The organism is Nostoc sp. DedQUE08, from assembly GCF_034530895.1.
GTDB lineage: Bacteria > Cyanobacteriota > Cyanobacteriia > Cyanobacteriales > Nostocaceae > Nostoc.
The window spans coordinates 57672-112835 of record NZ_JAVRCD010000023.1 but is presented as its reverse complement, the minus strand read 5'-3'; the positions used below and the strand labels follow the sequence as shown (position 1 = coordinate 112835).

At 39.1% G+C, this 55164-nt stretch carries 33 protein-coding genes and 1 pseudogene (1 of these 34 cut by a window edge); 10 read left to right on the top strand and 24 right to left on the bottom strand.

Translation table 11 applies throughout. The features are described from left to right. The 3 genes from RMY64_RS17275 to RMY64_RS17265 form a co-directional block, all read right to left on the bottom strand. The coding region (locus tag RMY64_RS17275) for a hypothetical protein (protein ID WP_322700690.1) at nucleotides 1–400 on the bottom strand (400 nt) is incomplete at its 3' end. Between the two features lie 180 nt (nucleotides 401–580). Beyond that, the gene (glgP, locus tag RMY64_RS17270; RefSeq protein WP_322671055.1) at nucleotides 581–3145 is read right to left on the bottom strand and encodes an alpha-glucan family phosphorylase; all 2565 of its coding nucleotides are present in this window, start codon (nucleotides 3143–3145) and stop codon (nucleotides 581–583) included. A 622-nt stretch (nucleotides 3146–3767) separates the two neighbouring features. Continuing rightward, the gene (locus RMY64_RS17265) at nucleotides 3768–4091 is read right to left on the bottom strand and encodes a hypothetical protein (protein ID WP_322671054.1); all 324 of its coding nucleotides are present in this window, start codon (nucleotides 4089–4091) and stop codon (nucleotides 3768–3770) included. A gap of 607 nt (nucleotides 4092–4698) precedes the next feature. Between RMY64_RS17265 and RMY64_RS17260 the strand changes: the two genes are divergently transcribed. The 4 genes from RMY64_RS17260 to RMY64_RS17245 all read left to right on the top strand — a co-directional run bounded on the left by RMY64_RS17260 (nucleotide 4699) and on the right by RMY64_RS17245 (nucleotide 9769). Further along, nucleotides 4699–4827, top strand: coding sequence for a hypothetical protein (locus RMY64_RS17260; protein ID WP_256091202.1), 129 nt, complete (start codon nucleotides 4699–4701; stop codon nucleotides 4825–4827). Between the two features lie 657 nt (nucleotides 4828–5484). Beyond that, nucleotides 5485–6186 (top strand): acyltransferase, encoded by a 702-nt coding sequence (locus RMY64_RS17255; RefSeq protein ID WP_322671053.1) that lies wholly within the window; start codon nucleotides 5485–5487, stop codon nucleotides 6184–6186. Between the two features lie 384 nt (nucleotides 6187–6570). Further along, entirely contained in the window at nucleotides 6571–6687 is a 117-nt protein-coding gene (locus tag RMY64_RS17250; protein ID WP_041566417.1) for a photosystem II reaction center protein I, read from the top strand. Between the two features lie 196 nt (nucleotides 6688–6883). Beyond that, nucleotides 6884–9769 (top strand): DUF3769 domain-containing protein, encoded by a 2886-nt coding sequence (locus tag RMY64_RS17245; protein WP_322700689.1) that lies wholly within the window; start codon nucleotides 6884–6886, stop codon nucleotides 9767–9769. Between the two features lie 8 nt (nucleotides 9770–9777). On the opposite strand, the gene RMY64_RS17240 is transcribed toward RMY64_RS17245, so the two are convergent. The 3 genes from RMY64_RS17240 to murJ form a co-directional block, all read right to left on the bottom strand. Continuing rightward, a complete protein-coding gene (locus RMY64_RS17240; protein WP_322700688.1) occupies nucleotides 9778–10059 on the bottom strand; it encodes a hypothetical protein in 282 nt (93 codons plus the stop codon). Nucleotides 10060–10268: 209 nt separating this feature from the next. After that, nucleotides 10269–10790: an outer membrane beta-barrel protein gene (locus RMY64_RS17235; RefSeq protein ID WP_322700687.1), complete on the bottom strand. Its 522-nt coding sequence runs from the start codon at nucleotides 10788–10790 to the stop codon at nucleotides 10269–10271. 374 nt (nucleotides 10791–11164) lie between these two features. Next, nucleotides 11165–12769, bottom strand: coding sequence for a murein biosynthesis integral membrane protein MurJ (gene murJ / locus RMY64_RS17230; protein WP_322700686.1), 1605 nt, complete (start codon nucleotides 12767–12769; stop codon nucleotides 11165–11167). Between the two features lie 773 nt (nucleotides 12770–13542). Between murJ and RMY64_RS17225 the strand changes: the two genes are divergently transcribed. Continuing rightward, nucleotides 13543–16560, top strand: coding sequence for a GAF domain-containing protein (locus tag RMY64_RS17225; protein ID WP_322700685.1), 3018 nt, complete (start codon nucleotides 13543–13545; stop codon nucleotides 16558–16560). 213 nt (nucleotides 16561–16773) lie between these two features. On the opposite strand, the gene RMY64_RS17220 is transcribed toward RMY64_RS17225, so the two are convergent. The 3 genes from RMY64_RS17220 to RMY64_RS17210 form a co-directional block, all read right to left on the bottom strand. Continuing rightward, nucleotides 16774–17697, bottom strand: coding sequence for a hypothetical protein (locus RMY64_RS17220; protein WP_322671047.1), 924 nt, complete (start codon nucleotides 17695–17697; stop codon nucleotides 16774–16776). A 44-nt stretch (nucleotides 17698–17741) separates the two neighbouring features. Further along, nucleotides 17742–18248 (bottom strand): pentapeptide repeat-containing protein, encoded by a 507-nt coding sequence (locus RMY64_RS17215; protein ID WP_322671046.1) that lies wholly within the window; start codon nucleotides 18246–18248, stop codon nucleotides 17742–17744. Between the two features lie 105 nt (nucleotides 18249–18353). Next, complete coding sequence (locus tag RMY64_RS17210) at nucleotides 18354–19874, bottom strand: LCP family protein (protein WP_322700684.1); 1521 nt, start codon at nucleotides 19872–19874, stop codon at nucleotides 18354–18356. Nucleotides 19875–19989: 115 nt separating this feature from the next. Here RMY64_RS17210 and RMY64_RS17205 point away from each other — a divergent pair, with 115 nt between their 5' ends. The 5 genes and pseudogenes from RMY64_RS17205 to RMY64_RS17185 all read left to right on the top strand — a co-directional run. Beyond that, nucleotides 19990–21054 carry a mannose-1-phosphate guanylyltransferase gene (locus RMY64_RS17205; protein WP_322671044.1) on the top strand — a complete coding sequence of 355 codons (1065 nt, stop codon included), beginning with the start codon at nucleotides 19990–19992 and terminating at the stop codon, nucleotides 21052–21054. A gap of 78 nt (nucleotides 21055–21132) precedes the next feature. Next, nucleotides 21133–21429 carry a membrane protein insertion efficiency factor YidD gene (gene yidD, locus RMY64_RS17200; RefSeq protein WP_322671043.1) on the top strand — a complete coding sequence of 99 codons (297 nt, stop codon included), beginning with the start codon at nucleotides 21133–21135 and terminating at the stop codon, nucleotides 21427–21429. Nucleotides 21430–21460: 31 nt separating this feature from the next. Beyond that, nucleotides 21461–23107, top strand: a complete 1647-nt coding sequence (locus RMY64_RS17195; RefSeq protein ID WP_322671042.1) for an AarF/ABC1/UbiB kinase family protein — start codon at nucleotides 21461–21463, stop codon at nucleotides 23105–23107. 429 nt (nucleotides 23108–23536) lie between these two features. Continuing rightward, the gene (locus RMY64_RS17190) at nucleotides 23537–23851 is read left to right on the top strand and encodes a hypothetical protein (protein WP_322700683.1); all 315 of its coding nucleotides are present in this window, start codon (nucleotides 23537–23539) and stop codon (nucleotides 23849–23851) included. Then, a pseudogene (locus tag RMY64_RS17185) lies at nucleotides 23829–23930 on the top strand (hypothetical protein); the annotation flags it as partial. The gene RMY64_RS17190 and the pseudogene RMY64_RS17185, both read left to right, overlap by 23 nt. 63 nt (nucleotides 23931–23993) lie before the next feature. Here RMY64_RS17185 and RMY64_RS17180 read toward each other — a convergent pair. The 15 genes from RMY64_RS17180 to RMY64_RS17110 form a co-directional block, all read right to left on the bottom strand. Then, on the bottom strand, nucleotides 23994–24863 hold the full coding sequence (locus RMY64_RS17180) for an oxidoreductase (RefSeq protein WP_322671040.1): 870 nt from the start codon (nucleotides 24861–24863) through the stop codon (nucleotides 23994–23996). Nucleotides 24864–24989: 126 nt separating this feature from the next. After that, on the bottom strand, nucleotides 24990–25217 hold the full coding sequence (locus RMY64_RS17175; RefSeq protein ID WP_322671039.1) for an MbtH family protein: 228 nt from the start codon (nucleotides 25215–25217) through the stop codon (nucleotides 24990–24992). Between the two features lie 190 nt (nucleotides 25218–25407). After that, nucleotides 25408–26784, bottom strand: coding sequence for an MATE family efflux transporter (locus RMY64_RS17170; protein ID WP_322700682.1), 1377 nt, complete (start codon nucleotides 26782–26784; stop codon nucleotides 25408–25410). Nucleotides 26785–26809: 25 nt separating this feature from the next. Continuing rightward, nucleotides 26810–27838 carry a sucrase ferredoxin gene (locus RMY64_RS17165; protein WP_322700681.1) on the bottom strand — a complete coding sequence of 343 codons (1029 nt, stop codon included), beginning with the start codon at nucleotides 27836–27838 and terminating at the stop codon, nucleotides 26810–26812. 55 nt (nucleotides 27839–27893) lie between these two features. Further along, nucleotides 27894–28781 (bottom strand): SDR family NAD(P)-dependent oxidoreductase, encoded by an 888-nt coding sequence (locus RMY64_RS17160; RefSeq protein WP_322671036.1) that lies wholly within the window; start codon nucleotides 28779–28781, stop codon nucleotides 27894–27896. Between the two features lie 97 nt (nucleotides 28782–28878). Further along, nucleotides 28879–30258, bottom strand: coding sequence for a cytochrome P450 (locus tag RMY64_RS17155; RefSeq protein ID WP_322700680.1), 1380 nt, complete (start codon nucleotides 30256–30258; stop codon nucleotides 28879–28881). Beyond that, the gene (locus RMY64_RS17150) at nucleotides 30258–34370 is read right to left on the bottom strand and encodes an amino acid adenylation domain-containing protein (protein WP_322700679.1); all 4113 of its coding nucleotides are present in this window, start codon (nucleotides 34368–34370) and stop codon (nucleotides 30258–30260) included. Before RMY64_RS17150 ends, RMY64_RS17155 begins: the two co-directional genes overlap by 1 nt. 183 nt (nucleotides 34371–34553) lie before the next feature. Then, nucleotides 34554–35312 (bottom strand): class I SAM-dependent methyltransferase, encoded by a 759-nt coding sequence (locus RMY64_RS17145; protein WP_322671033.1) that lies wholly within the window; start codon nucleotides 35310–35312, stop codon nucleotides 34554–34556. A gap of 76 nt (nucleotides 35313–35388) precedes the next feature. Continuing rightward, on the bottom strand, nucleotides 35389–40005 hold the full coding sequence (locus RMY64_RS17140) for a polyketide synthase (protein ID WP_322700678.1): 4617 nt from the start codon (nucleotides 40003–40005) through the stop codon (nucleotides 35389–35391). Nucleotides 40006–40038: 33 nt separating this feature from the next. Next, nucleotides 40039–44439: a type I polyketide synthase gene (locus tag RMY64_RS17135; RefSeq protein ID WP_322700677.1), complete on the bottom strand. Its 4401-nt coding sequence runs from the start codon at nucleotides 44437–44439 to the stop codon at nucleotides 40039–40041. Nucleotides 44440–44471: 32 nt separating this feature from the next. Next, nucleotides 44472–46151, bottom strand: coding sequence for a pyridoxal-dependent aspartate 1-decarboxylase PanP (gene panP, locus RMY64_RS17130; protein ID WP_322700676.1), 1680 nt, complete (start codon nucleotides 46149–46151; stop codon nucleotides 44472–44474). A gap of 103 nt (nucleotides 46152–46254) precedes the next feature. Next, on the bottom strand, nucleotides 46255–50955 hold the full coding sequence (locus RMY64_RS17125) for a type I polyketide synthase (RefSeq protein ID WP_322700675.1): 4701 nt from the start codon (nucleotides 50953–50955) through the stop codon (nucleotides 46255–46257). A gap of 29 nt (nucleotides 50956–50984) precedes the next feature. Further along, complete coding sequence (locus RMY64_RS17120) at nucleotides 50985–53750, bottom strand: amino acid adenylation domain-containing protein (protein ID WP_322700674.1); 2766 nt, start codon at nucleotides 53748–53750, stop codon at nucleotides 50985–50987. A 58-nt stretch (nucleotides 53751–53808) separates the two neighbouring features. Further along, the gene (gene ectB / locus RMY64_RS17115) at nucleotides 53809–55065 is read right to left on the bottom strand and encodes a diaminobutyrate--2-oxoglutarate transaminase (protein WP_322671027.1); all 1257 of its coding nucleotides are present in this window, start codon (nucleotides 55063–55065) and stop codon (nucleotides 53809–53811) included. An 85-nt stretch (nucleotides 55066–55150) separates the two neighbouring features. Next, nucleotides 55151–55164, bottom strand: partial view of a cupin-like domain-containing protein gene (locus RMY64_RS17110; protein WP_322700673.1) — the 3' end only. 943 nt of this gene lie beyond the right edge of the window; 14 of the gene's 957 nt are visible here — the last part of the coding sequence; its start codon lies beyond the right edge, outside the window; its stop codon occupies nucleotides 55151–55153.

The window sequence follows — 55164 nt, the reverse complement described above, 5'->3', positions numbered from 1 at the left end:
AGTATAGAGAAATACCCGTGTTTCCATGATTCATCCCGCATTTATGCAACGCCACCGAAAAGTCTTCGATCCGCAGTAACACCTCAGTGTCATTGATTAACTCATAGCTCCATAGTTGCAAAGGATGATAGCAGCCATCTTTCTCAAATTTTCCGCGTTCTCGGATGAGCGCTCTTGCTGCTGACGTTAAAGTGCCTTCAACAACTATACAGCCCACCATTCCTGACCAAGGTTGTACAGACACTTCCTCAAGCGCTAAAAAATCTGGTCTGCTGCCACTTAACTCCTCTCCTCCTGGAAAGTACGTCCGAAACCTGTCAGCCTTTTTCAGGTAGAAGTCGAGGATGCCTTGCTGAATCTGTGGTGTGTTTTGGGTAACTAGAAAACTTGAGCGAGACATAAAAATAGCCTTTGAAACCCCTAAGATGACGTGAGTTCGACGGGTTGAAAAAAAAGCTGAGACTGGAATAATTCTAGCAGTAGTTATTTTTTGGGCGTGACTGCGTAGCATAATAAAAGGCGTTGCTAAACTTGAATCAGCAACGCCTAATCTTGAGTATTTAAGAACTACTCAGCACTCTTACTCTGCCCAAGCAATCAACCTTGGCTCATAAGGATTAGCCAGATTTTTATTTTTGGGCAATACACGCAAAGACAAACCTTGTAAACCAGAAGCGGTATAGATGATATTACCAGTGTAAATACTCAATTGCTGTCCATCTTCGCCTTGGTAATCCATCACCACTGGCACAGCGTTGACAATCTCACCATTGGCATCGATCGCACCTTGATATAACTCCACTTGCACATCATTATTCGTCAAAGTTGCCAAGTCAACCTTGGCTTTGACAGCAACGGTTTGGTTAACTTCAATGTCTGAAGCTGCCGATACGTCAACATCTTTGATTCTGATGTTGAACCAGTGTTCGCTGAGTTTTTCTTTCCAAGCGGCAAGTTCTTTCGCTGGAGCATAGTTATCAACAGTCAGGGTATGATAGCGATCGCTAGCTGGGAAATAAGCCCTAAGAGCATATTCTCCGACCATCCGCGCTGTATTAAAGAAGGGACAATTCAACCGAATTGCATCCTTCATTTTGGCAACCCACGGACGGGGCAAACCATCAGTATCCCGATGTTCATAAAATAACGGTACAACTTCCTTCTCTAACAATTCGTAGAGAGCATTTGCTTCTACTTCATCTTGGTAGTTAGGATCGTCATAATTTTCTCCATGTCCAATCGCCCAGCCTGTGCGGACGTAATCAGCTTCATCCCACCAGCCATCTAGCACACTTAAATTTGGCAAGCCATTCATTGCCGCTTTCATGCCACTAGTACCAGAGGCTTCCCGTGGACGACGCGGTGTATTTAACCAAATATCGCAACCCGCAACCATCAACCGGGAGATGTGAATGTCGTAATTGGGAACAAACACTACCTGTTTTTCTAAATGCTGTTCGCGGATAAAGTGATTGATCTCGCGGATCAGTTCTTTACCGGGGATATCTTTAGGATGTGCCTTACCAGCAATCACGAATTGCACTTTCCGGTCTTTATTAGCCAGCAGAAGCCGCTTAATCCGATCCAGATCGCGCATCCAGAGGGTGGCGCGTTTGTAGGTGGCAAAGCGACGAGCAAAACCAATGGTGAAAGCGTAAGGATCTAAAACTTCTTGTGCCTGGGAAATTTCAGAGGCAGAAGCGCCGCGATCGGTCAAATGTTTCACCAAATGATCCCGCACATACAAAATCATATCTAAACGGCAGCGTTCGTGATTGCGCCACAATTCCTCATCGGGTATGGCGTCCATCCGATCCCACAATGGGCTATCTGGTGGTGCTGATGACCAATTTGGGCCGAGGTAGCGATCGTACAATTCTTGAGTCGATTTCGCCACACAACTCCGAGCATGGACACCGTTGGTAATTGCAGCGATCGGCACTTCCTCCACTGGCACTTTCTGCCACAAGCCCTGGAACATTTGCCGCGACACCACACCGTGGAGTTGGGCGACACCGTTAGAAAATGTTGCCATTTTCAGCGCCAGCACCGCCATACTGAAAGGCCCGGATAAATCGCCTGTATTCTCGCGCCCCAGTCCTAAAAATTGCTCTTTGGGCAACCCAAATATCTCTGCATAATACCCCAGGTAGTACAACATTTTTTCGGGAGCAAACAAGTCAATCCCTGCTGGTACTGGCGTGTGGGTAGTAAAGATATTACTGGAAGCCACCACCTGTTTAGCTTGGGCATAATTCAGTCCCTCTTCCTGAATCAGCAAGCGGATGCGTTCTAGGGCAGAGAAGGCGGCGTGGCCTTCATTCATGTGGTAAGCGGTGACTTTCAACCCTAAAGCTTTGAGCATTTGCACACCACCGATCCCCAGCATAATTTCCTGGTGGATACGCATATCGATGTCGCCACCGTACAGCTGATCTGTGATGTCATGGTCGTAAGTGTTGTTGGGTTCAATGTTGGTGTCCATCAAATACAACGGAACCGTTCCCACCTGTACGCGCCAAACTCTGGCATACACCTTGCGTCCTGGATAATCTACCGCAATCCGCAGTTCAGAACCATCGGCATTGCGCTCTAAATGCAAGGGCATATTATAGAAATCGTTGAGCAGATAGCGTTCTTGCTGCCAGCCATCAGCATTGAGATACTGGGCAAAGTAGCCTTGCTGATACAGCAAACCTACACCTACAAGCGGTAGCCCCAAGTCACTGGCAGATTTGAGGTGATCCCCTGCCAGAACGCCCAAGCCTCCAGAATAGACGGGCAAACAATCTACAAGTCCAAATTCCGCCGAAAAATAGGCATAGCATTCTTTCGGTTTCTGTTCCCGTTGTTTCTGATACCAAGTGCGCTCTTGCAAATAATCGTCTAACTGACGGTCAGCTCGATCCATTTGCGCTAAAAAGCCTTCATCTTCGACAACTTCCAGAAGCCGCGATTGAGAGATAGTACCCAGCATTAACACTGGGTTGTGATGGCTAGACTCCCACAGGTCAGAGTCTAAGCGACGGAATAAATCTTTAGTATCAACGTTCCAATCCCAGTGCAAGTTATATGCTAGCCGCCGCAGTGGTTCGAGTCGCGGCGGTAGTGAAGGGGATACGTTAAATGTGCGAATTGGCTGCATAGGTTGGCAAAACTCCAAGTTTAGCTATGGTTATTGTTTACTCTCTTTACCAATGTTGCCAATTCTTTATACTGTAGTTTGTGAAAAAGCGATGACTTTGTTAAGCATTGAGAATTATTTTTAACCTCGTTGCTAAAGTTTACACCAAGGTGTTTCTAATTCTGTGCCTTACTCTGAGCCATATACTTGGTATATTAAGATTTAATCATTTACTGGTATGTATCACTTAAAAAAATTTACTTTTGAATAAATAATTTATATTTATTTTAGTATTGCTTCCGGGGATCAATCGAGAGTCTGGGCTGAAGGTAAAAATTCCCCATAGCTGTGTCCAGTGAAGTTAAATTTTTTAATTATTTTTTCATAAAACCGCGCTGTCAAAGAAGGCAATCCCGATGAAAGAAGTTTCAAAAGCCTTGCAGGAAAATCTTCTCAAGATTGGGATTTTTACTTAGCACTCTCAAGCCAGAAGACAGAAGGGAAACCCTATAAATGATCGGATGAAACCCTTACCAAGCAGTTAATCAAGAAAAGCGATGCCTGGGGCGGGCTACACCTATTTTAACTACTTGGTATTAAATATTTCCACTAAAGCAGCAAAATAACTTATAAAGGTGTTATTTTATGCACCTAATGAAGGCTGATCTTTAGTATTTTTTGTCATTGTCAAAGCTACAGCTGCTGCATAAGCGAGTTCTGCTGCCATTTGATAAGCAAGTTTGATACTTGATGAAGTGTCCTTGGCTTTAGGAGATGGGGAAGCTTTTTTTCGGCGCGACTCAAGTTTTACATCACCTGCTGCGATCGCTCGCTGTAAAATGATCCAGGCATCTAGGTCTTCTGAGTCATAATTACCTTGAAGCTGCGATCGCAGTTGATCTTCGGCTACAACACTCAAAGAGCCGATAGTTAGAGCTTCTTGTACAATTTCTTTAATTAAAGCCATAATTTGAACCAAGTGTGTGAGTTAAAATCGATACCTCAATTTGGGAAGTTAGATGTTTTTTTGCAGATTTATCCTCGAAAATAAGCTACTTTTAGCTTTCTTCTAATAAAATTTATAATGAGTAGTACCAAGCACGCATCACCCGCTTGGCTCACCCGAATGGGTGATTTATAAATTTTTAGATACAAGTAATAGCGAAGAGAAAAATTTTCAGCTACTTTGGCTTTTTAACGAAGAGGGTGTCACAAGTATAGTAAATGTCATTCTGAGTTTAACGCCCAATTATAAAATAGTAACGATAACAATATAGACCAAAATGCCAATAACTACTTACAGCATTTTTAAATCTCCCTCCTTAATGGATGCTATCTAAGTGTATAAAAATATTTTAGAGTAGCATAGGCTTTGCCTGCCGGAGAAATCGCCCTAGTAAAAAAGTTAACTTATTTCCAGTATTATCATCAACAATCAATCTGGAAATCAACTTATTTAATAAGAGTGTTCCACTAAAAATAAAATGTGCTATTGTTAAAAACAATTGTTATTAAAAACCATTCATGTCATTACAAACGTGAATTGGCTAGTCTGTAAATCATCCGTGTGCAACATGATTGGAGCAGCATACTCTAGAAATTCGTTGCAAGAAAGCCGTCATAGTAGTCGGGGAAGCGCTTACTTGTTTGCACCGATGGTTAACTTCAATGTGATGGCTGATGTGGGAGATAATCCACCCTAATTGGATTTTATTTGGGCATCAATACCCAGAAAAATCCAACAATAATTACATTGTTATGCTAGGCAAAAATTTTATTTAAACTTTGAATATAGTCTAGTTAAATGTATTTTTTGTTGCAAAATAGTTTGTGAAACTGAATTGTTTCAAAAAACTAAAACCGCTTGAGAGTAAATAGCCTCAAGACAAACAACACTATCCCTATTTGCTTTAGGAGTGCTGTTAGCGGTAGCAAGCTTTTCAAATTTGCCAGAGAACCAAAACAGTAGTCTATCTAAACCAGCAAATTTTCCATCAGACAATTTAGAGTCTAAGTTTTGACACAGCAATGCACTGAAATTGTTTTGTTAATTGATTTTGTGAAACATAAGCCAAAATTTTACGTGCATATAGTACAAAATCTGCTAGCGACTTAATGCAATTGTGCATATTACTTGAGTAATTTTACATATCTAACCTCAAGAATTGTTCGCATAGTCAAAGCCAGACTTTGGTTTTTCAATGTAAAACCATCTAAAAATCTTGGGAAATTTTGGTGATATTGCTACTTAGCTCATGTATTAATACATACATAGTCTATTGGTATTGGTAGAAGATTAGAATACAGTCAAAACAACTTTAAACACTGTCAACAACAATTGATTAACGAGATATGTAGCCATGCAGAACGAGCAATATTTTTCCAAATTGCAGCGCGTGCAAGAACTTTTAGTAACTACAGTATTAGGAGATATTCCAACACTTCTTCTCGGCCCAAAGTTGCGTAATTTAGGATATCGTAGTATTTTTGGCCAGATAGACAGCCCAGTATATATTCAAAATGGTGTTGAATTTAACGGTACTTCTTGTATTGAGATCGGCACAGGAGTCTATATTTTCAAGGGTGTGCGGATGGATGCGAGAGGACATAAAAATAATAAAATTCATCTAGGAAATAGAGTTGCGATTGAACGTAACGTTGATATCGGGTCTTTAGAAGATACGTATATACATATTGATGAAGACACCTTCATTGCTCCTAATGTATGTATTGAGGGGCCAGGAGACATTAAAATTGGTAAACACTGCATGATTGCTGCCCATTCAGGGATATATGCCAATAATCATAATTTTGCCGATCCGATGGAGCTGATTAAATACCAAGGTGTTACTCGCAAGGGAATTGTGATTGAAGATGATTGTTGGCTAGGACATGGAGTAACAGTATTAGATGGCGTTACTATCGGCAAAGGCAGTGTTATTGGTGCAGGAGCAGTTGTTAATAAAGATATTCCTGCTTTTTCCGTTGCTGTCGGCACACCTGCACGAGTAATCAAAAACCGAATTGGCAAAGATATAGCAAAGCTTCAAGTTGAGAAATAGGGCATGGGGTATAAGAGGCAGAGGGGCAGGGGGGCAGGGGAGAAATAATAACTCCTAACTCAGCACTCCTAACTCAGCACTGCTGAAAGGCATGGGGAATAGTAACTATCCCCTGTAACCTGTTGCCTTTTTTGGGAAACCTTTGCCATCAGTCAACGTCACAAGGGTAAACGCCTCTGAGTTATCTTTCTTAAGGGCATCTACAAGTCAGACAACTGACATCTTGTACATTATCAATAACCGTAGGGTAGACATTCCTAGTCTTGAGTCCCCAGAGTCCTCTAAAAAAGGGACGAGATTTGGGTAATATAAAGTAGCTATCTTTTCTGCATTGCAGATACTGAAAGAAAAGCTTTCTTTGTTTTACCCGTTGGAGATATTTCTATGCTGACTTTAAAAATCGCTGTTTATATTGTTGTTGCCTTCTTCGTAACTATCTTCATCTTTGGATTTTTGTCGAACGATCCAGCTCGTAACCCCGGCCGTCGGGACTTAGAGTAAAAGGGCGATAAATTATCCGCGACTTTGGAAGGCGGAAAATACTAAACGCCACGGAAACTTACTAAGCGAAAATTTAGTAAGTTTCTTTCTCCAAGTAGCTTGCTGTAGGTAGCAGAAGGCGACAGTCGGAAGGCAAAATGTATGTTTATCCTTCCCTTTGTCATTTGGCTGTTTGTTAGCCCGATTTTGCTCACTTATGCTTCATCCAGTTCTGCCACCTAATCCGCCTCCTATCGTTGAATCTTTACAACCTGTAAATCCCGCCTCGTCTGCTAGTCATACAAAGTTTCTTTCAGGTGTAGATACTGGAACACACGAAAAGACAGACAAATCCAAGCAGCCCAAGAATTTGGCTCAGTTGGCAATTTCGGGTAACACTAAGAGCGATCTTTTATTGTCAACTCCGATAAACTCAACTCAAGATCGCTTGGTAGTTGCTGAAACTTCTTCTGCACCTCATTCACCAGAAACCTTTCCACCAGAAAGTTCTCCACTCCCCGGTTCTGCAACTGCTGGGCTTTTGGGACAGCCGCTGGTTGTTGGTTATCCCACGCAAGAGGTTACAACCTCTAATCGCCAAGTTAAAAAAGACACAAAGACAAGTCCGAGCGTCGAACCCCGCCACTCGGAACTTCTGATGTCGGCACTGCGCAAACGGGAGATGCAAAGAAAAGTTGGAGCGGAGGCTTTAGACGAAGACGCAAAGGGTGAAGCTTCTCAAAAACTCGGTCAGCGATGTCTGACGACAAGCTGCTTTGCGTCTACGCTACCTCCAAACTCTAGTGGTGGAGCAAAACCAACCTTTTTGGACTCTTCTAGCTTTAGCTATAAAGTTTCTCCAAGCCCACTTGTCGCCCAATCTCCACGCCCTCTGCAAATTGCCCCAACTGTCACAAACAGCAATAAATTAGTTAAATCCAAGGCGGAAATTTTAGCTGAGAAGTTAACTCAACAAAAACAGCAACGCGATATTACTGCACAACAGTCTCTAAAAAAAGACAATATCTCTGTATCTGCTGCCGATCTTGCACCGAGTTCTCAATCAGTACAAAATCTTATAACATTTAAGTCTCGTAACCCGACAAACAAACTCTCAGCGCCGATCGCTGTAGAATTTAAGTCTCAAGTCCAGCAACAAAGCCAAGTACCAACGCCTACACCACAAGTAAATACCACTCAGCCACAAGCTCAACCATCTGGTACAACTGCGCCAGCTACCACACCGCCAGCCGGGCCAAGAACTGTAGAAGTCACTTCAGATCGGCAAGAGTATGACGAGAAACAGCGAATTATTACAGCTGTAGGTAATGTAGTTGTGCGATTTGATGGGGCAGTGGTGGATGCCGATCGCTTACAAGTTAATTTGGACAACTTGATCGCTGCGGGTGAAGGCAACGTCATTTTAACCCGGGGCGATCAAATACTGCGCGGACAACGCTTTACCTATAACTTCGTTCAAGATCGTGGGGAACTGGAAAATGGTAGAGGAGAAATTTACGTACCCTCAGCACAAACAGATTTTGCTTTTTCACCCACAGCTATAAGTGCTGGTGGAGTTTCAAGACTTCCGCCTAGCGATCGCATTCGAGCCGATCAGCCCCTTTCCGGTGTGAGTAGCCCTGGAGGAATTAATGTGACATTTGGTGGTCAGTCAGATGCTAGCAACATCCCGCGATCGAAAACAGGGGGTGTAGTCAATCGGCTGAGGTTTGAAGCTGAACAAATTGATTTTTATCCGCAAGGCTGGCAAGCAAGCAATGTCCGCATCACCAACGATCCTTTTTCGCCCCCGGAATTAGAATTACGCGCAGATAAAGTAACTTTGACGCGAGAATCACCTTTGGTAGACCGCATCAGGACACAGCGACAGCGTTTGGTATTGGATCAAACAGTCTCCTTACCAATTCCTTTGAATGAGCGTACTATTGACCGCCGAGAGCGGGACGCTTCACCTGCAATAGTCTCCCCCGGCTACGATGGAGAAGATCGGGGTGGTTTATATATTGAGCGTGGCTTTCCACTAATCGATACAGAGCAGACACGCTGGACAATTACGCCCCAGTTATTATTACAGAGAGGTGTGCAAGAAGGCGTGGGTGACTTAGGCTCACTGTTTGCTGTGAAGACCAAGATAAATTCTGTTTTGAGTCCACGGACGATAATTCAGGGAAATGGGGAATTAACTAGTTTTAACTTGAATGACGTGGAAGATAATTTGCGGGTGAATTTAGGATTGCGTCAGATATTAGGCACTTCTCTTCCCCACACATTGAATGTGCAATATAACTATCGCAATCGTCTCTACAACGGTACTCTGGGTTTTCAAACTGTCCAGAGCAGTTTTGGCGGCATTATTACCTCTCCGGTGATTCCTTTAGGAAAAAGTGGTATCAACCTCAACTACCAGGCAAGTGCCCAGTATATCGATGCCAACACCGATCGCCCAGACTTGCTAGAACCAGTACGGGAAAACAATCGTATTTCGCTTGGTCGTTTACAAGGCAGTGCAACTCTCAGTAGAGGGCTGTTGCTGTGGCAGGGAAAACCATTACCACCCACTGCCAGTGAGGGGTTACGATACACCGCTACTCCTGTAGTTCCTTACTTGCTAGCGATCGCTAGCCTCACAGGCACTACCAGCTATTACACCAATGGTGATAACCAAAGTACTCTAACTAGTACAATTGGCTTACAAGGGCAAATTGGCCATTTTTCCCGACCTTTTTTCGACTATACCGCCTTTAATATCAGTTACTCTCAAGGCTTAAATAGCGGATTATCACCCTTTTTGTTTGACCGCTCCGTTGATAACAAAGTATTGACCGCTGGAATATCACAGCAAATCTACGGCCCTTTTCGCTTAGGCTTTCAAACATCTGTTAACTTGGATACTGGTAAGGAAACTAGCACCGACTACATTTTGGAATATAGCCGTCGCACCTATGGCATCACCTTACGTTACAATCCGGTGTTGGAGTTAGGCGGCATCAGCTTCCGAATTAGTGACTTTAACTGGGGTGGCGGCACCGATCCATTTTCGCAAGTTAAGCCAGTAGTAAACGGCGTACAACAGGATTATTAGTCTAAGGACTAGGGACGACTCGACAGGCGATCGATCTCACAATTAGTTAATGCCGAGCCAGGTATTCTCAAGCTGGCATAGTCGCCGCTTAGTTGAACGTGTGATGGTGGTTGATGTAGGGTTACACAACATCTGTGAACTGCGGCTTGGTATTCTCGCCATTGCCTACGGATTGCAATACTTGCAGCATCGTTACCTAAGTCGGAAAATCTTAGCCCCGCTCGCATCAGCCAAGATTCTACGTCAGTTGTTTCACCAACTATTTCTGGAATGGGATTAATCTTTTTCATGAGTAATATCTTATACGTGTATTCTCAATTACTCATTTCACTTTAAAAGAAAGTATCAATACTAGCCAATATCATTTTTTATCAAAATCATCAATAAAAATTATTCATACCTGAATAGAATACTCAGGTATGAAAGAATAAATTACTATTACGGCTGGTAAACAGCATTGCTTTAGCTTGTGAATAGGCCGTTTTCTAGCTCGTAATTACTAGAAGCGATAGCCTAATCCGGCTTGGAAGCTGACAGCATCAGCATCACTATTTCTGTAGGCGTCAATACCCCATTTAGTATCGCCGTAGGCAATGACATTTTTGCTAACTTCTGATTCAATCCCAAGGGTGACTACAGGTGAATTCCGATTGCCCAATGGAGTTTTTTGACCTTCGTCAGTTACAAAGGAATAACCACCACCGAAGTAAACGTTAGTATTTTTGGCGATGGGCGCATCATAAGTCACTATGGGCATAATTGCAGCAGCATCACCACCATACAGCACAGAACCCCGCAGTGAAACAGGCGCATTCGGTACGGCGTATCGTCCTTGAATATTACCACCAATTTGTGCTTCATCGTTTCCTTGTCCGCCACTGGTTGCACCAACAGCAACACCAGCACCGATGTAATTACCGTTAGTACCGTTAGTAGCTGCTGTTTGAGCAGATGCAATGCCGGCTGAGAGGACAATGGAAGCAGCAGCAAAGAAAGAGGCAGCTAATTTTGTCAGTTTCATAAAGTTATTCTCACTAGAGTTAGGTAAAATCAATGTTCTCTAGTACTAGAATCTCTTTTTTTACAAAATGTAACCTCACGCACCTGGTTCACCCAGGTGGCTGAATTATTTCTCACCCACCTGGGTGTAACAACTGAAATATTTGATTGAAGAATTCAGGATTCAGGATTCAGGAGTCAGAATTCAGGATTCAGGAGTCAGGAGTCAGAATTCAGGATTCAGGATTTAGGATTCAGGATTCAGGATTCAGAACAAGAAAGTGGAAGATTCAGATCCACCACCCTCTTGTCTTTACGCTGCGCTATCCGCTTTCTCTGGCTCCAAGTTCATACTGAATTCTGACTCCTGACTCCTGAATTCTATTTAGATAACAGTTATTTCTTTAAAAAGCGCTGACGTAGACGAGAGATAAAAATATTTACTTCTGGTATTTTCAGCCAGTAAGCGATCGCCGCAAACACTGCAATCCCCACGAAGCCAGATATACACAATTGCAACACCAGAATCAGTAAACCCGTTTTACCTAGCAAGTGCTGGGAACCAACCAAAGTCCCATAGCTTGCGACCCCAGCAACTACGCTACCACCAGCCAAACCCAAAATCGGCAAACTCCACTCGCGCCAAGGTAAACCATTGAGTTTGCGATCGAGTAACCATAACAGCATTAACATTGAGCTACAATTTACACCCACTGTTGCTAATACCAAACCGGGAGCGCCAAAAGGTTTAACGAAAAACCAATCTAATAAAATATTAAGCAAGATGTTAAAAATACTGATGCGAAAAGGTGTCTGTCCATCGCCTAAAGCATAAAATACCCGCACCAAAACATCACGCCCCAAATAGACAAACATCCCAATTCCATAAGCTACTAGTAAGGATGAAACTAGCTGTGTGGCTTCTGGCTTGAAAGCACCGCGCTCATATACCACCTGTACAATGGGTACAGATAGCGCCACCATCAGCGCCCCTAGCGGTAACATGGTAAAAGCAGTGAGTAGGAGTCCTTGGCGAATCCGTAATTTTAAATCCTGCCAATTTTCGGGGCCAGATAGTCTGGCAAATATCGGTAATAGAGGCAGTAAAATGATATTAGAAATAATCCCCAAGGGAGTTTGGACTAATAGATTGGCATAGTTAAATCCTGCCGCCGCACCAGGGATAGGACTAGCAAAATAAAGGTCAGTGGCAACATTAATTGGCATCATTCCAGAGGAAACTGTTGCCGGAGTCATGATTTTAATTACTTCTTGAACGCCTGGGGATTTAAAATCAAACCGCAGGCGTAATGTGCCTAATCCTAACCGCCACTGGACAATTAACTGCACTACCCACTGGAGAATCGCTCCTGCCAAGGTTCCCCAAGCTAAGACCATTCCCCCGATTAAAGCGTATTCTGGTTTAATAATGTCCTTGCCCAGTTGCATCGCTAAGATAGCAAGACCGCCAACAACGGTAATACTGGATAATAAAGGACTAATGGAGAGTAACCAATATTGATTGGCTGTATTGAGAGTACCAAAGCCAATGCCAATTAAACCGGCAAATAAAGCCATTGGTGCCATAATGCGGAGTTGTTGAATGGCGATCGCTCTGGTTGTTTCTTCCAAACCATGACCGACTAAATCAACGATTGCATCCGCAAATAGAACTTGAGCCACTGTCACCAGCAACAGCACTCCACCTACCAGCGTTGTCACGGTTTCCACAAGGGGAGCGGCTTCTTCTCGCCGCCGCTTGGCTAAAACGCTGACGAGCGCACTGTGTAATGGCCCATTTACACCACCGAGTAAAATCAATAGAAAGCCAGGAATAATATAGGCATAACTATAGGCGGTAGCAGCAGCACCAACACCAAATGCGGCAGCGATCGCTTGCTGCCGCACTAAACCGAAGATTTTACTAATTAATGTGGCTGCGGCAACAATGCCAGCAATTCCAGCGAAGGAACGAGAGGGTTTTTGATCTTGTTGTGTCACGAATAATACCCGACAACTCTAGCAGAGTGCATACTTTAAAACATTTAACCTGAAATTCCGCAGTCTGTCAGGTAAATTTTGACAAATTAGTAATTTTAAATGCCTACACCAACGGCAAAGGCAAAGCGATGTCTACAGTAAATGCTCACCTACGCTCAAAATTAAATTCCTGAATTGCGATAATACAGCGAATTACAAGTTAGTTAGATCGCGATTCCAAAGGGGTCAGACGGATTTTCTGATTTGCCTTGACAACACTAACTTAGTGACAGCCAAGCTTTAAGTTTGTAGTGAATATACCCAAATAAACTTTGCGCTCCTGTGTGTTTCAAATTAAACCCTCAATTGACGACGAATTTCCCAAATTGTGTAGTTAGTCATTTCCTCTGTTGTGTACAAGCCAAAATTATTTTTAACCAATTACAAGGATAGATCGAGAAAGGGGAACTATAAAAATAACCATCTTCTGGGAAATAGTTGAACTAGGGAATGGGGATTGGAGACTAGGGACTGGATATCGGGCGAGATGTGAATGGGGATTGGAATCCCAAACAAATCTTACTCATATTTTATTCCCTACCATCCAGTACTCAGTCCCAAAGCGCCCATTCGTCCCCACCCTAACAAGTTGCTATCCATCTGAAATTGGTGAATCCTGGACGCGGCCAGTTGAAGACTGTAAAACTTTGCAGTTTGTCATATTGTTGACACTTCTTAACCCATGAACTTTGGCGTGAGGAACCCTTGTATAAAAAACGAGATAATCCAGAGCAATGGAACCCAATTCAAATTTCACAGAAAATCAACTTCTTTTATCAAGCGCTCAACTTCAAGAGCAACTAGAGCAACAAAAAGCTCTGGCGAGTGTCATTGTCCGAATTCGGGAATCTCTTGACTTAGAAACAATTTTTCAAACGACTGTTAAACAAGTGCGTCAGTTACTAAATGCCGACCGAGTAGCAGTCTTCCAGTTCGACCGCGAACAAAACTGGCAGGGAGAATTTGTTTCTGAAGATGTTGCAACTGGCTGGAACTCAGCAATGGCAATAAAAGTTTATGACCACTGCTTTGGAGAACAATTTGCTTCTAGTTATCAACAAGGTAGAGTGCAAGCAGTAGCAGATATTTACAATGCGGGACTGAGTGATTGTCATCTGGAAATTTTGAGCAAATTTCAGGTGCAGGCCAACCTCGTTGTCCCTCTATCGCGGAAGAAGGAACTGTGGGGATTGCTTTGCATTCATCAGTGCAGTGAGACTCGTGAATGGAAAGAATCGGAAATTGAGTTTATTCGTCAAATTGCTGACCATCTTATTGTTGCGATTCAACAAGCAAAGCATCTTCATGAAGTCAAATTGCAAGCTGCAAAATTGGCTCAAGCAGTTCAGCGCGACCAAGTAATAGCTAAAATTGTCGATGAAATTCGCTCACCCCTTGATATTGAAATTATCTTTAAAACCACAACTCAAGAAATACGCAAGCTGTTGCAAGCTGACCGAGTTGCCATCTTTAGCTTCAATCCTGATTGGAGTGGTAACTTTGTTGCTGAATCATTTGCTGAAGGTTGGACTCCTTTAGTTGGTCTTCTGTCTGCGATCGCTGATAGTTATTTACAACAGACGCAAGGCGGGCGTTACGTTAACAACCAGACTTTTATAGTTAATGATATTTACCAAGCCGAATTAACAAACTGTCATGTAACTCTGTTGGAGCAATTTCAGGCAAAAGCCTTTGCTACTGCCCCGATTCTCCAAGGAGATCAACTTTGGGGAATCATCGCTGCCTATCAAAATGCCTCACCCAGAGAGTGGCAATCTTATGAAGTCGAATCACTGAGCAAAATCGGCACACAAATTGGTGTCGCAGTGCGACATCATAAGTTGCTGGCATACGCTCAGTACCAAGCAGAGCAACAAAAAACATTAACTAGTGTAATTACTCGAATTCGAGAGTCTCTAGATTTAGATACAATCTTCCAAACTACTGTCACTGAGGCCCGGCAAATGCTGCAAGCAGACCGAGTGGCAGTCTTTCGTTTTGACCCGCAAAAAGATTGGGAAGGAGAATTTATTTCTGAAGATTTTGTGCCTGAGTGTAACTCGGTAATGGCAGAAAAAGTTTATGACTATTGTTTCGGAGAAAACTTTGCACCCCTTTACGCCCAAGGTCGAGTAAATGCGATCGCTGACATTTATCAAGGAAAGTTCCCCGGTTGCTACGTCCAAATTTTAGAAAAATTTCAAGTGCGGGCAAATATGGTCGCACCTCTATTGAAAAAAGGTGAACTTTGGGGATTGCTGTGTATTCACCAATGCACTGCTCCTCGCTACTGGCAACCCTCTGAAGTTGAATTTGCTAGTCAAATCGCCGAGCAATTAGGAGTTGCATTAAAACAGGATTCTTATTTAAAGCAAGTTCAAATGCAGGTTGTCCAGTTAGCAGAAGCCACTGAACGCGAAAAAGCAATGGAACGCCAAGAACTACTGGCTGCAACTATTGATAAAATCCGCCAGTCACTCGATATTAAAACTATTTTTAGAACTACTACTCACGCTGTGCGAGAGTTACTCGAAGTTGAGCGAATTGCAATCTACCGTTTCAACCCGGATTGGAGCGGTAAATTTGTAGCAGATTCCTTTAAAGATGGTTGGAAACCAGTTGCACAAACCCAACCAACGATTATAGAAACTTTTGAGGATACAGACGACGATAACGAACTTCCGCGTAACGAAACCTTTGTGCCGATTCGCGAAGGTGAAAAATTATGGGGATTATTAGTTGCTTATCAAAATTCGCAACCACGTTATTGGAAAGAAGAGGAAATTAATTTACTGGCTCAAGTTGGGGTGCAATTAGGAATTGCGATTCAGCAAGCAGAATTACTCGAACAAACTAAACGTCAAACCTTAGAACTTACTCAGACTCTGCAAGAATTAAAACAAACTCAGACCAGGTTAATTCAGGGTGAAAAAATGGCAGGATTAGGACAACTACTTGCTGGAGTTGCCCATGAAATCAACAATCCTATCAGTTTTATTTTTGGCAATCTTATCCATTTAAGTGAATATACTCAAGAACTGCTCAAGGTAGTGAATCTTTACCGTCAACACTCTTCAATATTGCCAACTATCCAAGAGCAAATCAACAAGAGTGATTTGGACTTTATCATCGAAGATTTACCGAAAACCCTTGAGTCTATGAAAGTAGGAACAGAGCGGATTTGTGATATTGTGCTATCACTGCGAAACTTCTCTCGTACAGATGAGGCTGAATTAAAGCCAGTAGATATTCATGAAGGGTTGGATAGTACTTTGTTAATTTTAGGGCATCGCCTCAAAAATAATAACGATCGCCCAGCAATTGAGATTGTTAAACAATATGATAGTTTACCTTTGCTCGAATGCTATCCCGCGCAATTAAATCAAGTGTTTATGAATCTTTTGAGTAACAGTGTTGATGCATTAGAGGAAAAGTTTAACACTATACAGCAGAGGTATTTGAAATTATTACAAACGTGTCCGAGAATACCTTTGACTATCTGGATTAATACGCAATTAATTAATAACCAGGTTGTAATCAGAATAGCTGATAATGGTCTGGGGATTCCAGAAGAGGTGCGATCGCATATATTCGATCCCTTCTTCACTACCAAAGCACCAGGTAAAGGTACGGGGTTAGGATTGTCTATTAGCCATCAAATAGTAGTCGAGAAACATCATGGTCAGATGAAATGTTCCTCTAAATCAGGAGAAGGAACAGAGTTTTTAATTGAAATTCCCATTGATAATTAGAGGCTACTGATTTTTGACAGTTTCAGTCAATTTTAAATAGGGGAGCCAGGATAAGTAGAGGTGTCCTCCGTTCCCCGAAGGCATCATAACAGACTAATATACCAACACCTGAATCAATATAATAATTTATTTTCTTTAGAGTTTAAAATCATTTTTTGGGATGCAATCGCAGAGTTGCTCTTGAGAAAGCGGCAGAATTGGTATAAATAGGTACTAATTTGCAGCGAGAAAACTTTTGATCATCTTAACCATTTCTTGTTTCTCTTCAAACCCAGAACTATAGCAGCCACTTAAAGATACCTTTTCACCAGATATTAACGTTAAGCTAACTCGATAAACAAAGCCATCTTCGCTAGAAGAGCTTTCAACTTTAATCTCGACAATTTCATTCAACGAGTAGAGAAAAACTGCTTTTCCCAATGTCCCAAACCATCGATAGCGACTGAGAGTTAAACTATTTGATTCTTTATCAAAATTACAGTTGATAAATGAACCTGTTGCTATAATCAGTAAACCTAATAAAAACCAAAATAGGGTTATTCCAATTGCACCATAAAGGATTATGGTGTCATCTTGCGTAACTAGTAAACTTTTTTCTAAAGGTTGTGCTAAAAAATTCTTAATTTTTAATATTATAAACTCTGCTTCTTCAGAAGAATAATCACTGTAAGTAATTCGTCTAAATGGAATACTCTCTTTATTAGTCAATAACTGAACTTGATATTCATATATATTTTTTCCCTCTTTATCGGTTTTAGTTTGTTTTTCTAAACGAGTTTCAGTTAATCCAGAAATTTGTTTTTCGCTTTTTTGATGACCGATAAAATCAAACTCTGTCAGTTGACATATAATTGTTGATGATTTTTGTTGAATAATGGAACTTTCTAAATTTTGCGGAACACGGTCACATTTAAGTTGTGTAACTGGTATCATCACAAAAATAGCAAATAAGTAAATTATTCCTACTTGTCCAATAAATAACCCAGTAAATCGAAGCAACTTCGGTTGAATAGTAAAATTAAGTTTATTTTGTGTTTGCTCATGGATTTTTAGATTTTTACCTTTGTGAAAATACCAAAATAAAAGCAAATTTGTAATTAATAATACATAATCTAATAAATAAGCTTTATTTTCCATATTCCGATAAAATATCTCTATTTTATGCTCAACGCCGAGATTCTTTACCTACAACCCAAACTGTCTCGCGTTGACATACCCGTAACCGGATTTACCCCATCGGCTCTTTCACACAGCAGCGACACTTGATAACGGTCAATTAAAGCATCGGTAAAATCAGCACCAGTGACATCAGCATCATAAAAGCGGCTACGGGTCAAAGTGGCTTCAGTAAAGATGGCATTTTTCAGGTTAGCACCATCCATAGTCGCGCGATCTACTAAAGCACCGCTCAAGTTCGCATCTTCCAAATTTGCCTTTAATAAAACTCCTTTAGTCAGAATTGCGTTGGTTAAATTCGCTCCTTGAAAATTTGTCCCCCGCATTTCTGCTGCGACAAAAGTTACCCCTGCCAAATCAGTATGAGAAAAGTCACGATTTTCTAAATTTATATTGTTGTAATTGATTGTGTTTATCTGAGCAAAAGCCGGTTTGGGATTAAGTATTATCCACCCAAAGGCTAGTAGCAAAATTACAATCAAACCCAAAAAGCGCAGTAAAATCTTTTTCATAACTTTATTATTTTTCAGTAGTCCGTTGTCATTAGTCCTTTGTCCTTTGTTAGTTAACAATGACTAATGACTAATGACTAATGACTAATGATTAATGATTCTTGCCTATTTCCAATCTTTACCAATGCGGATTGTCAGATCGGATTCTAAATCACCAATGGCAGAGACCTCGATTTGACCCAAGCCTAAGACTTTTTGCAAATCAACCCCAACTCGTCGGTTGCCTTTTTGGACAATAATCTGAGTTTGACGTTGGGTATCCGGCCAATCAGGCACTTTGTAAATATTATTAAAGCCTTTCTGTTTAAGATAAGCAATAACTTTTTCAGTTAGCTGAGGTTGATTTGAAGCATTTTGAATAGCAATTTTGAGGTTAGGAACCTGACGCATATCTGGCTTTAGACCAGGTACATTGACCCCAACATAATCATTCAACAGGCTCTGTTGTCCAGTCATATTCAGCCAATAGCTATCGGGGTCTTTGCTAAAGCGGCTAAAGGTACCAGGCAACACAGTCATTTGGAAATTATCGCGATCTAGGTTAAGTCCGAAATTGACCAACGCCATCATTTCTTCCATCTTCAGGTTGGTATCAAAATATTTTCGCATTAGGCGAGTCAATTGAGGCAACCTGGGTAAGATGGTGGGACTATTTAAGCGTTGCAGCAGGGCAGCTGTTAGTGCTTGCTGACGCTGCACTCTCGGTAAATCTCCCAGACCTGGTTCGCGGAATCGGGCAAACTGTTCTGCTTGTTCGCCATTAAGGGTTTGCCAGCCACTGACTAAATTAATCGACAGCCGACTGCTGGAGTCTTTATATTCCATTGATTGGGGAACAAAGACTTCTACTCCGCCTAACTGATCGACTAACTGCCGTAAGCCGCTGGTAGAAATACGGATGTAACGATCGATTGGGGCATTATTTAAGGTACGGCTAACTACCCGTGCTGCTAAGACTGGGCCGCCTTTGGCATTGGCATCAGATACCTTAGTTAATCCCTTTTCTCCCTTTTCGGGGATGGCGATCATTGTATCTCTGGGAATGGAAAGTACTCTTACAGATTTTTCACTAGGGTTAAGTCGTACCAGCAGCATGGAGTCGCTTTTGCCTGCAAAGCTTTCTGGTGAGCCATCAACGGTACCGCTGACTGGTTCAATCCCCATGATTAAAATATTCATCGGACGTGAAAGCTTGTACTGGGAGAGTTTGCCCCATAACTCCCCTGGTAATGGGATTTTTACTTCGTCTTTAGCAGCAGTTCCTAAATCGTCATCTGTTCGATCTAGATTGCTCCATAAAGGAGTCCACAGCGCTAATGTTGACACCAGCAGCCCAGATAAGATGATGCCAATGACAACCGTCATAAACCATAACAGCCATCGAGGCATGGTTAAGCCCAGTCTCTCAGAAAGCTGATTGGGAAATGCGCCCACAGATTCGATGACGCTACGGTTCGGATTCGCTGGCTGGTTTAGTTCAACCTGCTCCTCCTCTGAGTCGGCTACAGGTGCTGGCGCTACTTGATTTTCTGTCCGTTGAAGTTGCGACGATCGCACGTCACTTTCAAACTCTACTACTTGCTGAGACGTAACCGGATTTTCCGACCATTCGACTTGTTTTATCACAATTATCTCCCCACTCAACCACTCCCTAAAAGTATGTTAATCCAAGCTACAAATATTGCCAGTGGAAAAGCTCACTGTAAACTTGTAATGTTCTTCGGTAGGCGTGTATGACAACATGAATACTTTATTGTTCCCCGTAATCCTAGCTGGTGGTAAAGGTGAACGTTTTTGGCCCCTAAGCCGCAAAGACCGACCCAAGCAATTTTTAAGTCTTGATGGTAGCTCTAGAAGTCTATTACAAGCAACCGCCGATCGATTGATTGAACTCGGTGGCGGGTGGGATTTCTTGTGGGTGATCACTTCTAGTCAGATAGCTGAAGGCGTAAGACAACAACTACCCGATCTACCAGTTGAAAACTTACTGATTGAGTCGGAAGGCAGAGACACAGCCGCCGCCGTTGCTTGGACAAGTTTAGAAATCAAACAGCGCTATGGTGAAGACGCTGTGATTGGCTTTTTCCCTGCTGACCACTGGATTGCTGACCAAGAGGCGTTTGCACGCACATTAAATGCAGCTACGCAACTGGCAACAAGCACAGCAGCGATCGTTACACTGGGGATCAAGCCTACTTTTCCATCAACCGGTTACGGCTACATTGAACAAGGTGAAAAAATAGGTAGCTTTAATGAGTTGCCAGCTTATCACGTGAACCGCTTTACTGAAAAGCCCGACCGAGAAACGGCAGAGACTTTTTTATCTACGGGACGTTTTAGCTGGAATAGTGGAATGTTCGTTTTTCGGGCAGGGGTTGTTCTCAAGGAACTACATACCCATGCTCCAGAAATTATCGAACCTTTAGAACAACATGGCCCTGATATCTATCCCCAGTTGCCTAAGAAGAGTATAGACTATGCGTTAATGGAAAAGACAACTCTAGCATACGTTTTGCCAGTTGATTTTGGTTGGGATGATTTAGGAGATTGGAATGCGATCGAACGCTTACTGAAAACGGAAGAGACTCCCAATGTGGAACTTGCTACTCACGTAGGTATAGATACGCAAGGGGCGATTATTTACGCCTCAAATCCAGAAGATGTAGTTGTTACTATTGGTTTAGAGGATGTGGTGATTGTGCGCGATCGCAATGTCACCCTCGTTGTCAAAAAAGAACGTACCCAGGAAATCAAGCAGATCCTTAAAATTATCCAAAGCGATTCCCGATTTACCGACCTGCTATAAAAGTTAGAACCCTTGGCAGAGGCGAAAAAGTCTGTTTTCCCATTATAACTTGACAGTCTGTTATTTTATCTGACAGTTATGGACATTATTAGCTTTGAGCCTCTGGCCAAGACAATGGCAATCGATTCTATTACTGCCTATCAAAAATACATTTCTCCGTCTAAAGGATTTTCTTGTTCCCATCGCTTATTACACGGCGGGGATTCTTGCTCTAGTTACGTCAAACGGATGCTGAACGAACAGAAGCTCCACCAAGCCGTACAATCATCCATCAAAAGATTTCAAGACTGTGCTGCAGCTAGCAAAACTTTAACAAGCACCAAAACTAGAGCTGATTTCGGTTGTATTGTCATCCCCTGCTGTCTACCTCTTTAACTCCTCTGCATCCTTGCAGTTTTTTACAAAAATGTTCCTCACCCAAACTGTTCCCCGTCAACGAGAAATCCTGGAAGTCTTCCTTCGCAATGGCTGGGACTATATGCGAAGGTTACTTACTGGTGGCAAAGCTGATGAACCCCAGCTGCCGACACCTGCGGTTTTAAAAAATATTCTGGTAGACTTGGGGCCAGTTTACGTCAAACTTGGCCAGTTAATGTCTACCCGCCCCGACTTACTGAGTGCCTCCTATATTGAGGAATTGTCAACTCTACAAGATGAAGTACCGCCAGTTCCTTGGTCAGAGATAGAAATAATCCTCCGCAAAGAATTAAAACGTCCATTAGCAGAAACCTTCAGCACAGTTAACCCGATCCCCGTAGCAGCAGGATCGATTGCCCAGACACATCGAGCTACACTAGCAGACGGTCGAGAAGTCGCTCTCAAAGTGCAACGTCCGGGAATCGATCTGACTATTGCTCAAGATATTGCTTTAATTCAAGGTATTGCCGATTTAGTGGCGCGGACTGATTTTGGGCAAACCTACGAAATCAAATCCATCGCCGAAGAATTTACCAAAGCCTTAGAAGCTGAATTGGATTTTACACGCGAAGCGGGTTTTACAGACCAACTGCGGCGCAATTTATCTAAAAGTCGCTGGTACGATCCCACACAAATAGTGGTTGCGGAAATTAACTGGGAATTGACCACAGCAAAATTACTGGTAATGGAATGGCTCGATGGAGTACCGTTCCTGGCGGCGGATTTGGATAATGACCCTAATGTTAAAGACTCTGCCGAAAAGCGTAAAGAAATAACTACTTTGTTATTTCGGGTATTTTTCCAGCAACTATATATTGATGGCTTTTTCCACGCCGATCCCCATCCAGGAAACTTGTTTTATCTCAAAGATGGGCGTGTCGCTCTTTTAGATTGTGGCATGGTGGGAAGACTCGATCCCCGGACACAGCAGATATTAACAGAGATGCTGTTAGCGATCGTTGATTTAGATGCTCAAAGGTGCGCTCAGTTAACTTTACAGCTATCAGATTCTGCTCAACCAGTGATTTTGTCGCGGTTAGAAAATGATTACGATCGCATGTTGCGAAAGTATCACAATGTCAGCCTCACGCAAATAAACTTCAGTCAGATAATTTATGAAGTTTTACAAGTTGCCCGCAACAATAAAATTAGGTTGCCTAGTAATATGGGTTTGTATGCCAAAACCCTAGCAAATTTAGAAGGGGTAGCGCGGACATTCAATCCAGAGCTTAATTTTTTTGATGAAGTTAAACCATTAATTACAGACTTGTTTCGTCGGCAATTACTGGGCGATAATCCAGTGCGATCGCTATTACGGACAGCCTTAGATATTAAAAGTCTATCTCTCCAATCTCCCCGCCAAATCGAACTATTATTAGACCGAGTTACCTCAGAAACCTTACAGTGGAATCTATCACTGCGGGGTTTAGATGGTGTACGGCGCACTATGGACGATGCCGCTAACCGACTATCTTTTAGTATTTTAGTGGGTTCGCTGATTATGGGTGCGGCAATTATTTCCACCAGAGCGCAAACAACTCAGCTATCTTTTTTAAGCACCATCCTGTTTGCAGTCGCTAGTTTATTGGGTTTGTGGTTAATTATTAGTACATTGCGATCGGGGCGTTTACGGTAAAATCATTTTGAATTTTAGACTTTGAATTGAAGGAAAAATCTAAAATTCAAAATTTAATGACCGACATTCCTTGATGGTACAAGCCCCTAGATTCATTTATGGAGTTAATCTAAAATCTAAAATCTAAAATTCCCAAGCCCCTAGATTTATCTATGAGGTCAATCCAAAATCCAAAACTTGTACTGAGCGAAGTCGAAGTATCTAAAATCCAAAATTGTCTGACTCATACCGTTTGGATTTTCAACGAAGGAACAGCGATCGCTAAATAGACAACCAACAGGCAAAGCTTCTGGACTGGGTTGGCTATCAGGAACTGGGATAAAATCGATTGAGGAAGCGATCGCTATTAATGCCAAAGATGCCCCAAAGCGATCGCCAATTACCTCTGATACCAGCTGGTTGTAAGTTAGAAAGCATCAGTTAAAAAACTTGAGTCATCGACTTAGTACCCATTCTGACAGCCAAATTGTACTTCATCTTGATGAAAAGTTTAGCATCGAATGTTTGCAACATTTGCGGGGTGAATTCGCATTTATCTTGTGGCATGAAGCGAGGCAGGTTTTATTTAACGTGAGTTCGATGAACCTCTCCCGGACAACCTCCCTCTCCCACGGGGAAAGGGAGGAGCAACGAGAAATTAGGGTTTTGGCTCCCCTCTCCGTGTCGGAGAGGGGTTGGGGGAGAGGTCAAAAAAGGGCTTGTCGAACTCACGTTATTTACTGCCTGCGATCGCTTCAGTATTAAGCCACTTTTCTATACAACGGTCGGTAACACGCTTTATTTGTCGTCAGAAGTCAAAGCGCTATTTGGCGCAGACGTTTAGCTTGTCAAAAGTATTACTTATTATCTAAATTTTTGACCGTCTGATTAACCGCGAAAAATAGTACTATTTGGTTACTAGAACCTCATCAAATGCAGTATTTACAGATACTTCGCTCCAAGCATCTAATTCTCCTTTCATAAACTCTAATGCACGATCGATAATCTCTACTGCATCTGCTCCCAAGGCTAATCTCTGTGGTGGATTATCACTATCAACCACTTGAATCATTGCTAAAGCAGCTTTTTTGGGATCGCCTGGTTGTTTACCATGATCGTCTAACATCTCTTGACGACTGTTATTAACCAATTCCTTATAGTCATCTATTTGACTATCATTGGCAACAAAAGAACGTTTAATAAAATCTGTTTTAAAACTGCCAGGTTCAACTGCTGTAACTTTTATACCAAACGGTGCAACTTCGTAAGCTAATGAACCGGAAATACCTTCTAGTGCCAGTTTACTACTGCCGTAAAATCCACCAGTTGGTTCTGCCATAAAGCAAGCTGTTGATGAAATATTCAGGATATGCCCACTACGTTGCTTTCGCATATAAGGTAGTACTGCTCGAAGCGTTTCTAAAACACCAAAGAAGTTGGTTTCAAATTGATAGCGAACTTCCTCATCACTAATTTCTTCAACTACCCCTCCAATTTTATATCCAGCATTATTAACAAGTACATCAATGCGTCCAAACTCGGCAATTGCCTGTTTCACTGCTTCCTGTACCTCTTCGGGTTTCGTGACATCAAGTTGCAGCGCTAATGTCCGATCCGGAAAGCTTGCTGCTAAATCTTCTATCTGTTGTGGATTCCGTGCCGTTAGCACCACAATCTCACCTCGCTCAAGCACTGTTTCTGCTAATGCTCGACCTAAGCCACTTGAGGTTCCAGTGATAAACCATACTCGTGTCTCTTGAACTGAGGATACTACCATAGAATTCTCCATTTATAACAAGCGTTACTAAGCTAAAAGAAATTGAATTGCAGCATAAAAATGCATATCTCTTGTGGAGTGGACATACAAAATCCACCCAGATGCACAATTGAAACGCACATTTGCTTACTGGATGTTGCCAGATGTTTCCTGCATCTTCTTGCGGAGACTAAGTGGTCTCATATCAGTCCAGACTTCTTTGATGTAATCCAGACATTCTTGCTTCAAACCTTTTTTTCCAACATCTTTCCAACCAACAGCGTTTTCGCGATCGGATGCCCAAATGGAATACTGTTCTTCATGATTCACTACCACTTTGTAAATTGTTGTGTCTTCTTTTTCGTCTTGATACATAATTAACCTCGTGACATTTAATTAAATATGCTTTGTAATTTGGTACTAATTTCGGGTATTAGTCTTAATAAGATTTACGCTTAAATTTCCCGCTCATACTAGTAATATATCTCAGTCTTATTTGCTCTTAAAAACAACTCATTATACATATTTTTCTGTAGACTATTCTCTCTTTTATGATTCCTGTATTTTACGATTTGCTTGCTTCAAGTTGAAGTGAACTTAAAGATTTAAATTCCAAAATTGTTAATATTAATACAATTAACATAAATAAAACATCTGCCAAAAGCATTCCATAATATATGCCTCTTACCCCTGATATTTTTGAAAAGAATAATATCATGGGTATTGTTAAAATTATACTTTTTAACAAAATTACTACTAATACAGTTTTGCCTTTGCCTATAGATAGAAAAAGAGTATTGCTAAAATGTGCTAAAGGCCATATAGGTATTGATATTGTGAGAATTATAAAATTTAACAGGTCATCTTTTGTAAAATTAATTCCCGGTAGAATTATACCCAAAAATTTACTTGGGATTAATTGTAAAGGCAACCAAATTAATATTGACAAAAGAGTTCCAATAATTGCAAAAGTTAAATATGCTTTTTTTATCCTGCCATAATTTTGTGCGCCATAATTCATGCCAATTATAGGTTGTAATGCTTGGGCAAAACCAATGATGGGAATAAAGACAAATAAAGATACATTTGCTGTTGCTCCAAAGAAAGCAATATCACTATTTGTTCCGTAGTAAGAAATTAAATTAAAAATCACCAAATCTTGAATCAACAATGTCAATGGATAAAATAATTCTGATATCCCTATGAAGAATATTGCACGTAGTAAATCTCTAGCGATCGCAAATTTTTTAAAATTAACTGGAATAGAACTTTTACCAGATATAAAATAACCTAAATTGACAACGCTATAAACAATCATCGCTATAAATGTTGCAAAAGCAATACCTTGAGTTCCCCAATTAAATACACTAATAAATATATAATTTAAGGAAATGTTAACGATAACAAACAGCCAGTCAAATATTGTGGTTAACCTAATTTTTCCCTCTGATTTTATAACACGGCTACAAGCTTCTCCTACTATCAGAAATAATGAGCCTAGTATATAAATTTTAAAATATTTTGTGCCTTCTAAAGCAACTTCACCGCTTCCTCCTATTAATACAATTAATTCTTTACCAAAGCTGTAACCAAAAATTGTGATAAAAAATGATATTGCAACACTCATCACAATTAGATTACTAAATATTTTGGACTGAGTTTTGATATCTCCAGCACCTATAGCTCGACTAAGAACAGAAGCAGAACCTACCCCAACTAACAGAGCAAATCCATTGATAATACTTGTAAATGGTAGTGCAAGTGAAATACCCGCCAAAGCAGTTTCACCAATGAATCGTCCTGCAAATAAAGCATCAATAAAAGTGTTTAAACTAAGCATCAATATCCCCAAAGTACTGGGAATTGATAACTTAAACATCAACTGAACAAGATTACCTTGAAGAATTTCATTTGTAATTTGGGATTGTTTTTGTAAAGTCATTTTTTAGTTTTTGGATGATTTCTGTTTACTCAACCTTAACCAAACGGCTAACGCGATATTGTCTCACTGCTTCTAACTCCATCTCTTTTGCTGAGTTAAATGCACTCATGACCTCACCACAGACTTCTACTCTGGCTTCATAGGCACCTGATGTACTACCATCTGGAACTACAAAATCAATACGAACTTCTGCCCAGTCAGCATTCTGTCCTTCAGCTACTTCTTCCATCGCCAGAACTTTACCTGCTTTCAAGTAATCTAACCAGTTCCAACCAGACTGCATCCAAATTTCGCGTTCAACACTTTGCTCAAATTCGCTCAAACCAGTCCATCCTCGGTAGTATTGACGCAAACCAGAAACTGAACCGTTTCGCTGCACCAATAAATCCAATACATCTGGCTGTAAGTGCCCCCATAAGCAGCCTTGGGGTAAATCAACTAAGGTAGGAGCAAACTGATGACCACCAAAGTGAGTTGTTTGCCAAACTCTTAACTTTCCATTAGAAGTAGGAGCATATTCTTTACGTAATCGTCGATAGATAGGAGTCCCAAATCTGCCACAAGCAAGGTCAACTTGAGCATGGGTGCAAACCATGAGTTCACGAATGTGACTTGTTTGTTGTATATATTGCTGAAATTCTGATAAATTATTGGGTTGTTGCATTAACTGCTTGAATATTGCTGTCACCAAAGCAGCCGCTTTGCTTTCTGGAACAACAAATTCCTGTTTCTCAAACTGAGAAAAAAGCTTTGCAGGACGGTAGTAGTAAAACACGCGGGTAAAGCCAGGATGAGAATACTCGCCATCAGGAGCAATTAGCATTGGTTTCAACTTGATTCCATGCTTAAAAATTAACTCTTCAAATAAACTCACCAATGGCTTAATAGTTGGATTTTCTTGAAATATTTCTTGCGGCCAAGGTTGTGGAACTTCCATAATCAACCAATGCTCACAAGTACCTGCTGTCCCAATTGGATCTTCTCCATTAGCTTGAGAAACCAAAGAGCAAAAACGACAGTCACTTGTAAGAAGTTGGTGAGTATGTTTTGACATATTTCCTATCTCTGTTCTAGTTATTATTCAAAAAGAATAAAATAATGATAAATTGCTAATCCAATCCCATTCCTTTTTGCATATCCTTATAAAAATTGTCATAAAAATATTGATGCGGCACCAATCTTTTATATAAGGCATATAGCCTAAGTTCCCATGATGATTGGGTGACAAAATATTGTCTTTTAGGTTTCCTAGCTTCCAAAGCCTCCAAAATCGTATTTGTCACTTTTTCAGGTGGTAAACCTGTGCTGCGATTGTCCTCTACTGCTCCTTGCATATATATTTTGTAATTCTTGCCATATATAGCTTTAGCTTCAGGTGACATATTAGCTAATATTTCCTGGTAACTAGCTTCTACTTTGTCAGCCTGTTCTGGAGTTACGATTCCCCCTGGTAAGATGGAAATAACCTCAATTCCACTAGAAGATAATTCCATTCTTAAAGAATCTGTAATTGCCTCGATCGCAAATTTTGAAGCAGATAAAAGACTTCTATAAGGTAGAGCTAATCTGCCACAAATTCCACTAATATAGATAATTCGACCTTTGGCTTGTCGGATCTTTGGTAAAAATGCTTGTGTAACTGCAATTTGTCCGACAACATTTACTTCAAAATTCCATCTAATGTCATCTATGGGAATACATTCTAGTGGCCCATCTACAGCTACAACGGCGTTATTAATTAATGCAAATAAACCATCATCGCCAACCGCCAGTGAGACAAATTCCGCAGCAGATTTAATTTCTTCCGCTTTGCTTATGTCCATAATAATGGGTGTTAAATTACCAGATGCAGCCTGTTTTAGTGAATGTGCATCTTTCTCTGTACGGACTCCTGCAAAAATGCGATACCCTTGCTTGGCCAATGAAAGCGCAGTTACTCGGCCTAAACCTGTGGATGTTCCTGTGATAACAACTGTGCCTTTATTACTCTGATTCATATCTATTTACTCCAAAACAAAATGTATTTTTATACTTGAAAAGGTTATATTTAGAAATATGACCTATATCAACTGAATAGAAAACTAAATTCAAGGGCTAAACCAAGTCAGAAATCAGTGAGTGTGACTTTCCTTGATACTGACGCCGATTACGCATGACCATTCTTACTCCACTTGCAGGAGAACAAATCAAACCTGCAAATTTAGGACGTTCTGGGCGCTGATCGATCAACTCTAATTGATAGCGTGAAAGAATAGTTGCTAATATAAGTTTCATTTCAAATAGGGCAAAAGTCCCACCAATACACACACGAGAACCGCCACCAAATGGCAGAAATTCATAAGGAGAAAATTGTTTTTCTAAAAAGCGCTCTGGCTGAAATTCTTTTGGTTTAGGATATAAATCATCACGCTGATGGGTCGAATAAATATTGCCAAGAAGTATTGTACCGGGATGCAGTTTGTAGCCCATTAACTCAATTGGAGATTCTACCAACCTGGGAAATGTAAACAATTGGGTTGGGTAAATTCGTAAAACTTCGTTACAAACAGCACTTAAATAAGGGAGTGTAACAATGCTCATGGGGTCTGGATTCTGACCAAGACTATCAAGTTCTTCGAGTAGTTTCTCTCGAACATTTGTTAAGCGATGAATCCAGTATAAAGCCCAACTAATGGCAGTTCCCGAAGCATCACCAGCTGCAAATATAGGCGATAATAAAAGGTCACGCACCTCTTCATCGCTTAAAGTTTCACCTGTTTCATCACAAGCAAATATCAAATCGCCAAGTATATCAGTGCGTGAAATATCTGCTTGCTGGCGACGTTCTTTAACCTCAGTAGATAACAATTGAAAAAGTTCTTGCCGGAGGTGAAGGAGATATCCCTGAGGACTCCATTTACCTAAATCTTTTTCTTGGAAAATATTACTAATAATCTTAACTATAAGAGATTGTCTATCGAGTTTAAGCAAAGATGCAAATAAATGCTTAATTTTGTTGTAGCGCTCTCCTTCATACAAACCGATTACCCGCTCTATACCAACTTGAAAAGTAATATCTTCAATGATTGGGTATGCAATAAAAGCTTTTCCAACCACTTGTTTACTCATCATCTTTTCCGTGAGTTCGCAGATACCTCGGCCACACGCTTGCATCCGCGCTCCATGAAAAGCTTGCATTAGGAGCTTACGCCGATTTTTATGAACTAAACCATCAAGTTGCAGAACTCCTTGATTTCCGGTTATGAAGGCGAAATCTTGGTTTAATACACCGCTAGCTGTAATTTCCTTAGTATTTGTAAAAATCTCTTTTATCCCTGAAGGATTGCTGATGTAAACAATTGGTGTAGAGCCAGACATTATAGTAACGATATCACCATAACGTTGGGAAATAGCATCCAAATAACCAAAGGGATTAATCTCAAATTGCAGACCTAGCAACCATAAGGGGATTTTCGGCCCTGGGGGTAGTTTCATCAGTCTTTTTTACTCCCATTATTTATGACATTACACGCAGCACGATCGATATAATTTCTCAGATGTTTAGCTAATTTCTGAATATGAGGCTCAACGAAAATCGAAAAATGATCGCCAGGAACTTCAATGACTTGAATAGGTAGACTAGAATATTTACCCCAACCTAATAATGGGTCATCAGTATTCCATTCTGGATTATCAAAGTCATGAATAATCTCTTCGTTAGCTCGAAATAGAGTTATGGGATGAGGATAAAGTCGTGGGACATAATCTCGCATAGCTTGAACATCAGCTTTAAAAAGTTTGTAATAGCTGATGAAATCTTTAATTTCTGTATCACTAAAGATGAAGTTTGCTTTTTTATTAATCAAATTAAGTTGCTCATTTAGTGGCAAAACTCTAAGTTCCTCAAAAGGAATCGAAAAATCTATATTATTATCAGTTTTTATGGATTCAGCCATCCGAAGTAAAAATTTTGCATCGTCATCTTTTGTAGATTCAATGCGTGTTTCTAAAAGAATGGCATCGATAATAACTAGCAAATCTACTGCTTCACCCTGTCTTTGCAATTGCTGCGCCATTTCAAAAGCAAGTACACCACCGTAACAATGACCCCCTAAAAGATAAGGGCCATTTGGCTGTACTTTACGAATTTCTTGGAGGTATTTATTTGCTGTTTCTTCTAGTGAGAGAATTTCAGGTTTTTCTTGATTAGGGGTATGTTCCAAGGCATAAAATGGATAGTCTTCACCAAGCCTTCTGGACAAATTAAAATAGTTATTAATACCTCCACCTGCGCCATGCATACAAAAGAAAGGTGTCTTGGAACCAGAAGAGTTAATTACTACAAGAGGAGAATTAGAAATTTCGTGCGATCGCTGACTGACAATAAGAGCTAGTTTCTCAATTGTGGGATTTTCAAAAAGAGTAGATAAGGTAAGATTATGCCCAAATTTATCTTGAATTTGAGCCATTAAGCGTACAGCTAAAAATGAATGACCACCCAATTCAAAGAAATTATCTGTCACTCCAATGAGGTTAGTCTTTAGTAAATTTTCCCACAATTTTACTAATGACAACTCTGTAAAATTCCGAGGGGGGATGAAGGACTTTGTAATATTTGGTCGGATAAATTCATTTGTGGAAAGAGAACGCTTGTCTACTTTGCCATTAGGTGTAAGTGGAAAAGTATTTAATACCATAAAGCTGGATGGGAGCATATAATTAGGCAATTTTTGTTGCAAGTAAGGCAACAGTTGTGCAGCTATATCCTGATTTTGGGTGACGACATAAGCAATCAAAATTTGACTTTCTTGAGTATCGTTGCTAAGAATGACAACCGATTCTTTTACATCTGGATGTTCTGTAATAGCTGTAGAAATTTCGCCTAATTCGACTCGAAAACCTCTGATTTTTACTTGTTCATCGTGGCGACCCCAATATTCAATATTGCCATCATTGAGATAACGCGCTAAGTCACCAGTTTTATAAAGTTTATTTCCTAGAACAAAGGGGTTATCGATAAATCTTTCAGCCGTTAATTCCAGGCGATGTAAGTATCCCTTCGCTAATCCGTCGCCACCAATATAAAGTTCGCCAACAACTCCTACAGGGGTTAGTTGTAAATTGCGATCCAATACATAGACTTGAGTATTATCAATAGGACGACCGATAGGTACACTGTTTGCTTGGTCTGATAATAAACTGGTGTCGTAGTAAGTGGCGTTTGCAGAAACTTCCGATGAACCGTAAAGGTTGATTAGTCTTGCAAATGGTATTAATTCTCGGAAACTTTTAGCTAAGTTAACAGATAATGCTTCTCCACTAGTTATCCAGAGTTTTAATTGTGATAATTTATTGGTTAGATGATGGTAATTATCTAGAAGTAAACGCAGGAGTGAGGGTACAAGTATAATACGGGTAACTTTGTGATGCGCTAAAGCTTCTATAAATAACTGTGGATCTAGTAGAGTTGCATTATTAATAATTACTATGGGAATCCCCTGAAGTAAAGGAGCAAAAATTTCCCAAACAGAATCTACAAAACTAATAGCTGTTTTCTGACAACAAACTTCTTCTGGATTGAAAGGATAAGTTTTCCATAGCCAGTGTAAGCCATTTACTGTCCCACGATGATTGCCAAGAACGCCTTTAGGGGTTCCAGTTGAGCCAGAAGTATAGATAATATAAGCAAGATTATCAGATGAGGAGATGTTAATGGGATTTTCTTGACTTTCTCGAGCAATTTCGTCTTTTTGAATATCTAGATAAACGATTTTAGGCGAAGATAATGATAGTTTTTCGACAATTTTCTGATGGGTAATTAATATTGATGCTTGAGAATCAGAGAGCATAAAATTTAGACGCTCAACTGGATAACTCGAATCGAGGGGAATATATGCACCGCCAGCTTTAAGGATTGCTAAAATTCCTGTCACCATGTCTATAGAACGTTCTAGGCATATAGCAACAAATGTTTCTTTTGTTACACCCTGTTTTTGTAAATAATATGCAAGCTGATTAACTGTATGGTTAAGTTGACGATAGGTAATTTTTTCTGACTGGCTAATTAATGCCACAGAGTCAGGTGTTAGTTCAACTTGCTGCTCAAATAATTGATGGAGACATACATCTTGATAGTCTGCACGAGTTTGATTAAATTTTAATAATAATTGTTCTTGTTCATCAGTACTTAATAGTGATAATTCACAAATGCGTTCCTCTGGATTAGCGAGTATATTTTCTAATAAAGTCTGGAAGTGATTAATAAATCGGGTAATTCTTGTTGAATCAAAAATATCTGTATTGTATTCTAAACACCCTGTTAAGCCTTCTCGCGATTCAGATATCGATAAGAAAATATCTAGTTGAGCAGTACCACTCTCAAACTCTAAAGCACGTAAGGTTAATCCAGATACTTCCTGTACAGATGTTGGAGTATTTTGCAGCACAAACATGACTTCATAAAGTGGATTTCGGCTTAAGTCTCGTTCGGGTTGCAATTCTTCTACAAGCATCTCAAAAGGCAAATCTTGATGTGCATAAGCATCGAGAGTCACCTCACGGACTCGACGGAGAAGTTCGCAAAAACTGGGATTACCACTGAGGTCATTACGCAATACTAAAGTATTAACAAACAGACCTAACATACCTTCTAATTCGGCTCGATTGCGGTTGGCAATTGGAGAACCAATCACAATATCTTCTTGGTCTGTGTAGCGGTATAATAATACATTAAATGCTGCCAGCAAACTCATAAATAAAGTGGCATCTTCTCGCTGGCTTAATTGCCTAAGTGCATCAGTCAGTTCTGCTGAGAATGTAAAGTATTGTTTGGCACCAGCAAAAGTTGTGACGCTAGGTCGCGGACGGTCTGTGGGTAATTGTAGTACAGGCAGATCACCGCTTAGTTGCTGCTTCCAATAATTTAATTTGGTCGTGAGGAATTCACCTTGGGTGCGATCGCGTTGCCAAATTGCAAAGTCCGCATACTGAATCGGGAGTTCAGGTAAAGCAGAAAGCTGATTTGTAGACAAAGCTGCATACAGCGTTGACAACTCCCGCAGGAACACGCCACAAGACCATCCATCTGTAATGATGTGGTGCATGGTTACAAGCAAAACGTATTCTTCTTCACTCAAGCTTAGTAAAGTTGCTCTGATTAAAAGTCCTTTCGCTAAATTAAAAGGTTTTGTTACTTCCTCGGCTATAAGTTTCTTTATTTCCCCTTCCCAATCTTTACCAAATAAATGCTCAAGATTAATAATAGGTAAATCCCAAGTTAACTTTGGTGCAATTTCCTGTACTGGCTCTCCATTGACAAGTGTAAAATTTGTGCGCCAAATTTCGTGACGCTTGAGAATTTCATTCAGACTTTGCTGAAGCGCTGTAATATTTAGTTGTCCTTTTATATGGAAAGCAATGGGAATATTATAGAAAGAGCTACCGTGGTAAAGTTGGTCAATAAACCATAGTCTTTGTTGAGAGAAAGATAAAGGAATATTTTTAGATATTTGACGTTTGGGAATAGTATCAGCTTGAAATTTTCCTCCCTTCCACTTTTCTAGAAGGGCTTTTTTGGCAGGTGATAAATTAGAGTGATGTTTATCCATTGCTAATATGCCATCAAAAGTTACTAATTACTATACGTGTTTTTAACTTATATAAAGTAGAAATATCGCTTAATATAATTTTTCCTCCGAAAAGTTTCTATTTAGATTAACTATAAACTCTATGGAGAAGCGGCAATTATTAAGCGACAAGTCTAATAATTTGCAAAGTTTGCAATTGGATTATTAAGTTAAAGATGTCTTCTGGCAAACAAAGCAAGCTATGTCTTCACTTTCCCCAAAATCTTTGCTATTGTAATAATTAAATTCTGTAAATCCTGCATCTTTTAAAGCTGATTGAACTTCTTCTAGAAAGTGATCTTTCCTTAGCCAAACGGTGTCTGAACGCTTCCAGGTTTCTTCTATTAATTCAAATCCTGTAACTTTGATTTCCCATGTCCTTTCTTCAGGTTTGTAATAGAATAACTCTATTAATGAGCATTCGTCATTGACGTAGACAATATTAAAATTATTTTTTTGAGCAGCTTCATGTAGCCAATCTGTTATTGGTATGTTGAACACAAAAATACTACCATCTTTAAGTGCAGCATATACGTTTTTAAATACCATTTTTAATTCTTCATTGTTTTGGATAAAATGAAAAACATCATTTGCCAAAACTGTATCGAAGATGGGTGGTAATTCAAAATTACGTATATCGCCAAGGATAAATTCACTTTCAGGCGCGTTTTTTCTAGCGTAGTTTAGTAGCCCTTCAGAAGCATCGATTCCAGTAACTTTATATCCTTTAATGTTAAGCTGCTGTGCTAAATAGCCAGAACCACAACCCAGTTCAAGAATATGCGCTCCCGCAGGAAGTTGTGATAAAAATATTTGCTCTAAAGCAGGTATTATACCTGCTACCAAATCTTCAGGCGTATTCTTGAATTCATTCTGTAAACGAGCGATGGGTTCATAGTTAGGAAGAGTATTGAGTAGAGACATAGACTGTTTTTCCTGTTTTTCAATGAAGGTTTTTAAGCAATTAATGAGGCGCTATTTGTTGAATAAAATCGGATTTTTATGTGTTAGCCAAAAAAGTTTCTACTTCTTCTTCAGATAATTCTTCTATTTTTTCTAACAGAAGTTGCTCAATCATTTCTGCCTGTTTGGTTGGGATCATGGCTTGCAACAAAAGGTCACGCAGTGGTAAATCTATAGGAAATTTCGCTCTCAATCGAGAAATTAATTGAGTTGCAATCAGAGAGTCTCCTCCTAACTCATAAAAGTTGTCGTAAATACCAACTTCTGCAATTCCAAGTACCTGTTGCCATATTTCCGTAATTTGTGTTTCTAACTGGTTTGTCGGAGCAACATAGGAATTACTAAGTTGAGGTCTGGAATAGCATGATGATGAATCTAATTGATTAGAAGATTTTGAATTTGTATGGTGGTTAAATGCATAATTATGTCTGGCGTTTAAATCTACCGTAGAAACAATAATTTGAGTTCCTCGATCTAGAGAAAGTATTCGTTTAAATACTTCTATAGTTTCTGCTGGAGTAATGCCTAATTTTAAACCAAATGCTTGCTCTGGTTTTTTTTGCTCTTGGGCGACATTTAGCTGTAACTTATCCCAATTTATTATGTACCAAGATAAAGAATTATTGTGGTTGTGCCGATTAACAAAGCTATCTATAAAATGATTGGCGGCTGAATATAATCCTAAACCAAATCCCCCTAAAATTGAAGCTAGAGAAGAAGAAATGATACAAAAATCTAATTTTATATTTTGTAAAATTTGTTCTAATACAGCAATTTTACGATATTGAAATTTAAATGTTTTTTCTAATTCTATTTTACCAATTTCTGGCAATGAACCAAACATTTTTTCCCGATTTATTCCAGTTGAATAAATAACTCCATTAATTTGTCCAATATTACGATCTGAAAACTTTTGATGCATTTGCTCATAATTAGTAGTATCTGCACGCATTACCAAAATTTCTGCATCTAATTTCTCTAATAATAGTAATTGTTGAATTTTATAACTTACTTCATCTTCTTGAGGCTGAGTTACAAGCCATTGTGAAAAATCATCCTTTTCGGGAAAATCTAAATTTTCGATAAATATGATTTTTGCTTGTAGAGTTTTGGCTAAATATTCAGCAAGTACAATTTCAATAGTTTCTAAGCCACCAGGAAACAAATAAACACCGTGTTTTCTTAATGGTATTTTTTCTTCACCTACTGACTCTAAGCGAATTGGCTCAAATGTTTGTACCCAACGGTAGCAACCATGATAAGCAACAACTAAGTCTGAAGATGCAGATGTTAACTCGCTTAAAAGTTTGTCAATAATATTACTTTCACAATCCGCTTGTTCTTTGTGTACATCTAAGTGATTAGTTATAGCAATATCAATACTGCGGCAGGTTATATTAGGATACTCTTGAGAAATTACCTGACATAAACCTAATATTGTTGATTTTTCTGGAGCTATAATTTCATTTCCATTGACTTCTTGAACATGATTAGATACAACCCAAAGTTGCAATGTTTCGTCAGTTTTTACTTTTCTTAAGCTCTGCGATAAAAACAATAAGCTATTGAATTCTAAATAACTTTTTATTTGAGATTTTTCAAATTCACTTATGCTCCATAAATAAACTATGTTATGCGGATATTTGCCGAATAACATTAATTCTTTAAATAAAATATTATAGTCTTCGCTTACACACGGATTAATTGTATAAACACCTTCAGTCTTTTTACTAAAAATTTCTCCCTGTTTAACTACAATTATATTTTTATTTTGACTCTTTAATACATTAATTAGATTTTCACCCACTCCAAAATCATCAATAAAAAACAACCATTGCTCTTGGAAAGCTTCTGTATGAGCAGAAGATGAATGAGTGACGAAAGAGCGTTTCCATGACGGAGTATAAAACCAATTTGCAATATCTTGTTTCTGTTCTAATGTTGCCGAGTTACTCTTTACAGAAGGTGATGCAAATTTGGTATCAATCCAATACCTTTGTCGCTCAAAAGGATAGGTAGGAAGAGGTAAACGATGACGCTGTTCGTGGGTATAAAATCCAGACCAATCTATATTTACACCAAAAAGCCACAACCGACCTAATGTTTGCAACAAAAATCCTACATCCGATTGTTGCTCTTTAAGATGAGGTAAGGAAGTTAGGATGTATTGTTTAGCATTTTTCTCTAAATGCTGTGTGCTAAATGTGCTTAAAGTTCGTCCTGGCCCCACCTCTAGAAAAACACCTGCAAACTGATCTAAAAGTTGAGATATGCCATCAGAAAATCTTACAGTTTGTCTTAAATGTTGGCTCCAATAAGCGGGATTTGTGGCTTGTGCATCTGTGATCCAAGTACCAGTTACGTTAGAAATAAAGCCGATGTGTGGTGGATTCAGTTGAACTGTTTTCAGCAACTGCACAAACTCTTCTAATATTGGTGACATCATTTGCGAATGGAACGCATGAGATGTATGTAATAAACGACAGTCAACCCCTTGAAGTGATAATTGATTTTGTAGAGTTGCGATCGCTTCCTTCGTTCCAGAAACCACGCATGAAGTTTTGGTATTAATCGCTGCTATTTCTAGAGAATTTTTATACAAAGGCTGTGCATCCAACAGCGATCGCACCTCTTGTTCTGGTAGTGGAATTGCCAGCATACTTCCTGGAGGTAACTGTTGCATCAGTTGTCCCCTTTTTGCCACAATTACTAAGGCATCTTCAAGAGAAAATACACCTGCGATCGCAGCTGCAACATATTCCCCAATACTATGACCAATCATCGCTTCTGGTAGCATTCCCCAAGACATCCATAACTGAGCCAGGGCGTACTCAATTACAAATAACGCTGGTTGGGTGAAAGCTGTTTGTTGTAACTTTTGGCTAGCCGCTTCAATGTCTTCTGGCTCTGGAAACAATAGATCGCGGATATCAAAACCAAGATGGGGTTGCAAAATTTCGGCACAAGTATCTATATGTCTGCGATATGTCGGTTCGACTTCGTATAATTCCCGACTCATGTTTGCATATTGCGATCCTTGTCCTGAAAACATGAAAATTACTGGCTGTTCTCTATGCTCCTGACATACAGTAAAAATTCGTTCTTGCTCTTGTGTTTCTAAAACGCTGACAGCATCTTCAACACTCTGACACACTAATATTCGGCGATAGTTAAAAGCTCTACGACCCACTTTTAAAGTATAGGCAACATTAGCTAAATTTATATCTGGGTGTTGTTTTAAACACGCAACCAAATTAGTAGTTGCAGTTTCTAAGGCTGTAATAGTTTTGGCTGAGATTAACAACAACTGCCAAGGTTTAGAGTCATCAAAATATTCAACTTTAGGGGCTTCTTCTAAAATCACATGGGCATTAGTCCCACCAAAACCCAAGGAACTAATTCCTGCTCTTCGGGGAGTATTGTTAGTTTTCCATTCGCTAAGTTTAGTATTAACGTAGAAGGGACTGTTGACAAAATCAATCTCAGGATTGGGAACTTCAAAATTGAGGCTAGGAGGGATTTTTTTATATTTTAAGGCTTGTACCGTTTTGATTAGACTTGCTATACCAGCAGCTATATCTAAATGTCCGATATTTGGTTTTACTGAACCGATAGCACAGAAGCCATTTCTTTGGGTAAAAGCACGAAAAGCCTTAGTGAGTGCAGCAATTTCCACTGGATCTCCAGCAGCTGTTCCAGTTCCATGAGTTTCTATATAGGAAATATCTTCAGCATCTATTCCAGCATTTGCCAGAGCTTCTACAATAACTTCAGCCTGACCATTTACACTAGGTGCTGTATAGCTAACTTTCAAAGAACCGTCATTGTTAATTGCTGAACCTTTGATAACTGCATGAATATAATCTTTATCTGCGATCGCATCTTTTAATCTTTTTAAAACGACTATTCCCAGTCCACTGCCAAAAACAGTACCCTGTGCTTTAGCATCGAAGGCTCGACAATGACCATCAGGAGATAGAATTCCATCCTCTTCATACAAATAACCTGACTTTTGTGGAACTATAATCGTCACTCCGCCTGCTAAAGCGATATCACACTCTTCATCAAGTAAACTTTTACAAGCTAAGTGTAAAGCAACTAATGAAGTAGAGCAGTAAGTTTGAATTCCTATGCTTGGGCCTTTTAAATTTAATTTATATGATACATTTGTGGTCAAAAAATCTTTATTAAAAGTATAGTTATTGGAAATCTCTCTAGAATTAACATTTTTATATATATTGTTAAAAAAGTAAGTGTTTGTGCTAACACCAGCATAAACTCCAATCAAACCATTATATGTTTCTGGATCGTATCCAGCGTTTTCCAAAGCTTCCCAAGCACATTCTATAAAGAGGCGATGTTGAGGGTCAATTAGTTCGGCTTCTCTAGGGGTGTAACCAAAGAACCTCGCATCAAAATACTCAATATCTTCTAATATAGGTGCTGCTTTTACATAATTTGGGTCGTGTAAAATTTCTTCTTCCAGATTTGAATCTACTAAATCTTCATTCGAGAAAAAAGAAATAGACTCAACTTTATTTTGGATATTATACCAAAACTCATCGATATTGTTTGCACCAGGGAAACGACCAGACATCCCCACTATTGCTATATCTAGATTTGCTATTTCTTCTTGTTCTATTTCTATACTCATGATTTGATTAACCAGATAAATTAACTTGGTATTTTAGTTTGTTTGCATTTTCATCTGTCTTCTTCTTTGTCCTCGATTTAGCCTTTGTTCAAAAGCATTTTGCTGAGAGTCTTCAGGAGTAAAAATCTTCGTCATCGAGCCTATATTTGGGCATTCATAAAGTTTGGCAATAGAAAGATTTGAATTAAATGCCTTATTTACGATTGTCATAAGTTGAATACCTATGAGAGAATCACCACCAAGTTCAAAAAAGTTATCATAAATTCCTATCCGTTCAATACCAATAACTTCTTGCCAAATTTCAACTAGCTTTTGTTCATTTTTATTTCGGGGAGCAATATAATCGTTACTTAGTTCAGGTCTAGGATATTTTAATTTGGAAGAGTTGACAGCTTCTAAAAGTTCTATGGTCTGTATTTGATTGTAAGAATTATACTGTTTGAGTACATTTAATAAGTCAGATGTAGATATTACAACTTGAGGCATTGGATTTTCCAAAATGCGGAGAAACACATCTACACCTTCATTGGATAATATACCTTGTTTAAGATTTTCTTTTCGCAATTCTTGGAGGCGCTGGGGTAATTCTGTGTTCACTGCCATCCCAACTTCTTGCCAACTATCCCAGTTAATGCTAGTAGTAAATCTACCCTGCTTTGCAGCATTACAGTGAGCAAAGGCATCAAGAAAGGCATTGGCTGCACAATAGTCTACCTGTCCAAATTCCGCTACAATTGAGCTATTTGATGATACTAGAATAAAGAAATCTAACTCAGTATCTTTGACAATTGCATCAATAACTATTGTCCCCTTTACCTTTGGAGCCAAAACACTTTCTGCTTCTTCTAGAGTTTTTCGCTGAATTACACCGCCTCCAGGAACTCCAGCAGAGTGAATAACACCATTTAGTTGACCAAATTGTTGTTGAGCTTGAGCGATCGCACTTTGCATTTGTTCTATATTGCTGACATCAGCAGCGATGGCTAAAACTTCTGCACCCAAGCCTTCAAGTTCTTGAACTTTGCGAATCTTACAGCTAGTGCTATCAGCCTCATCGTGAGTGGATAGCCATTGAGACCACTCATCTTTTTTGGGTAAAGCAGAACGTCCTACTAACAGTAGTTTTGCTTGGACAGTCCGAGCTAAATATTCTGCCAAAACAAGTCCGATACCTCCAAGTCCACCTGTAATTAAATAGACTCCTCTTTCTCGTAGTCGAGGGGTTTCAATTTTAGCTTTATCAAAATGCACTGGCTCAAAACTCTGCACCCATCGATTCAAACCTCGATAAGCTATTAACTTTTCCGAATTATCAACCGTCAGCTCTGCCAGTAATTTTTCTATAAGTTTTTCTTCTTGCCAACTGTCGTTAGGAGGAAGAATAACATCAATACTACGACAGTTTATATTTGCATATTCTTGAGGAATAACTTTAATTGGCCCGATTAAAGTGGCTTTCTCTGGACAAAGCACTTCAGTTGCCGTCACAGACTGTAGATTGTTAGAAATAACTGTGATTTGAAAACGATCGCTAGTTTCTTGTCTTCCCAAAGCTTGGGCAATAAATAATAAACTATAAAATCCTTTGATTTGGGCTGATTCTAGTTCGGGAATTTCTAATTCATGCTCGCTGATATTTGTAACACTCCATAAATGAACTATCCTTTGTGGCAACTTGTTTTTTCTGAGCAATTCTTGGAATAAAATATCGTAATCCTGATTATTTTCTGGGTTGATAGTATATCCATCACCTAGTATGATAAATTGATCGCCGATTTTTACAGTAATGACATCTTGGTTTTGTTTTTCTAGTTGTTTTACCAACTTGATACCCAAGCCACACTCATCGAGAAATACCAAAGTGCAAGATTTTTTAGTTACTAATTTTTGGCTATCAAGTTCGACAGGAGGTAAAGAAGGTTTCCAAAAAGGAAGATAAAACCAGTCGGCTATATCAGCTTTTTTAGTTAGTGATACTATATGAGCATCATCTTTGCCTTGCTTTTTCGCTTCAATCCAGTATCTTTGCCGTTCAAAGGGATAGGTAGGTAAAGGTAGACGATGACGCTGTTCTTGGGTATAAAATTCCGACCAATCTATATCGACACCAAAAAGCCATAACTGCCCTAATGTCTGCAACAAAAAGCTTACATCTGATTGTTGCTCTTTGACATGGGGTAAAGAAGTTAGCACATATTGTTTAGCATTGATATTTAAATGTTGTTTGGTTAATGTGCTTAAATTTTGCCCTGGCCCCACCTCTACAAAAACGCCTTCAAACTGCCCTAATAGTTGAGAAATACTATCGGCAAATTTTACGGTTTTTTGTAAATGTTGGCTCCAATAGTTAGGATTTGTGGCTTGTGCATCTGTAATCCAACTACCAGTCTCATTGGAAATAAAGCGAATACTTGGTGGATTGAGTTGAATTTCTGTGAGCGATCGCAGTTGTCCCTTGTTTGCTACAATCAATAGCGCATCTTCAAGAGAAAATACACCTGCGATCGCAGCGGCAACATATTCCCCAATATCGGCACCAATCATCGCTTCTGGTAGCACACCCCAAGACATCCATAACTGAGCCAGGGCGTACTCAATTACAAATAACGCTGCTTGGGTAAGCGCTGTTTGTTGTAGTTGTTGGTTAGCCGCTTCAATTGTTTCTGGCTCTGGAAAGAGTAGGTGACGGATATCCAGACCGAGGTGAGGTTGCAAAATTTCGGCGCAAGTATCTATATGTCTGCGAAATGTTGCTTCAACTTCGTATAATTCCCGACCTATGTTTGCATATTCTGACCCTTGTCCTGAAAACATGAAAATCACAGGGCAACGACTTGGTTCCCAGTGGTAACTAAAAACACGTTCTGCTTCTTCATTTTTAAGTAATCTAACTGCATCATTTAAATTTTGGCAAACTACCAGCCGCCGACGATCGAAAGCTCGACGGCCTACTTGTAAGGTGTAAGCTACATCTGGCAGGTTGATATTAGGATGTTGCTGGAGGTAAGCCACTAAATTTGCAGTCGCACTTTCTAAAGCTGTGCTAGTTTTGGCTGAGAGTAACAGCAATTGCCAAGGTCGAGAAGTACTGGATGTTTCAATTACTGGAGCTTCTTCCAAGATTACATGGGCATTAGTTCCGCCAACTCCAAAAGAACTAACACCTGCTCTGCGAGGTAAACTATTAGTTTTCCATTCTGATAATTTGGTGTTGACGTAGAAAGGACTATTGGCAAAGTCTATCTCTGGGTTGGGTTTTTCAAAATGTAAAGTAGGAGGTATTTGTTTATGTTTTAATGCAAGTACCGTTTTAATTAAACCTGTTACACCGGCTGCTGTATCCAGATGCCCAATATTGCTTTTTACTGAACCAATAGCGCAAAAACATTTTTTATTTGTACTAGCACGAAAAGCTTGTGTGAGAGCCTTGATTTCAATCGGATCTCCTAAAGGAGTTGCAGTTCCATGAGCTTCGATATAAGAAATAGTATCGGGTTCAACACCAGATAAGGCAAGCGCTTCTAAAATTACTTCTCTTTGACCATTAACACTAGGTGCTGTATAACCAACCTTTAAAGAACCGTCATTATTGATAGCTGAACCTTTAATTACAGCATGAATAAAGTCTCCATCAGCAACAGCATCAGCTAACCGTTTCAATACCACAATTCCTAAACCATCGCCAAACACTGTTCCTTTGGCGTTAATATCAAAAGTTCGGCAGTGTCCATCAGGGGAACAAAGAACCCCCTCTTGATACTGATAACCAGATTTTTGGGGTAGCTTTGCTATAGAAACACCACCAGCCAAAACTATATCACTTTCACCATTTAGCAAACTTTGACAAGCTAAATGTACAGCGATTAATGATGTAGAGCAGTTATTCTGAACATTAATACTTGGCCCAGTCAGATTTAACTTGTAAGAAGTTTGCGTACTTAAATTATCTTTTTCATTACCAATAAAAATATTTAAAGCATCTACCGACTGCATTAAATCTTGGTTGGAATATAAATTTGTAAATAAATAATTACTATTAGTTACACCAGCATAGACCCCAATTTTACCGTTGTATGATTCAGAATCATAGCCCGCAGATTCTAAAGCTTCCCAGGCAGATTCTAAAAAGATTCGATGTTGTGGGTCTGTGATTTCAGCTTCTCTAGGAGTAAATCCAAAAAATGCAGCATCAAATAACTCGATATTTTCTATTATGCTGCTTGCTTTTACATAATTGGGATCGTTGAGCAAAGCCGGATCTATACCCGCAGCTAGCAGTTCTTCATTTGTAAAATGAGAAATTGATTCTACTCCATCTCGTAAATTATTCCAAAAAATATCAACATTTTTTGCACCTGGGAAACGACCATTTATACCAATGATGGCTATTTCATCGTTATCATCAAAATTATTAAATTCATCAGAGTTGTTCATGGAAAATACCTAATTAAACTTATTAACAGCAACTACGCTAGGCTCTGAGTGGCTTCTAAGGAATCTGATATCGATAAATCTAAAGCAATCTGAATTTGGTCATTTAGTACTGCATCTATATCCTCTTTAGTCGTGAGCGGATTAGCGATTACCGCCCGAAGCGCAGTCACAGAAATTTCTTTTTCTAAACAGTTAATTCTTTTTGTTGTCCGCGAGATAAAAGTACGACCGGCTTGACGTTGAGTTTTTTGCAGGCGCTCATTGAATATATTGATTTGTTGATTATCAGTGTCTGTTAATTGCTTTTTAACTGCAAGTTCTCTGAAAGGTTCTGGGATGTAACGGTAAAGAAGGAGATTTATATCCGGTTGAGATAGTAACTCAAATTCGGGTATGGCAGTAATTTGATCCGCCATATATTGTGCCTTCTCAATACCTGCATCAATTAAAAATTCATAACCTTTAAGTCCGATCAGATGTAACCCAGCATGTAAAAATAATGCCATACCCGCTCGAGAACCTTCTAAAGCGCGTTTACCCAAATCGAATGAACCCTTACGCATGGTGTAGCTAGCATTTTTTTCAATCGATAAAGCTAAGTGTGGTTCGCGCATAAATACCATACCAATACCCATAGGTAAATACAGTTGTTTATGTCCATCAATTGTTACCGAATCAGCGCGTTCAATACCAATAAGCTTTTGTCGATGTTGTTCGGAAAAAATGAGTGGGCCACCCCAAGCTGCATCTACATGAAAATGAACATTTGCAGCTTGGGCAATATCTGCTATGTCTAAAAGCGAATCTATGTTTCCAGAATCCGTAGTACCAGCAACGCCCACGATCGCAATAATATGCAAGTTTTTAGTCTGACAATCTGCAACAGCCTGACGTAAGGCTGGTAAATCTACTTGATTATCACCATTAGTCGGAATTTTTATTAAACCATGCGTACCTATGCCTAATAAATCTGCGGCTTTATCAAAAGAATAATGCATCAATTCAGAGCCAATGATTACCGCTCCTTGATAACCATAGTAATCTAAAGCTACTGTTAATCCTTCTTTTTCTACACCTGCAAAACTATTTTTTGCACCTAAAGATTTATTGCGAGCGCACCAAAGTGCGATGATATTTGCTGCCGTACCTCCAGAAACCAATATGCCTAAAGTGCTTTGGCTATTTTGGATATGTTCGTTATAAAATTCATCAGAAAAGTTATAAATCAATCTATGCATCATTGCCAAAGCCTGACGTTCATAAGGGCTAAAAGCTTTGGCTGTTTCTATTTTGACAACATTTTGGTTCATAGCTGTCATCAGTTTTGCGATCGGTCGCACAAAACAGGGAAGAGCAGAGGTCATATGACCTATAAACCGTGGTGAAGATGTATGTATTGAATGATTAATAACGTTATTTGCTAAATAATCAAGGTAGCTATCAAAATTACCAGGATTAATCGGAACTTGACTATCAGAAAACGTTTCTACTAATGTATTGAAATCAATAGTTGAATTAGTGCTAATTGCGCTTAAAAAATCATCAACTAAAACGTCAGTTTGAACACCCATTTTAGCTTCTATAGATGATATTAAATTATTAGACGGTGCAAATAATTGCATCACTCCCTTAGCAACTTCATACTGTGGTGTTAGCTCATTTTCAAGAAATAAATTTTGCTGAGTTTTTTGTCTCTGCTGACTTAATGCCATTTTCTACTCCAGAATATATCTTAGTTCTTAATTGCCTGGTTACAAGTTTGTAGTCAGGACTTTAGTCCTTATTCTAAGTAAACCCTTAACTAGGTTTAAAATACTAATTATCTTCTATCAGTGATGTCCTTCGATGATTTTGTCTAGCTTGTTTGCGACGTTTAATTGAAGCAGACCTCGTTTGAGTCCGGTAAGAATCTTTTTGTAAATCAGCTTCTTCGTCGCTACTTAAAAACTCAGCAAGTGAACTAATAGTTGGTCTTTCATAAATGCTGATTATCGGAATATGGGCATTTAATTCTTTTTGTAAATGAGAGATAATCTCAACACCTATGAGAGAACTACCTCCCAAATCAAAAAAGTTATCATAAATACCAATTTTTTCAATTCCCAGAACTTTTTGCCAAGTCGTAGCAACTATTTGCTCTACATTATTGCTAGATGGGACATACTCGTTTTGTAAGTTTGCTCTGGAATGAAGTGATAAACTACCTTGATTATTTGATGATTCTTTATTTTGTAAAAAGTTTCGTTTTATCCATTGTTCAATTCTTGGTTGTAGTTCTCCCGCAGAAACAACAATTTGTGGAGTTTTATTTAGAGATAATACACGACTAAAGACATCGATTCCTTCTTGCCATGTCATGCGTAATTTTTCTAAAGCTACTCCCACAGTTAAACCCTGTATATCATCTTCTTGAGATTGCCAAGTATCCCAGTTTACGCTAATACAAGGGAACAAATTTATTTGGTTGTGCTTATGGGCATATGCATCCATAAAAATGTTAGCAGCAGAATAAGAAGTTAACCCTAAACCTCCTAAAACAGATGATGATGAAGATGTAAATAAGCAAAAATCTAACTTTTGGTCTTGCAAAAGTTTTTCTAAAACAAATAGTCCATATACTTTAGGATTAAATTGTGATTGACTTTGAGTTTTAGAACTTTCTTCGATAGTGTAATACGCATCGTCATTAATTCCGGCTGCGTGGATAACGCCATGAATTTCACCAAACCGTTCATTAACTAATGCTATAGCTTGTTGCATTTGTTCTTCATTAGCTACATCAGCCGCGATCGCTTGAACTTGTGCACCTAATTCTTCTAGCCTCATCACCTTTTTTAACTTCTGGCTAACTTCATTAGATTCATCATAGTTTAGTAGCCACTCAGACCACTGATGTCTTTCCGGTATGCCTTTTCTGCCGATTAAAACTAACTTAGCCTGCATTGTTTTTGCTAAGTATTCTGACATTGCTAAACCAATGCGACCAAGCCCACCAGTGATTAGGTAAACACCTCCTTTTCTCAACTTGGTTTTGCTGATAATGTCTTTATCTAACTGTACAGCTTCGTATGTTTTAATCCAGCGATGATTGTTACGATAAGCAATTAAGTTCTCAGTTATTGGTGCTGTAAATTCTGTAAGCAGTGAGTCTATAAGTATTTGTGATGGCTTAGTTATGGAGTCTGGAAGTACAATATCAAAGCAACAGCAAGTTATGTTGAGATACTCTTGCGGAATTACATTGCATGGCCCTAATATAGTTGCCTTCTCAGGGCATAATTTTTCGCTGCCAGTTATATCATGTAGATTACTGGTGACAACCATCAGCTTGATTGGTTCAATTATATTTTGTTTTGCCAAGGCTTGGGTCAGAAACAGCAAACTATCAAAACCAAGACTTTGGCAATCTTCAAAAAATTGATATTGTGTTTGTGGCTCTAGCTCTTGACGGGGTAAACTATCGTTAGGAGTAACGCTCCAAAAATGTGCAAGATGCCATCCGGCACGCTTTGCGATCGCTTGTGAATTCAAATTCTGTTTTTGTAGTGTTTCCAATAAGGCATCATAGTCATCTTTTTGTCTAGGATTGATTGTATATGTACACTCATCAAGCTGGGAAAATTTATCTGCGACCCTAACAAAAATCACCTCATGTCCCTGTTGTTTCAGTCGTTCAGCAATTTCTGCTCCCACTCCATAGGGATCGACAAACACCAACCAATATGACTTTTGTTCTACCAACTTATCCGGTTGAAAAAATTCAATTGGTGTAGATTCTTTCCACCGAGGAACGTAGAACCAATCAGCAATATCTGGTTTTTTATCAGAACTTTTTGGCGACATCATTGCCAGAGTCGCATTTCGATTTACCTCAATCCAGTAACGCTGCCGCTCAAAAGGATAAGTAGGTAAGGGTATGCGATGACGCTTTTCATTTACATAAAAACCTGACCAATCAATTTGAATTCCTACTGACCAAAGCCTACCCAAACTGTTAAGTAAAAACTCTATATCTGATTGTTGCTCTTGAGGATGTCGTATAGAAGTTAGTGCTATGAGTTTATCTTTTTGATGTTGTTTCGCAAAACTACTTAGTGTCCGTCCTGGGCCCACTTCCAACAGTATTGCCTCTGGCTGTTTGAGCAACTCATAGATTCCTAAACTGAAGCGTACTGGTTGCCTTAAATGTCTAGCCCAATAGTTAGGATCTGTTGCTTCAGCTGCGGTAATCCAAGTACCGCTAACATTAGAAACAAACTGAATTTTTGGGGGATTGAGTTTTACATTTTGTAATAACTGGATGAAAGTCTCAATGATGGGTTCCATCATTTGAGAATGAAAGGCGTGAGAAGTATGCAAACGCCTAAAGTTTACACCTATTTGTTGTAGCTTTTGTTGTAATTTCTCTATTGCTTCTGTTGCACCGGACACCACACAAGAAGAAGGTGCATTGCTCGCAGCCAGAGAGATTTCTTTTTCTAGCAGTTGTTGTAACTCTTGTTCTGAAAGCTGAACCGAGAGCATAGCACCACCAGGTAACTGCTGCATTAGTTTTCCTCGCATTGCAACTATAGCTAAGGCATCTTCTAAAGAGAAAACTCCAGCGATCGTTGCAGCTACATACTCCCCTATACTGTGACCAATCATCATCTCAGGGCGCACACCCCATGCCATCCACAACTTAGCTAAAGCATATTCAATCACAAACAACGCAGGTTGAGTAATTGCTGTTTGCTGCAACTTTTGTGTTGCTTCTTGAGCTTCTTCTACTCTGGGATAGAGAACTGAACGCAGGTCTAATTCTAAGTAAGGTTTAAGCAATTCACAGCAATAATCAACTTGCTGTTTAAATACGGCTTCACTTTCGTATAATTCTCGACCCATATTTACATATTGCGAACCTTGTCCAGAAAACATAAACACGACCGGACGATTACAAGGTTCTTGGTAATGGGTGAAAGCTCTTTGAGGATCTTGCAATGCATTAATTGCATCTTCTTGGTTTTGGCAAACTACTATTCGGCGATGGTTCAAACTCCACCGTCCTAATTGTAAAGTATAAGCAACATCCGCGAGGTTTAAATCTGGATTTTTTTGTAGGTAATTAGTTAAATTTTCTGTAGCAGTTTTTAATGCTGTATTCGTCTTAGTTGAAAGTAATAATAATTGCCAATGTCTAGAATCACTAGAGGATTGAGTTATCGGAGCTTCTTCTACAACTAAATGGACATTTGTTCCGCCAAAACCAAAGGAACTAACACCCGCCCTGCGAGGAGTATTGCTAGTTTTCCACTCAGATAATTTATTGTTTACATAAAAAGGACTATTAGCAAAATCAATTTGCGGTGATGGTTCTTCAAAGTTTAAACTGGGGGGAATTTGTTTGTGTTTTAAGGCTAGTACAGTTTTAATCAAACCTGCTACTCCAGCAGTTGAGTCTAAATGCCCAATATTGGTTTTCACAGAACCAATACCACAAAATCCTTTGTTTTGAGTTTTAATACGAAAAGCTTGTGTTAAGGCAGCGATTTCAACAGGATCTCCAAGAGTTGTGCCGGTTCCATGTGCTTCAATGTAGCTAATGGTATCGGGTTCTACCTCAGCCATAACCTGAGCAGCTCTTATTACCTTGGCTTGCCCATCTACGCTAGGTGCTGTATAGCTAACTTTATTTGACCCATCGTTATTAATAGCAGAGCCTTTGATAATAGCATGGATGCAATCGCCATCTGCGATCGCTTCTTCTAACCGTTTTAAAACTACAAGACCTAAACCCCTTCCTTTTACTGTTCCCGCAGCCTTAGCGTCAAAAGCACGACAATGTCCATCACGAGATTCAATTCCTCCATCTTTATATAAATAACCAACTGCTGTCGATATTGAAACTCCTCCTGCTAAAGCAATATCGCACTCACCACTAAGCAAACTTTGGCAAGCTAAATGTACAGCAACCAACGAGCTAGAGCAAGTAGTTTGAACTGCATAACTTGGCCCCTGCAAATTTAATTTATAAGAAGCAAGTGTAGTAACATAATCTGGAGAAGTTCCCTTTTCTATTTGCTTATCACCTACAGAGGCTAGAAGCTCATAATTAGAATAAATGTTAAGTAAATAACTGCCAAAACTTGTCCCAGCGTAGACCCCAATAGGTTTTTTATAGACATCCGAACTATACCCAGCATCTTCAAGTGCTTTCCATGAATGCTCCAAGAAAAAACGGAGTGAAGGGTCCATGACTTCAGCTTCTCTAGGATTAATGTCGAAGAATGAAGCATCAAATAAGTCTATATCTTTGACTACACCCTCTGCTTTAACATAATTTATGTCGCTCAATAAGGCCTCATCTACACCTAAATCTTTTAATTCTCGATCGTCGAATCTATATATTGACTCTACTCCATCTCGGAGATTGTACCAAAATTGCTCAATATTTTCAGCCTCTGGGAAACAGCCACTCATGCCAATAATGGCTATCTCCAGACCAGTTTTGCTACTTAAATATTCTGAATTTCCCATAATTAATGTTAATTATTCAATAGTAAATATTAAACGCTCTGTTGCTTTTTTTGTAAAAAACGTTGCTTTAATCTTGCTTTACCAGCTTCTAACTGTTCATTCAATTCATTGCTTTGGTTTGCAAAGTTATTATCATCTTCTTGACTTAAATACCGCGATATGGAACTAATTGTTGGATATTTAAATAGATCGGTTATTACTAAGTCTGCTTTATAAAGTTCCCGCAGTTTGCTATAAACCTGAAGTACATTTAGCGAATGACCACCAAGGTCAAAAAAGTTATCTTGAATACCGACTTTCTCCACCTTAAGTATTTTTTGCCAAATGTCAGCAATTGCGTGTTCCATCTCATTTCGCGGCAATACGTAAGCTGTTTCTAATTTCGGGCGAAGATTATCTGGTTTTGGCAGAGCTTTCCGGTCTACCTTACCGCTAGGTGCTAGGGGTAGATTTTCCAGCATCACAAAGGCAGAAGGTAACATGTGGTCAGGTAACTTTTCCTTTAAGAAGCTACGCAATTCACTAATATTAGGAACTGCTTGTGTCTTAGCAACCACATAGGCAACTAATTGTAAGTTACCTGGTTCGTCTTGCTGAACCACGACTACAGCTTCACGTACATTCGGGTGCTGAAGCAAAAATGTTTCAATTTCTCCAAGTTCAACCCGAAAACCACGAATCTTCACCTGATGGTCAATACGTCCGAGAAATTCTATATTCCCATCAGGAAGCCACCTTCCTAAATCTCCAGTTTTATAAATTAAATCTTTGCGATTTCCTGGTAACTTGTTTTTAACATCTGTAAATGGATTGGTAACAAAACTGAAATTAGTTTTTTCTTGATTTTTCCAGTAGCCATCACCGACACCAATTCCTGATACACAAATCTCTCCAGGAGCGCCAATGGGTAATAATTGCATTTCTCCATCCAGAATGTAGAGATTTAAATTAGCTAATGGTTTCCCAATTGGAACCGTTCGCTGATTTTCTGGCAAAGGCTTGTCAACGATAAACTGGGTGATATCATCAGCAGCCTCAGTTGGACCATAGGCGTTAACTATTTTGATTTCGGGATATATCTCAAGCCACTTATTTACCAAACTTACCGATACTGGTTCCCCGACAACCATCATCCATTTTAAATCAGGTAATTCTCTTTGGTGAATCGGTAGCTGGGAAGTATATTCAAGCAAGCCGACAAATAATGCTGGTACTAATTCAACAACTGTAATTTTTTGTGATTTGAGTGCAAGAAATAACTGCTCAGGAATCGCAACGGTTTCGATATCTACTATTACTGTCTTTCCACCAATTAGAAGTGGTGCTAAAAATTGCCATACAGAAATATCTGTAGAAGCAGGAGCGCTTTGCAGAAAACAAAATTCTGGCGTTAAATCCAACTCATCAAATTGGGCATAAATATGATTAATTGCACCATCATGCCTGACAATTGCACCCTTTGGTAATCCTGTAGACCCAGAAGTGTAAAGCATATAAGCTGGGTCAACAGCATCATTGATACTTTCTAGATTATCATTAGATAGCTGCTGAAAATCCAATTTATTATATATCTTTAAATTTTCTGGTCTAAGAAATAGCGTCCGATCATTAGCAATGCTATCTAAGCAAATAATCGATGATAATTGAGAATAGTCTTCTCCCAGGTCTGATAAAACATTGAATAGCGAATAATCCGTGAATAAAAACCTCACTTCGCTATTAGATAGCATATACTTAATTCGATTTGGTGGGTAAGTGCTATCAATGGGTACGTATGCTCCACCTGCCTTATATATAGCAAGAATAGCAATTAGAAAATTGATATCGCGGTCTTTGAAAATTCCGACAAACTCTCCTTTACAGACTCCTAATTTCTGCAATAATTCAGCTAGCTGATTAGCTTGATGATTTAGTTCTTGATATGTGAGTTGAGTTTGTTGATAAATTACGGCTATATTGTTTGGAGTTTCAGATACTTGGATTTCAAATAATTGATTTATTGTTTTATCAGTTGGATATTGTTTTATTTGCTTGTTAAATTCTATTAATAACTGATTTTGGTCAGCTGATTTTAAGAAAACAATATCTGAAATTTTAGTATCAACATTATTTAGAATATTTTCTAGAAGATTAGTATAATATTTACTCATTAATTTTATACTTTCATCTTGAAATAAATCTTCTTTATACTCGATATTGGCACTAATACTTTCGCCGTTAATTGTAAAAGAGATTGTGATGTCATTATTGAGTTGGCTGAAATTATTTTTATTATGAATATTTTCTAAGCAAACTACTATGTCAAAAAGAGGCTGGCGATTAGAAATTGTTGGTAGCTCTAATAAATCAATTAGTTCATCAAAATTATAGTTTTGGTGACTGTAAGCTGCGATCGTAGCATCTTTGACTTGAAAAAGTAAATCTTTAAATGAAACTTGAGGTGTGACTTGAGTACGCAAAGGAATAACTTTAGCATTTACGCAATCGATATCAATTGCCTCATATACTGGTATTCCGATAATAACATCATTATTTCTAGTATATTTTTGTAGCAATATATTAAAACAAGCTACAAGCATCAAATAGATTGAAAAGTAAGAGCCTTTAGCTAGCTTAATGATTGATTGAGATGAATCAATTGGTAAATCAAAACTCAGAAATTTATTTTTACCACTAGAAAACAAAGGTCTTGCATAGTCCAGCATTAGATTTGTTTCTGGTAGTTCTCCCGATAATTGATTTATCCAATAAATTTTTTGAGAAAAGAAGTCATTTGACTGTAAATGTATACCCATAGTTTTCCCCTGGCTTGTAACCAATTCTTTTCCAAGTTGTAAATACTAGTATGTATATCTAGTTTTGTATGCAATAATCAAAAGCTTCTTTGATAATCAAACATCCTTTCTCTAAAGTAAGCATATCAATTATTAAAGGAGGCAAAATTTTAATAACAGTATCATTTCTGCCTGCTCTTTCAACTATTAATCCTAGTTCAAAACAACGCGATGTGATCCTTTTAGCTAAACTACTACCGCCAAAATTTTTAACATCAATGCCCCAAATCATCCCAATTCCACGGATTGATATGTATTCATTTATTGGTAATATTTTTTGAGTGAGAAATTTTTTCAAGAAAATCTCTTTAGCCTTAACATCTTGTTCAAAATTACAACTTTCTCTATACTCTAGAGCAGCTGTAGCTCCTACAAATGCCAATTGATTACCCCTAAAAGTACCATTATGTTCGCCCGGTTCCCATATATCCAACTCCGGCTTAATCAATAATAACGACATTGGAAACCCATACCCACTAATAGATTTAGATAGTACTACCATATCAGGAACTATATCTGCTCTTTCAAAAGAAAAGAAAGGCCCTGTTCGACCACAGCCGACTTGAATATCATCACAGATTAATAAAATATCATTCTCGTTACACAACTTCCTCAGTCTTTGCATCCAGTCAATAGGAGCTATAACAACTCCACCTTCAGCTTGCACTGTTTCAAAAATTATTGCTGCTGGTTTTTCAATTCCAGAATTGACATCATTTAAAACTGTTTCTATATATTCTATTGTGTCAAAGCTTTCCATAAATCCATAAGGATAAGGCATAAAGGTTACATTATTTGATGTCCCAATTGCCCCGGCTTTAATTCCGACATTACCACTAATAGATAAGCTTCCTAAAGTCATTCCATGATATGCTCCCATGAAGGAGAATATACCCGATCTTTGTTTTACTTTTCTGGCTAACTTTAAAGCTGCTTCAACTGCATTTGTTCCTGTTGGCCCACAAAACTGAATGCGATAATCTAATTGTTTTGAACTTAATACTACCTCATCAAACTTAGCTAAAAACTTCTCTTTAGCTGAAGTATACATATCCAAACCATGTGCAATTCCATCGGCATCTAAATATGACATAACCTTTTGTTTTATATAGTCATGGTTATGCCCATAATTTAAAGCACCTGCTCCTGCAAAAAAGTCAATATATTCCTTTCCTGAGTCTGAATAAATTATAGAACCTTTAGCTCTATGAAATATATCAGGGAAATTACGGCAATAGCTTCTGACATTTGATTCACACTTTTCAAATATATTCATGAGAGTGTTCTGTTTGAATTACGAAAGGGATTAATCAGTCTAACGATTATGTATATTGCACATCTTCAGAGAAATGTATTACTTTTTAAGAAACATAAT

Excerpts from the sequence above, each read along its gene's own strand:
- RMY64_RS17165 (WP_322700681.1), bottom strand. The coding sequence starts at position 27,838 with ATGTCAAAACATACTCACCAACTTCTTACAAGTGACTGTCGTTTTTGC.
- RMY64_RS17170 (WP_322700682.1), bottom strand. The coding sequence starts at position 26,784 with ATGACTTTACAAAAACAATCCCAAATTACAAATGAAATTCTTCAAGGT.
- RMY64_RS17160 (WP_322671036.1), bottom strand. The coding sequence starts at position 28,781 with ATGAATCAGAGTAATAAAGGCACAGTTGTTATCACAGGAACATCCACA.
- RMY64_RS17205 (WP_322671044.1), top strand. The coding sequence starts at position 19,990 with ATGAATACTTTATTGTTCCCCGTAATCCTAGCTGGTGGTAAAGGTGAA.
- RMY64_RS17235 (WP_322700687.1), bottom strand. The coding sequence starts at position 10,790 with ATGAAACTGACAAAATTAGCTGCCTCTTTCTTTGCTGCTGCTTCCATT.
- panP (WP_322700676.1), bottom strand. The coding sequence starts at position 46,151 with ATGGCATTAAGTCAGCAGAGACAAAAAACTCAGCAAAATTTATTTCTT.
- RMY64_RS17260 (WP_256091202.1), top strand. The coding sequence starts at position 4,699 with ATGATTGGAGCAGCATACTCTAGAAATTCGTTGCAAGAAAGCCGTCAT.
- RMY64_RS17225 (WP_322700685.1), top strand. The coding sequence starts at position 13,543 with ATGGAACCCAATTCAAATTTCACAGAAAATCAACTTCTTTTATCAAGC.
- RMY64_RS17140 (WP_322700678.1), bottom strand. The coding sequence starts at position 40,005 with ATGAGTATAGAAATAGAACAAGAAGAAATAGCAAATCTAGATATAGCA.
- RMY64_RS17265 (WP_322671054.1), bottom strand. The coding sequence starts at position 4,091 with ATGGCTTTAATTAAAGAAATTGTACAAGAAGCTCTAACTATCGGCTCT.
- RMY64_RS17145 (WP_322671033.1), bottom strand. The coding sequence starts at position 35,312 with ATGTCTCTACTCAATACTCTTCCTAACTATGAACCCATCGCTCGTTTA.
- RMY64_RS17150 (WP_322700679.1), bottom strand. The coding sequence starts at position 34,370 with ATGGATAAACATCACTCTAATTTATCACCTGCCAAAAAAGCCCTTCTA.
- RMY64_RS17180 (WP_322671040.1), bottom strand. The coding sequence starts at position 24,863 with ATGGTAGTATCCTCAGTTCAAGAGACACGAGTATGGTTTATCACTGGA.
- glgP (WP_322671055.1), bottom strand. The coding sequence starts at position 3,145 with ATGCAGCCAATTCGCACATTTAACGTATCCCCTTCACTACCGCCGCGA.
- RMY64_RS17255 (WP_322671053.1), top strand. The coding sequence starts at position 5,485 with ATGCAGAACGAGCAATATTTTTCCAAATTGCAGCGCGTGCAAGAACTT.
- RMY64_RS17125 (WP_322700675.1), bottom strand. The coding sequence starts at position 50,955 with ATGGGAAATTCAGAATATTTAAGTAGCAAAACTGGTCTGGAGATAGCC.
- RMY64_RS17120 (WP_322700674.1), bottom strand. The coding sequence starts at position 53,750 with ATGGGTATACATTTACAGTCAAATGACTTCTTTTCTCAAAAAATTTAT.
- RMY64_RS17155 (WP_322700680.1), bottom strand. The coding sequence starts at position 30,258 with ATGAAACTACCCCCAGGGCCGAAAATCCCCTTATGGTTGCTAGGTCTG.
- RMY64_RS17240 (WP_322700688.1), bottom strand. The coding sequence starts at position 10,059 with ATGAAAAAGATTAATCCCATTCCAGAAATAGTTGGTGAAACAACTGAC.
- RMY64_RS17245 (WP_322700689.1), top strand. The coding sequence starts at position 6,884 with ATGCTTCATCCAGTTCTGCCACCTAATCCGCCTCCTATCGTTGAATCT.
- RMY64_RS17195 (WP_322671042.1), top strand. The coding sequence starts at position 21,461 with ATGTTCCTCACCCAAACTGTTCCCCGTCAACGAGAAATCCTGGAAGTC.
- RMY64_RS17215 (WP_322671046.1), bottom strand. The coding sequence starts at position 18,248 with ATGAAAAAGATTTTACTGCGCTTTTTGGGTTTGATTGTAATTTTGCTA.
- ectB (WP_322671027.1), bottom strand. The coding sequence starts at position 55,065 with ATGAATATATTTGAAAAGTGTGAATCAAATGTCAGAAGCTATTGCCGT.
- RMY64_RS17250 (WP_041566417.1), top strand. The coding sequence starts at position 6,571 with ATGCTGACTTTAAAAATCGCTGTTTATATTGTTGTTGCCTTCTTCGTA.
- RMY64_RS17175 (WP_322671039.1), bottom strand. The coding sequence starts at position 25,217 with ATGTATCAAGACGAAAAAGAAGACACAACAATTTACAAAGTGGTAGTG.
- RMY64_RS17135 (WP_322700677.1), bottom strand. The coding sequence starts at position 44,439 with ATGAACAACTCTGATGAATTTAATAATTTTGATGATAACGATGAAATA.
- yidD (WP_322671043.1), top strand. The coding sequence starts at position 21,133 with ATGGACATTATTAGCTTTGAGCCTCTGGCCAAGACAATGGCAATCGAT.
- RMY64_RS17220 (WP_322671047.1), bottom strand. The coding sequence starts at position 17,697 with ATGGAAAATAAAGCTTATTTATTAGATTATGTATTATTAATTACAAAT.